General features: G+C 66.6%; 39 protein-coding genes, 2 tRNA genes and 1 pseudogene (1 of these 42 cut by a window edge). 14 read left to right on the top strand and 28 right to left on the bottom strand.

Going from position 1 to position 40,760, the window contains the following annotated elements:
* Together ACK4ZD_RS05190 and hrpA are read right to left on the bottom strand one after the other, a co-directional pair.
* Positions 1 to 77: transfer RNA gene (locus ACK4ZD_RS05190), tRNA-Pro, on the bottom strand.
* 37 nt (positions 78 to 114) lie between these two features.
* On the bottom strand, positions 115 to 3,969 hold the full coding sequence (hrpA, locus tag ACK4ZD_RS05185; RefSeq protein WP_409659456.1) for an ATP-dependent RNA helicase HrpA: 3,855 nt from the start codon (positions 3,967 to 3,969) through the stop codon (positions 115 to 117).
* 72 nt (positions 3,970 to 4,041) lie between these two features.
* Here hrpA and argA point away from each other — a divergent pair, with 72 nt between their 5' ends.
* Both argA and ACK4ZD_RS05175 read left to right on the top strand, forming a co-directional pair.
* Positions 4,042 to 5,382: an amino-acid N-acetyltransferase gene (gene argA / locus ACK4ZD_RS05180; protein ID WP_409659455.1), complete on the top strand. Its 1,341-nt coding sequence runs from the start codon at positions 4,042 to 4,044 to the stop codon at positions 5,380 to 5,382.
* A 101-nt stretch (positions 5,383 to 5,483) separates the two neighbouring features.
* Positions 5,484 to 5,756 carry an oxidative damage protection protein gene (locus ACK4ZD_RS05175; RefSeq protein WP_409659454.1) on the top strand — a complete coding sequence of 91 codons (273 nt, stop codon included), beginning with the start codon at positions 5,484 to 5,486 and terminating at the stop codon, positions 5,754 to 5,756.
* Here the strand turns inward: ACK4ZD_RS05175 and ACK4ZD_RS05170 are convergent.
* Positions 5,735 to 6,238, bottom strand: coding sequence for a hypothetical protein (locus tag ACK4ZD_RS05170; RefSeq protein WP_409659453.1), 504 nt, complete (start codon positions 6,236 to 6,238; stop codon positions 5,735 to 5,737). The genes ACK4ZD_RS05175 and ACK4ZD_RS05170 overlap by 22 nt on opposite strands.
* A 165-nt stretch (positions 6,239 to 6,403) precedes the next feature.
* Between ACK4ZD_RS05170 and ACK4ZD_RS05165 the strand changes: the two genes are divergently transcribed.
* The 3 genes from ACK4ZD_RS05165 (at position 6,404) to ACK4ZD_RS05155 (ending at position 8,864) form a co-directional block, all read left to right on the top strand.
* The gene (locus ACK4ZD_RS05165) at positions 6,404 to 7,447 is read left to right on the top strand and encodes an extracellular solute-binding protein (RefSeq protein WP_409659452.1); all 1,044 of its coding nucleotides are present in this window, start codon (positions 6,404 to 6,406) and stop codon (positions 7,445 to 7,447) included.
* A gap of 149 nt (positions 7,448 to 7,596) precedes the next feature.
* Complete coding sequence (locus tag ACK4ZD_RS05160; RefSeq protein ID WP_409659451.1) at positions 7,597 to 7,905, top strand: H-NS family nucleoid-associated regulatory protein; 309 nt, start codon at positions 7,597 to 7,599, stop codon at positions 7,903 to 7,905.
* Positions 7,906 to 8,195: 290 nt separating this feature from the next.
* Positions 8,196 to 8,864: an N-acyl amino acid synthase FeeM domain-containing protein gene (locus tag ACK4ZD_RS05155; RefSeq protein WP_409659449.1), complete on the top strand. Its 669-nt coding sequence runs from the start codon at positions 8,196 to 8,198 to the stop codon at positions 8,862 to 8,864.
* Here ACK4ZD_RS05155 and ACK4ZD_RS05150 read toward each other — a convergent pair.
* From ACK4ZD_RS05150 to ACK4ZD_RS05135, 4 genes are all read right to left on the bottom strand, one after another.
* Entirely contained in the window at positions 8,835 to 10,742 is a 1,908-nt protein-coding gene (locus tag ACK4ZD_RS05150; RefSeq protein WP_409659447.1) for a response regulator, read from the bottom strand. The two genes, ACK4ZD_RS05155 and ACK4ZD_RS05150, sit on opposite strands and share 30 nt — an antisense overlap.
* A 136-nt stretch (positions 10,743 to 10,878) precedes the next feature.
* Positions 10,879 to 11,214, bottom strand: a complete 336-nt coding sequence (locus ACK4ZD_RS05145; RefSeq protein ID WP_409659445.1) for a hypothetical protein — start codon at positions 11,212 to 11,214, stop codon at positions 10,879 to 10,881.
* Positions 11,215 to 11,727: 513 nt separating this feature from the next.
* Positions 11,728 to 11,820 (bottom strand) — tRNA-Ser (locus ACK4ZD_RS05140).
* A 68-nt stretch (positions 11,821 to 11,888) separates the two neighbouring features.
* Positions 11,889 to 13,157, bottom strand: a complete 1,269-nt coding sequence (locus ACK4ZD_RS05135) for an aspartate kinase (RefSeq protein ID WP_409659443.1) — start codon at positions 13,155 to 13,157, stop codon at positions 11,889 to 11,891.
* A gap of 146 nt (positions 13,158 to 13,303) precedes the next feature.
* Here ACK4ZD_RS05135 and ACK4ZD_RS05130 point away from each other — a divergent pair, with 146 nt between their 5' ends.
* A complete protein-coding gene (locus ACK4ZD_RS05130) occupies positions 13,304 to 13,984 on the top strand; it encodes a Crp/Fnr family transcriptional regulator (protein ID WP_409659441.1) in 681 nt (226 codons plus the stop codon).
* 2 nt (positions 13,985 to 13,986) lie between these two features.
* Here ACK4ZD_RS05130 and tilS read toward each other — a convergent pair whose 3' ends face one another.
* From tilS to cysS, 4 genes are all read right to left on the bottom strand, one after another.
* Positions 13,987 to 15,306, bottom strand: a complete 1,320-nt coding sequence (gene tilS, locus ACK4ZD_RS05125) for a tRNA lysidine(34) synthetase TilS (RefSeq protein WP_409659439.1) — start codon at positions 15,304 to 15,306, stop codon at positions 13,987 to 13,989.
* Complete coding sequence (locus ACK4ZD_RS05120) at positions 15,306 to 16,277, bottom strand: acetyl-CoA carboxylase carboxyltransferase subunit alpha (RefSeq protein ID WP_409659437.1); 972 nt, start codon at positions 16,275 to 16,277, stop codon at positions 15,306 to 15,308. Before ACK4ZD_RS05120 ends, tilS begins: the two co-directional genes overlap by 1 nt.
* 67 nt (positions 16,278 to 16,344) lie before the next feature.
* The gene (locus ACK4ZD_RS05115) at positions 16,345 to 16,986 is read right to left on the bottom strand and encodes a DNA-3-methyladenine glycosylase family protein (RefSeq protein WP_409659435.1); all 642 of its coding nucleotides are present in this window, start codon (positions 16,984 to 16,986) and stop codon (positions 16,345 to 16,347) included.
* 5 nt (positions 16,987 to 16,991) lie between these two features.
* Entirely contained in the window at positions 16,992 to 18,365 is a 1,374-nt protein-coding gene (gene cysS, locus ACK4ZD_RS05110) for a cysteine--tRNA ligase (RefSeq protein WP_409659433.1), read from the bottom strand.
* Between cysS and ACK4ZD_RS05105 the strand changes: the two genes are divergently transcribed.
* The 5 genes from ACK4ZD_RS05105 (at position 18,297) to ACK4ZD_RS05085 (ending at position 21,781) form a co-directional block, all read left to right on the top strand.
* A complete protein-coding gene (locus tag ACK4ZD_RS05105; protein WP_409659431.1) occupies positions 18,297 to 19,022 on the top strand; it encodes a tetratricopeptide repeat protein in 726 nt (241 codons plus the stop codon). The two genes, cysS and ACK4ZD_RS05105, sit on opposite strands and share 69 nt — an antisense overlap.
* A gap of 130 nt (positions 19,023 to 19,152) precedes the next feature.
* Positions 19,153 to 19,671 (top strand): peptidylprolyl isomerase, encoded by a 519-nt coding sequence (locus ACK4ZD_RS05100; RefSeq protein ID WP_409659460.1) that lies wholly within the window; start codon positions 19,153 to 19,155, stop codon positions 19,669 to 19,671.
* Between the two features lie 3 nt (positions 19,672 to 19,674).
* On the top strand, positions 19,675 to 20,169 hold the full coding sequence (locus ACK4ZD_RS05095) for a peptidylprolyl isomerase (protein ID WP_409659429.1): 495 nt from the start codon (positions 19,675 to 19,677) through the stop codon (positions 20,167 to 20,169).
* Between the two features lie 5 nt (positions 20,170 to 20,174).
* Complete coding sequence (locus tag ACK4ZD_RS05090) at positions 20,175 to 20,993, top strand: UDP-2,3-diacylglucosamine diphosphatase (RefSeq protein ID WP_409659428.1); 819 nt, start codon at positions 20,175 to 20,177, stop codon at positions 20,991 to 20,993.
* 5 nt (positions 20,994 to 20,998) lie between these two features.
* Positions 20,999 to 21,781 carry a zinc-dependent peptidase gene (locus ACK4ZD_RS05085; RefSeq protein ID WP_409659426.1) on the top strand — a complete coding sequence of 261 codons (783 nt, stop codon included), beginning with the start codon at positions 20,999 to 21,001 and terminating at the stop codon, positions 21,779 to 21,781.
* Positions 21,782 to 21,835: 54 nt separating this feature from the next.
* Here ACK4ZD_RS05085 and clpA read toward each other — a convergent pair whose 3' ends face one another.
* Both clpA and clpS read right to left on the bottom strand, forming a co-directional pair.
* Entirely contained in the window at positions 21,836 to 24,142 is a 2,307-nt protein-coding gene (gene clpA / locus ACK4ZD_RS05080) for an ATP-dependent Clp protease ATP-binding subunit ClpA (RefSeq protein ID WP_409659424.1), read from the bottom strand.
* Positions 24,139 to 24,498: an ATP-dependent Clp protease adapter ClpS gene (gene clpS / locus ACK4ZD_RS05075; RefSeq protein WP_409659422.1), complete on the bottom strand. Its 360-nt coding sequence runs from the start codon at positions 24,496 to 24,498 to the stop codon at positions 24,139 to 24,141. The genes clpA and clpS overlap by 4 nt, the downstream gene beginning before the upstream one ends.
* Positions 24,499 to 24,671: 173 nt before the next feature.
* Here clpS and ACK4ZD_RS05070 point away from each other — a divergent pair.
* Positions 24,672 to 24,863 (top strand): annotated as a pseudogene (locus tag ACK4ZD_RS05070) (cold-shock protein); the annotation flags it as partial.
* A gap of 400 nt (positions 24,864 to 25,263) precedes the next feature.
* Here ACK4ZD_RS05070 and icd read toward each other — a convergent pair.
* From icd to hemN, 3 genes are all read right to left on the bottom strand, one after another.
* A complete protein-coding gene (gene icd, locus ACK4ZD_RS05065; RefSeq protein WP_409659420.1) occupies positions 25,264 to 26,517 on the bottom strand; it encodes an NADP-dependent isocitrate dehydrogenase in 1,254 nt (417 codons plus the stop codon).
* A gap of 139 nt (positions 26,518 to 26,656) precedes the next feature.
* Positions 26,657 to 27,337, bottom strand: coding sequence for a sulfite exporter TauE/SafE family protein (locus ACK4ZD_RS05060; RefSeq protein ID WP_409659418.1), 681 nt, complete (start codon positions 27,335 to 27,337; stop codon positions 26,657 to 26,659).
* A gap of 2 nt (positions 27,338 to 27,339) precedes the next feature.
* Positions 27,340 to 28,746 carry an oxygen-independent coproporphyrinogen III oxidase gene (hemN, locus tag ACK4ZD_RS05055; RefSeq protein WP_409659416.1) on the bottom strand — a complete coding sequence of 469 codons (1,407 nt, stop codon included), beginning with the start codon at positions 28,744 to 28,746 and terminating at the stop codon, positions 27,340 to 27,342.
* A gap of 217 nt (positions 28,747 to 28,963) precedes the next feature.
* On the opposite strand from hemN, the gene fnr reads away from it, so the two are divergent.
* Positions 28,964 to 29,737 carry a fumarate/nitrate reduction transcriptional regulator Fnr gene (gene fnr, locus ACK4ZD_RS05050; RefSeq protein WP_409659459.1) on the top strand — a complete coding sequence of 258 codons (774 nt, stop codon included), beginning with the start codon at positions 28,964 to 28,966 and terminating at the stop codon, positions 29,735 to 29,737.
* Positions 29,738 to 29,753: 16 nt separating this feature from the next.
* On the opposite strand, the gene ACK4ZD_RS05045 is transcribed toward fnr, so the two are convergent.
* Genes ACK4ZD_RS05045 through ACK4ZD_RS05005 form a run of 9 tightly spaced genes read right to left on the bottom strand, consistent with a single transcriptional unit; the run spans position 29,754 to position 37,674 of the window.
* A complete protein-coding gene (locus tag ACK4ZD_RS05045) occupies positions 29,754 to 29,999 on the bottom strand; it encodes a hypothetical protein (protein ID WP_409659414.1) in 246 nt (81 codons plus the stop codon).
* A gap of 43 nt (positions 30,000 to 30,042) precedes the next feature.
* Positions 30,043 to 30,333, bottom strand: a complete 291-nt coding sequence (locus ACK4ZD_RS05040; protein ID WP_409659412.1) for a hypothetical protein — start codon at positions 30,331 to 30,333, stop codon at positions 30,043 to 30,045.
* Between the two features lie 23 nt (positions 30,334 to 30,356).
* Entirely contained in the window at positions 30,357 to 31,820 is a 1,464-nt protein-coding gene (gene ccoG, locus ACK4ZD_RS05035) for a cytochrome c oxidase accessory protein CcoG (RefSeq protein ID WP_409659410.1), read from the bottom strand.
* 28 nt (positions 31,821 to 31,848) lie between these two features.
* Positions 31,849 to 32,766 carry a cytochrome-c oxidase, cbb3-type subunit III gene (gene ccoP, locus ACK4ZD_RS05030; RefSeq protein ID WP_409659408.1) on the bottom strand — a complete coding sequence of 306 codons (918 nt, stop codon included), beginning with the start codon at positions 32,764 to 32,766 and terminating at the stop codon, positions 31,849 to 31,851.
* Positions 32,767 to 32,785: 19 nt separating this feature from the next.
* Complete coding sequence (locus ACK4ZD_RS05025) at positions 32,786 to 32,923, bottom strand: CcoQ/FixQ family Cbb3-type cytochrome c oxidase assembly chaperone (RefSeq protein ID WP_026329926.1); 138 nt, start codon at positions 32,921 to 32,923, stop codon at positions 32,786 to 32,788.
* 16 nt (positions 32,924 to 32,939) lie between these two features.
* Positions 32,940 to 33,569 (bottom strand): cytochrome-c oxidase, cbb3-type subunit II, encoded by a 630-nt coding sequence (gene ccoO / locus ACK4ZD_RS05020; protein WP_409659406.1) that lies wholly within the window; start codon positions 33,567 to 33,569, stop codon positions 32,940 to 32,942.
* Positions 33,570 to 33,599: 30 nt separating this feature from the next.
* Positions 33,600 to 35,051, bottom strand: a complete 1,452-nt coding sequence (gene ccoN / locus ACK4ZD_RS05015; RefSeq protein ID WP_409659404.1) for a cytochrome-c oxidase, cbb3-type subunit I — start codon at positions 35,049 to 35,051, stop codon at positions 33,600 to 33,602.
* Positions 35,052 to 35,079: 28 nt separating this feature from the next.
* Positions 35,080 to 35,280, bottom strand: a complete 201-nt coding sequence (ccoS, locus tag ACK4ZD_RS05010; protein WP_409659402.1) for a cbb3-type cytochrome oxidase assembly protein CcoS — start codon at positions 35,278 to 35,280, stop codon at positions 35,080 to 35,082.
* A 9-nt stretch (positions 35,281 to 35,289) separates the two neighbouring features.
* Entirely contained in the window at positions 35,290 to 37,674 is a 2,385-nt protein-coding gene (locus ACK4ZD_RS05005) for a heavy metal translocating P-type ATPase (protein WP_409659400.1), read from the bottom strand.
* A gap of 64 nt (positions 37,675 to 37,738) precedes the next feature.
* On the opposite strand from ACK4ZD_RS05005, the gene ACK4ZD_RS05000 reads away from it, so the two are divergent.
* Positions 37,739 to 38,236, top strand: a complete 498-nt coding sequence (locus tag ACK4ZD_RS05000; RefSeq protein WP_409659398.1) for a DUF192 domain-containing protein — start codon at positions 37,739 to 37,741, stop codon at positions 38,234 to 38,236.
* A 14-nt stretch (positions 38,237 to 38,250) separates the two neighbouring features.
* Here ACK4ZD_RS05000 and ACK4ZD_RS04995 read toward each other — a convergent pair whose 3' ends face one another.
* The 3 genes from ACK4ZD_RS04995 to ACK4ZD_RS04985 form a co-directional block, all read right to left on the bottom strand.
* Positions 38,251 to 39,726, bottom strand: a complete 1,476-nt coding sequence (locus ACK4ZD_RS04995; protein WP_409659396.1) for a sensor histidine kinase — start codon at positions 39,724 to 39,726, stop codon at positions 38,251 to 38,253.
* 10 nt (positions 39,727 to 39,736) lie between these two features.
* Positions 39,737 to 40,429 (bottom strand): response regulator, encoded by a 693-nt coding sequence (locus ACK4ZD_RS04990; RefSeq protein ID WP_409659394.1) that lies wholly within the window; start codon positions 40,427 to 40,429, stop codon positions 39,737 to 39,739.
* A gap of 106 nt (positions 40,430 to 40,535) precedes the next feature.
* Positions 40,536 to 40,760 carry the 3' end of a superoxide dismutase gene (locus tag ACK4ZD_RS04985; protein WP_409659392.1) on the bottom strand. The gene runs 357 nt beyond the window's last position, so 225 of the gene's 582 nt are visible here — the last part of the coding sequence; its start codon lies beyond the right edge, outside the window; it ends in the stop codon at positions 40,536 to 40,538.

Genomic DNA, 40,760 nt, shown 5'->3' with positions numbered 1-40,760 from the left:
TGGTCGGGGTGACACGATTCGAACGTGCGACCCACTGCTCCCAAAGCAGTTGCGCTACCAGGCTGCGCTACACCCCGAAAACCAGCATTGTAGTGCGTCGCCCACGGTGGAGGTTCACCCCACGACTTGGGACCACGCCTTTTCCAGCCGTTTGACCGACACCGGCTGAGGCGTGCGCAGTTCCTGCGCGAAGAGGCTGACACGCAGTTCCTCCAGCAGCCAGCGAAACTCCTGGAGCCGAGTGTCTGCTTGACCTTTCAATTCCGCCAGTCGGCGCTGGTAGCGCTGCTCCAGGGGCTTGAGTTCAGCCATGCGGACCGCATCGCGCGCCGGGTCAACGCGCAGCTTGTCCAGCCGCATCGCGACAGCCTTGAGGTAGCGCGGAAAGTGCGCCAGCTGGGTATAAGGCGTGGCGACCAGGAAGCGCTTGCCCATGAGTCGCTGTAACTGCCCGGCCAGATCCTCAGCCACCTCCTTGGGGGGCCTGCTGTCCTTGAGCTTGCGCAGGGCCGCCTGATACTCGGCCAGGACCGTGCCCGCCAAGCGCGCCACCTCCTGCGCGATGAGGTTCAGGCGGGGCCGCCCTTGCTCGATGCGGGCCCGGAACTCGGCTGCCTCCTGTGGCAAGGGGTCATGCAGGAAGGCGCGGTCCAACGCCACCTCGAAGATTTGCTCGCGCAATTCGTCGACCGTGCCCAGGCTCATGTAAGCCACGGCCATCTTCTGCAGGTCTGGGATGTTCTTCTCCAAGTACTTCAGAGGCTCCCGGATCTGCAAGGCGACCAGGCGTCGCAGTCCCTCGCGATGGCGGGCCGCGGCCACCTCGGGCTCGTCGAAGACCTCGATCTCCACATGGCTGCCTTTGTCGATCAGCGCCGGAAAGCCCACCAGGCTCTGCGAGCCGCGCTGCAGTTCCATCAGCTCAGGCAGCTCGCCGAAGGTCCAGTCGGTGTAGCGGGTCGATGCTGCTACCGCCGGGGCAGGTGCCACCGGGGTTGGGCCCGGCTCCGGTGGCACGGCCCGAGGGGACACCACCGGTGCCGTTGCAGGGGCCGCCCCCAGCTTCAGCGCCGCCAGGGCCTGGAAGGCCCCGCGAGCCTGGGCCCCCAGTTCGGCTTTGAGTGCCGCAAGGTTGCGGCCCATGCCCAGTTGGCGCCCATGCTCGTCGATCACCCGGAAGTTCATGAAGAGGTGGGGCGAGAGCATGTCCAGCTTGAAGTCGCCGCGTTTGACGTCGAGCTGGGTGCGATCTCGCACCGCCTGCAACAAGCCCTCCAACAGCGAGCCTTGGGCGAAGGGGTGGGTGTCGATGAAGGACTGGGCAAACTCGGGCAGCGGCACCAGGCGGGCACGCGGCTTCTGGGGCAAGCTCTTCAGTAGCGCGAGCACCTTGTCCTTGAGCATGCCCGGCACCAACCATTCGCAGCGTTCCTCGCCGACCTGGTTGAGCGCATAGATCGGCACCGTCACCGTCACGCCGTCCTTCGGATCTCCCGGGTCGTGCAGGTAGCTCGCCGTGCAGTCGATGCCGCCCAGACGCACCGTCCTAGGAAAGGCCTCGGTCGTGATGCCCGCTGCCTCGTGGCGCATCAGCTCTTCCTTCGTGAGCATCAGCAGCCGTGGGTTGCGCTGGCTCTCCTGCCGATACCAGCGCTCGAAGCTTGCCCCGCTGCACACCTCGGCCGGAACCTGCTGATCATAGAAAGCGAAGATCAGCTCGTCGTCCACCAGCACATCCTGGCGGCGTGACTTGTGTTCGAGATCTTCGACCTGGCGGATCAGCTTGCGGTTGTGGGACAGGAAGGGCAACTTCGTCTCCCACTCCCCCGCGACGAGTGCCTCACGGATGAAGATCTCGCGCGCTGCCACCGGATCGACTTTGCCGAAATTCACCCGCCGATGGTTGTAGACCACGAGGCCATAGAGCGTGGCGCGCTCCAGCGCCACCACCTCGGCGGCCTTCTTCTCCCAGTGCGGATCCAGCAGCTGGGTCTTGAGCAAGTGGCCGGCGACCCACGGAATCCATTGCGGTTCGATCGCTGCCAGCCCCCGCCCGTACAGCCGCGTAGTCTCGACCAGCTCGGCAGCCACCAGCCAGCGTCCCGGCTTCTTGCTCAGGTGCGCTGCGGGGTGACGCCAGAACTTGATGCCCCGGGCCCCCAGGTACCAGTCGTCCTCATCGCTCTTGCAGCCCACGTTGCCCAGCAGGCCGGCCAGCATCGCCACGTGGATCTGCTCGTAGGTGGCCGCGCTGGCATTGAGCTTCCAGCCGTGCTCGGCCACCACCGTGTGCAACTGCGTGTGGATGTCACGCCACTCGCGCACGCGGCGAGGGGAGATGAAGTGCTCGCGCAGCAGTTGCTCGTATTTGCGGTGCGACAGGCGGTGCTCGCCATGGCCGCCACGGCTGTCCTCCAGCCACTTCCACAGCTTGAGATAGCCCATGAACTCCGACTTCTCGTCGTCGAACTTGCGGTGCTTCTCGTCGGCGGCCTGCTGCTGGTCCAGCGGGCGGTCGCGCACGTCTTGGACGCTCAGGGCCGATGCGATCACCAGCACCTCGGCCAGAGACTGGCGCTGCCGCGCCTCCAGGATCATGCGTCCCACGCGAGGGTCCAGCGGCAGCCTGGACAACTCTTTGCCGATGGGGGTGAGCTCGTTGGCCTCGTCCACCGCGTTGAGTTCGCCCAGCAGCGCATACCCGTCGGCGATCGCCTTGCGCGGTGGCGGCTCCAGGAACGGGAAGTCCTCCACCTGCCCCAGGCCCAGCGCCTTCATGCGCAGGATCACCCCGGCCAGCGAGGACCGCAGGATCTCCGGATCGGTGAACCGCGGCCGACCCGCAAAGTCCTTCTCGTCATACAGGCGGATGCACACGCCGTTGGCCACGCGGCCGCAGCGGCCGGATCGCTGCTGGGCCGCCGCCTGGCTGATGGGCTCCACCTGCAGTTGCTCGACCTTGTTGCGGTAGCTGTAGCGCTTCACGCGCGCCAGGCCCGAGTCGATCACGTAGCGAATGCCTGGGACCGTCAGCGAGGTTTCGGCCACGTTGGTGGCCAGCACGATGCGCCGCCCGTCGCCCGGCTCGAACACCCGGTCCTGCTCGGCCTGGGACAGCCGTGCGAACAGCGGCAGGATCTGGGCCTGCCGGTGCGCCGGCTGGTGCGACAGGTGCTTGCGCAGATGATCGGCCGCCTCGCGGATCTCTCGCTCGCCGGGCAGGAAGACCAGGATGTCACCCGGGCCTTCGCGCCAGAGCTCGTCCACCGCATCGGCGATGGCGTCATTGAGGTCGAAGTCGCGGCTTTCCTCGAAGGGCCGCCAGCGGACCTCCACCGGGTACAGCCGCCCGGACACCTGGATCACCGGCGCCGGCCCCTGGCGCCCCGCGAAGTGCTGCGCAAAGCGTTCGGCGTCGATCGTGGCCGAGGTCACGATGAGCTTCAGGTCGGGCCGGCGCGGCAGGATCTGGCGCACATAGCCCAGCAGAAAATCGATGTTCAGGCTGCGCTCGTGGGCCTCGTCAATGATGAGCGTGTCGTAGGCCGACAGCAGCGGGTCGGTCTGCGTCTCGGCCAGCAAGATGCCATCGGTCATCAACTTCACCGAAGCCCCGGGCGAAAGCCGGTCCTGGAAACGCACCTTGTAGCCCACCACCTCACCAAGCGGCGAGTTCAGCTCCTGCGCGATGCGCTTGGCCACGCTAGAGGCCGCGATGCGCCGCGGCTGGGTGTGACCGATCAGGCCGCTCCCTCCGGCGCCGCGGCCCCGTCCCAGGGCGAGCGCAATCTTGGGCAACTGCGTGGTCTTGCCCGAGCCGGTTTCGCCGCAGACGATGACCACCTGGTGCGCCTGAAGCGCGCGAGCAATCTCCTCGCGTTTGCCGGACACCGGCAGCGATTCGGGAAAGGTGATCGGCGCAACAGGGTGGGCGGGCCCCGCCGTGCGGGGCTTTGCGCTGGAACTCATCGGCTCGTGCAAAATCCGTCATTATTTCAAAGCGTCCGCCTGGACGCGCACCACCGCCTCCCCCCCACCGCCATGAGCCTCGTCTTTCCCCACACCTTCGTTCCGTGGTTCCGCTCGGTGGCGCCCTACGTCCATGCCTACAAGGGCAAAACCTTCGTGGTGGGCCTGGCCGGCGAAGCGATCGCCGCAGGCAAGCTCAATGCCTTCGTTCAGGATCTGGCCATCTTGCATGCCATGGGCATCAAGCTCGTGCTCGTGCATGGCTTTCGCCCCCAGGTGACCGAGCAGCTGCGCGCCAAGGGGCACGAGTCGCGCTTTTCCCACGGCATCCGCATCACCGACCCCATCGCGCTGGACTGCGCCCAGGAAGCCGCCGGTCAGTTGCGTTTCGAGATCGAGGCCGCCTTCTCCCAAGGCCTGCCCAACACGCCCATGGCCAATTCGACGGTGCGCGTGATCTCGGGCAACTTCCTCACCGCCCGGCCGGTCGGGATCGTCGACGGGGTGGACTTCATGCACAGCGGCGTGGTGCGCCGCGTGGACGCAGGAGCCATCCAGCGCGCCATCGACACCGGAGCGATCGTGCTGCTGTCGCCCTTCGGCTTCTCGCCCACGGGCGAGGCCTTCAACCTCACGATGGAAGACGTGGCCACCAGCACCGCCGTGGCTTTGCAGGCCGACAAGCTCATCTTCATGACCGAGGTGCCCGGCATCCGCGAGGACCAGAACGATCCGGACAGCCCGATCGACACCGAGCTGGCGCTGGCCGACGCGCAACGCCTGCTAGCCCAGCTGCCCAGCCCGACCCAGCCCACTGACGCGGCCTTCTACCTCCAGCACTGCGTCAAGGCCTGCCTGGGCGGGGTCGAGCGCTCGCATATCCTGCCCTTCTCGGTGGACGGTGCCGTGCTGCTCGAGGTCTACACCCACGACGGCATCGGCACCATGGTGGTCGACGAGAAGCTGGAAAGCCTGCGCGAGGCCACCGTGGACGACATCGGCGGCATCCTCCAGCTTATCGAGCCCTTCGAAAAGGACGGCACCCTGGTCAAGCGCAGCCGCACCGAGATCGAGCGCGACATCGGCCACTACACCGTGATCGAGCACGACGGCGTGATCTTCGGCTGCGCGGCCCTCTACCCCTACCCCGAGGCCCGCACCGGCGAGATGGCGGCGCTGACCATCTCGCCCCAGGTGCAGGGCCAGGGTGACGGCGAACGCATCCTCAAGCGCATCGAGCAGCGCGCACGTGCCATGGGGCTGGAAACCCTGTTCGTGCTCACCACCCGCACGATGCACTGGTTCATCAAGCGTGGCTTCAGCGAGGTCGATCCCGACTGGCTGCCCGAGGCCCGCAAGCGCAAATACAACTGGGACCGCCGCTCCAAGGTTCTGGTCAAGCGCCTGCGCTGAGCGCAGGGAAAATGCGTAAAGCCCGTCGGGTCATCGGCCTGCAAGGCCCGTGACCAGCGCGACAATCCCTCCAATTCCCTCCGAAGACACAAGGCAACTCCATGGCTCGCACCGTTCAATGCGTCTACCTCAAGAAGGAAGCCGAAGGACTCGACTTCCCTCCCTATCCCGGTGAGCTGGGCAAGCGCATCTACGACCACGTCAGCAAGGAAGCCTGGGCCGGCTGGCTGCGGCACCAGACCATGCTCGTCAACGAGAACCGGCTGAACCTGGCCGACGCACGGGCCCGTCAGTACCTGGCCCGGCAGATGGAGCGCTACTTCTTCGGCGAAGGCGCCGACCAACCGGCCGGCTACGTGCCGCCGTCGAACTGAACCTTTCGCCCCGGCCGGCGGCCCCCAGGCGGCGGCTCAGCAGAAAACAGCGACACCGGCCCCGACCGGTCCGGGCCCAGGCAGTGCTCGATCCAGGCCTCAAGGGATCGGGGATCCATCGGCTTGTCCAGGCAACCCACACCAGCCATCGACGCGCGCCAACGGCGCCAGCGGCCCGAGCCCCCCAGCACGGCCAGCTTCGGTGCCGGCCTGCACGCATGCGGGACGCGAAGCTGCTTCACGAGCTGCCAGCCGGCCGGCTCGCCCAAGTGATCGAAATCCATCACCACCAAGTCCACCGGCCGCTCGGCGCAGAACTCGACGGCCGCCGCGGCTTCGGCCACATCGGCACAGACCGCCTGCCGCAGGCTCAAGCGGCTGCGCAGGTACAGGCTGTGCGCGCCTTGACAGGCCACCAGCAGGGCCTGGGCGGGGCGCGGCCGTACATCGGCTCTTGTGGCGATGGCTGAGGGCTTGGACATCCGCCCATGATCCCCCGCAGGCCCCACGACGCACAAGGGCAAATGCCACGCCGGCGGCGCACTCGCCACCACAAGGTCCTGCCGTCAGATCAAACTTGCTCAAAATCTTTTTGAGAATCATTCGTGTTTTTGTCTAGAATGCGTCGGTCTTTTCCAGGAGTGACCATGACCATCCGACGTCTTGCCGCCCCCTTGTGTGCCCTGGCTGTCGCCCTGAGCCTGCCGGCCCTCGCCCAGGACAACCAGGTGCTCAACCTGTACTCCGCCCGCCACTACCAGACGGACGAAGCCCTTTACACCAACTTCACCAAGGCCACCGGCATCCGCATCAACCGGGTCGAGGCCGATGACGCCGGCCTCCTCGCGCGCCTGAAGAGCGAGGGCTCGGCCAGCCCGGCCGACGTGATCTTGTTGGTGGATGCCGCCCGCCTGTGGCGCGCCGAGGCCGATGGCTTGTTCTCCCCGCTGCGCTCGAAGGTGCTGGAGGAGCGCATTCCGGCCAAGCTGCGCGGTGCTGACAGTGGCCAGGGCTCGCAGTGGTTCGGCTTCTCCACGCGTGCCCGCGTGATCGTCTACAACAAAGCCACGGTCCAGCCTTCGGCGGTCGATTCCTACGAGAAGCTGGCCGATCCGGCGCTCAAAGGCAAGGTCTGCACCCGCTCGGGCTCGCATCCCTATAACCTGTCGCTGTTCGGCTCCCTGATGGAGCACATCGGCCCGGAGAAAACCGAAGCCTGGGCCAAGGCCGTCGTCGCCAACATGGCGCGTGAACCCAAGGGAGGCGACACCGACCAGATCCGCGCTGTGGCCAGCGGCGAATGTGGTGTGGCGATCAGCAACAGCTACTACTTCGCGCGCTTGATGCGCTCGAACAAGCCCGAAGACCAGGAAGTCGTCCGCAAGGTTGGTGTGGTGTTCCCGAATCAGCAAAGCTGGGGAACGCACGTGAATATTTCCGGTGGCGCAGTGGCCCGCCATGCCAAGAACCGCGAAGCCGCCCGGCTGTTCCTGGAATATCTGGCCAGTGATCAGGCCCAGGTTTACTTCGCCAACGGCAACAACGAGTATCCCGTCGTCGCCGGTGTGAAGACCGGCAACCCGGCCCTCGACGCCCTGGGGGAATTCAAGGCCGAACTCGTCCCGATCGCCACCGTCGGCGCCAACACCGCCAAGGTCCAGCAGATGCTGGACCGGGTGGGTTTCAAGTAAACCAACCGTCCCGGTCCCGCCCCAGCGCGGGCCCGCACGGCTCGCCCGCTGCACCGCCGTGCAGCGGGCATTTGTTTTTCGGCTGGCGGTTCCAAACCTGGCCCATTCGGGCTATATTCAGTCCTGTTGTCGTTTCAGAGGCTGAATACATGTCAACCTACCAAGAACTTCTGGCCCAGAAAGCCGAACTCGAAAAGAAAATCGAGCTCGCACGCAAGCAGGAACTGGCCGATGCGATTGCCAAGATCAAGAGCCTGATGGCGCAATATGGCATCACGGTGGCCGATCTGGGCGGCAAGGTCGCCGCGGGCAAACCGGCAGGGGGCAAAGGTGGCAAGGTTGCACCCAAATACCGCAATCCCGCCACTGGTGAAACCTGGACCGGGCGTGGACGCCAGCCCAAGTGGGTGGAGTCCGCCCTTGCCAGCGGGAAGCAGCTGAGCGATCTCGCCATCTGAATTCGAAGCGACGGCCCCCAAATGCACGGGCCGACGTTCCAGGCCCCCAACTTTGGGACTCGGCCGAAACCGCGGCCCCCTCGCTGCGGTTTCGGCCGTTTTCACTTGAGCCTCTGGAGGAACGCAAAACCCACCTCTTGCCGCGCGATCCGGCCACGAAACGCACGCCGGCCGGACATTTTTGCGTAGTCCCCATCCCCAGATGGGTCCAAACACGGTAAGTTAGATAGGCCGCCCCAATCCGGTCGAGCCGCCGGGTTGGCTCACTCGATCAATAACGCCTTGCCGCCATGCCCACCGCCCATCTCAGCTTCACCGTCCGGATCGCCCGCAGCCCCCAGGATCTGCAAGCCGCCTGCCAGGTGCGCGCCCAATCCTATGGACACCATCTCCCGGAGTTACGCTCCACCTTCGCCTACCCGGACGCCTTGGACCACTCCCCCGCCACGGCCGTGCTCGTTTGCGCCGACAAAGCCACTGGCGATCCAGTGGGTACCGCGCGGATCCAGGTCAACAGCCACGGCCCGCTGCTGATCGAAGGCAGCATCGAGGTGCCCGAGGCCATGCGCGACGACGCACGGGCCGAGATCACCCGGCTGGCGGTCGTTCCAGGCCAAACAGACCCCCTCGTCAAGCTGGCGTTGATGAAAGCGAGCTACCTCTATTGCCTGGCCAACCAGGTTCGCTGGATGGTCATCGGCGCACGCAGCCCCGCCCTGGTCCGGCAGTACCGCCGCCTGGGCTTCTCCAGCCTGTACGACGACGACCGGCCGGTGCCCCTGGCGCACGCCGGGAACATCGATCACTGGGTTCTGGCCTTCGACGTGCGTGCGGCTGAGCGCGAATGGCACGCGAAGCATCATCCGCTCTACACTTTCATGGTCGGCACTCATCACCCCGACATCCGGCTCTTCGAACCGTCGAGGGCCCTAAGTCGGCAAGAAGCCCTGGCCGCCTAGCGAGGGGCCCCGCCCCGCGTCCTGGTCAGAGGCAGACGGCTCGCCGCGCTGCCTTGCAGGGGTTTGGAGCCACACGCTCATCAAGGCCATCAGGTCTGCGTCGGTGAAAGGTTTGGCCAGAAAATCGTCCATGCCGGCGGAGAGGCAACGACGGCGGTCTTCTTCGCTGGCGGTGGCGGTCAGGGCAATCACCGGCACCCGCGTCAGGCCAAGGGCCTGCTCCTGATGACGAATCTCGCGCGTGGCTTCGAAGCCATCGAGCGTGGGCATCAGGCAGTCCATCAGGATCAGATCGGGACGCCCCACCTCCCGCAAAGCATGACGCACCGCTTCGCGGCCATCGTGCACGTGCTCGACCTCCAACCCGCAACGCTCCAGGAAGGCCGACGCCACCAGGGCATTGAGATCGTTGTCCTCCACCAGCAGCACATGGGGCGGGCGCTGCCTGGGCAGTTCGATCACCTGCCCCGCCGAGGAGCCGGCCACCGTGGGGGCTTGCGCCCCTGCCACGGGGGCCGCCACGGTCTGCGGCGCCGCCACCGAAGGCAGCCGGGCGGTGAAGCGGAACAGCGAGCCCACCCCCACCGTACTCTGGCAAGTGATGTCCCCCCCAAGCGCATGGGCGATCTCGCGCGCGATCGTCAGGCCCAGCCCAGTGCCTTCCAGGGGGCGCGCCGGCCCCACGGCCAGCTGTCGGAAGGCCTCGAAGATATGCGCCTGGTCGGCAGGTGCAATCCCCACACCGGTATCGCGCACCTCGAAGACCACCATGTCGTCACCAGGCTCCCGATGAGCGGCCAGACCGATCCACCCCTTCTGGGTGAACTTCACCGCGTTGCCCAGCAAGTTGTGCAACACTTGGCGCGTGCGCGCCGGATCGCCCTCCACCCAGCATGGACGCGGCAGACGCAGGTCACTGGTGAAGACCAAGCCCTTGTCCTCTGCGCGCACCGCATACACCCCCGCCACCCGCTCCAGTTCGGCGGCCAGGTCGAACGTGATTCGCTGGATCTTCAGCTGGCCCGACTCGATGCGGGCGATGTCCAGCAGATCATTGATCAGTGAAAGCAGGTGCGTGCCCGAGCTCTCGATCAATTCGACCCGCCGCTGCATGGCCGGGTCTTTGGCATCCACGTGAATCAACCGCGCCAGCCCGAGGATGCCGTGCAGCGGGGTGCGCAACTCGTGACTCATCGTGGCCAGGAACTGGCTCTTAACGGCACTCTCCCGCTTGGCCAGCTCCAGGGCATCGGCCCGCTCCTGGGCGATGCGGTTGGCATGCAGACGCAGCAGGAAAACTTCGGCCAGGCGCTTCTCGGAACGGAAGGCCGTCGTCAGCAGCAGGCCCAGCATCAGCACGAGCCCAGTGCCACCAAGAAAGCCGAACTCGTCGCCGCGCCACAGCAGTGACAGCGCAGTAGGACCTAGCATCGGGGCCACATAGGCCGCCGTGGCCAGCACCCGCACTTGCAGCCCAAATGTCGCCACCGACGCCACACAAGCCAGGCTGGCGGCCACCAGCGAGGCGGTGTGCGAGTCCTGATGCATCAGCCACGCCCCCGCCAGGCCCCAGACCGCTCCATCCAGGGCGAGCAGCCAGTAGGTGCTGCTGCGCCAGGCCCGTCCTCCGGGATAGCCCTGGCGCCGGTACACCTGTGCCTGCACGATGCGAGGAATGGCCACCAGCAGCTTCATGACCACCCAGGTCTGCACCAGCAGCCGAGGCACGGTGTCGGGCATGTGCAAGGCCATGAACACCGCAAATGCCGTGGCAATGAGCGTTCCGATGGATGCGTGCATCCAAACCATGCGCAGTTGCTCGTCGGCAACCCGCTCTGCAAGGTCACGGTCGATCTGGACGCCTATCGCGTCTGCCATCTTGGTCACCACCACGTTGGCGAGTGTAGCTTTTCACGTCGTGACATCGACACCCCCCGCTGCCGACGTGTGCCGGGCCTGCGCTGTTGTCTCATTGTGGCCACGCCCAGTGCCGACAAGGGGTCACCACACGCCATCAGGCGGCGGTCACGGGGACAGGCCATTCGTCGGGGCATTCCAGCCCCAGCCGCTCGCAGCGTTCGCGCAGCCGCTGCCAGCGCAGGCTGAGCGGCGCCTGGGGCTGGCTGGCGCAAACCTCGGCAAACATCTGCATCAAGGCGCGACGTCGGCTCACTTCCAGGGCCCGCTGCCAGTCCTGCAGGATGGCCATCTGGGCCTCGGGCTGCATCGACAAAAACTCGTCATCCAGGTGAACCGAGCCCCGGGCCCTTTCCAGATCGGCGAACAAGCCCTGAACCGGCAAATGGAACGCACCGCAGGCGTCCTCCTGGTCATCCAACACGGCAAACATGCTTGTCATTCCGAACGCTCCTGTACCTCACTCCACCCCTCGGGAAAGAACCCCGGGGACACGGTGGCACCTGACTTTCGATCCTTCGCCCGCCCCAAAGCCACGAACCTGTACGGATTGGATACCATCCGCGGCCTCGTTTCACGAGATCTCATCCCCTAAACCCGGGGTTCCAAAGCCTTGAAATGCGCATTCGTTCACGTCAAGGGGGGCGTTTTGGGCTCCTCTGTTGGAGGAGCCGCGCCGAAGGCCCGTTCTTGCCGCAGGTCGCCACACGTTGCCGCGGCTGCCACTGGTTCGTTTTCGGCCACATCGACCCTCGCTTGATGTCCTTTTTAAGGCAACAAGCGCAATAGGGATCGAACTGGCTCCGCGTTGGGGCACATGCATTGCATCCTTGGAATGCCGCAGCCCCGGGCCTGCCCTGCCTGTCGCCCGTCGAGGAGCAGGCCGTCGCGCAGAAAGAACGGTTTGCCAAGAAAAAAAGCCACTCTCGGAGTGTGGCTCTTTGGTTGGCGGAGACGGAGGGATTCGAACCCTCGATGCAGGTTTTGCCCGCATACTCCCTTAGCAGGGGAGCACCTTCGGCCTCTCGGTCACGTCTCCAACCGGCAATCGATGAAGGGCTGCATTCTAACCGCGAATGACGGCCTCGCGCACGGTCTTTTGCAGATTCAGGCGGCGTCCTGATCGAGGTCGAAGGCCTTGTGCAACGCGCGCACGGCCAGCTCCATGTACTTCTCGTCGATCACCACGCTGGTCTTGATCTCGCTAGTGGTGATCATCTGGATGTTGATGCCCTCTTCTGCCAGCACCCGGAACATGCGGCTGGCCACGCCAGCATGCGAACGCATGCCGATGCCCACGATCGACACCTTGCAGATCTTCGTATCGCCCACGACCTCGTTGGCGCCCAGGTGGGGCACGACCTTCTCTTTGAGCAAGTCGATGGTTTTGGCGTAGTCGTTGCGATGCACCGTGAACGAGAAGTCTGTCTTGCCGTCGTGCGAGACGTTCTGCAGGATCACATCGACATCGATGTTGGCATCGGCCACGGCACCGAGGATCTGGTACGCGATGCCCGGCTTGTCGGGCACGCCCATCACGGTGATCTTGGCCTCGTCGCGGTTGAAGGCAATGCCCGACACAACGGCTTGTTCCATGTTCTCGTCTTCCTCAAAGGTGATCAGCGTGCCCGACTTGGCTTCTTCGTCGAGAGGGATGTCCCAAGGGGTGAAGCTCGACAGCACACGCAGCGGCACGCGGTACTTGCCGGCGAATTCGACCGAGCGGATCTGCAGCACCTTCGAGCCCAGGCTGGCCATCTCCAGCATCTCCTCGAAGCTGATGGTGTGCAGCCGACGCGCCTCGGGCACGATACGCGGGTCGGTGGTGTAGACGCCGTCCACATCGGTGTAGATCAGGCATTCGGCCGCCTTCATCGCCGCCGCAATGGCCACCGCCGACGTGTCCGAGCCTCCACGTCCCAGCGTGGTGATATGGCCTTGCGCATCGACCCCCTGGAAGCCGGTGATGATCACCACCTTGCCAGCGGCAAGGTCGGCCCGCACTCGCGTGTCGTCGATGCTCTCGATGCGCGCCTTCGTGTAGGCCGAATCCGTGCGCACCGGCACCTGCCAGCCCGTGTAGCTCACCGCGTCGATGCCCTCGGCCTGCAGTGCGATGGCCAGCAGACCCACCGACACTTGCTCGCCGGTGGAGGCGATCATGTCCAGTTCGCGGGCGTAGGCGGTGGTGTGAGCTGCCGGGGCCAGTTCCTTGGCCAGGCCCAGCAGGCGGTTGGTTTCGCCGCTCATGGCTGAGGGCACGACCACCATCTGGTGGCCGGCGCGGTGCCATTTGGCGACACGCTTGGCGACGTTGCGGATGCGCTCGGTCGAGCCCATCGACGTGCCGCCATACTTGTGAACGATGAGTGCCATGGGAAGTGCTGCGCGGTGTGGATGATCAGCAGGCTATGCGCCGCGGTCGCAAACTCACCATTGTAGCGGCAGCGCCTGAGGGTTTTCCTCCCTCTGTCGGACCGGCCGCCCTCGCAGCCGGATCGAGGGCCCTAGAATCGTGCGCCATGAACACGCTGGCCGAGATGCTGCGGCAGTCGAGCTGGGGCCGCAACCTCCCGCTGCACGAGATGGACCGGGTCATCGCGGAGTCCTCGCAGCGTGAAGTCCCCGCCGGCGGCCACGCAGCCCATGCCGGACAGGTCGTGGAGCACTGGATCGGCCTGATCGACGGCCTGCTGAAAATGTCCGTCGCCGCCCCCGATGGCAAGGTCTCCACCCTGACCGGGGTGAGCGCCGGAGGCTGGTTCGGTGAAGGCTCGCTGATCAAGCGCGAGGCGCGCCGGTACGACGTGATCGCCCTGCGTCCGTCGCGCATCGCGTTGGTCCCCTATGCGACCTTCGAGCGTCTGCGGGCCACGCACCTGAGCTTCAACCACTATCTGCACAACCTGATGAACGCGCGGCTGAGCCTGTTCATCGGGCTGCTGGAGTACGACCGGCTGCTCGACAGCGACGCGAAGGTCGCTCGCTGCCTGGCCACCCTCTTCAACCCCGATCTCTACCCTTCGCCCAGGCCCTATGTGGACCTCAGCCAGCACGAGATCGGTCTGCTGTGCGGCCTGTCGCGCCAGCGGGTCAATGCGGCCCTGGGCACCTTGCACGACGAAGGCCTGGTACGGCTCGAGCATCGGGGCCTGACCGTGCTCGACCTCGAAGGGCTGCGCCATTTCGCTAGCGGCCGCTGAACTCAGGCCGTCGGCTCCCACCTCAGCCGCCATTGGCGCCGCCCAGGTTCGGCCCAGGTGCGCGCATCCATGCCCAGGCCGGGCACGAAGAGGAGATGCCCCTGGACGTCGTACACCAGCGGTCCTTCGCGTGCCCAGACCGCCACCCCGGCGGATTGGAACTGCTTCTTGAGCGAGCGCGGCGGTCTCCCAGGCCCGGCCTGGAACTGCTCGCCGCCGCTGCGAGCGCGCAGTTCGAGCCGGCGCAGACGGCTCCAGGGAACTCCGCCGTGGTCCACGGCCTCGACATGCAACCTCCCGCCCCACCCCGGCAGGGCGATCGCACCCGCCCCGCGCAGGCTCAGGCGAGCCTCGCGCACCCCCTCCCGAGCACCGGCCGGCTGGCCGCTGTGGGGGCACCAACGCAGCGTTCCGCGGTACAGCCGCAGCTCGCCCCCAGCCCAATCCCAGCGCGCCGTCGCCCTGTGCGGGCCTTCGTGCCACAGACGCTCGAGCAAAGGCATCGATGGCCGCTGACCGCTGGCCTGCCGGATCCACGCGCGCAAGGCGTTGCGGGCCCGCGCAGGCGGCAGCCGCAGACAGGCCCTCAGATCCAGGCCCTGGCCGTGATCCAGCGACGACAAGTCGATCGCCGCCAGCTCGTCGAGACAGGTCGCCGCCTCCTGGGCCCATGCGGCGGCATCGGCCAGCGCGGCCTCTGCCTGAGGGAAGGCCTCGAGCAGGGCCGGCCAGACGCGGGCGCGCAGGCGATTGCGGGCATAACGCTCGTCGGCGTTGCTGTCATCGTCGACGTAGCGCAGCCGGTGGCGGCGCACGTAGGCCTCGATCTCGCTGCGGGGCCGCCCCAGCCAGGGGCGCAGCCAGACGAGTCCCTCCCGGTGGGCTGCCGCCGGCATGCCCGCCAGGCCGGCCACACCGGCGCCTCGCAGCGCCTGCAGCACAAAGGTCTCGGCCTGGTCGGTCCGATGGTGGCCCAGCAGCACCACCGTGGCACCCTGCCCCATCGCCATGCGGCGCAGAGCCTGGTATCGGGCGCGGCGCGCCACGGCCTCCACGCTCTGGCCCGGCGCAGGATGCAGACCCAAGTGCTCCCAGACCAGGCTCACCGGCCAGCCGCAGCGCCGCCAGGCCTCGCATTGCCGGCGGCAGTGAGCAAGCCATTCGTCGGCACGCGGGTGCAGCCCATGATGGACATGCAGGGCCACCACCCGCCAGCCCAGCGGTCTGGCCACTTGCAGCGTGGCAAACAGAAGGGCCGTGGAATCACGGCCCCCGCTATAGGCGACCGCCACCACACCGGGTGCGGCAGCCGCAGTCTCCATCAGTGGGCTTTGGTGTCGGTGAAGCGACCGTAGCTCTGCAGCCGCTCGTAGCGGCGGTTGAGCAGTTCCTTGGGCTTGAGGTCGCTGACCTGGCGCAGGGCATCGTTGAGCGCGCGCTTGAGGTAGGCCGCCATCTGCTTCGGGTCACGATGGGCGCCGCCCACCGGCTCGCTGACGATCTTGTCCACCAGGCCCAACGCTTTGAGGCGGTGCGCCGTGATGCCCAAGGCCTCGGCGGCCTCGGCAGCTCGGTCGGCGGTCTTCCAGAGGATCGAGGCGCAACCTTCGGGGGAGATGACCGAGTACACCGCGTACTGCAGCATCAGCACCTGGTCCCCCACCGCGATCGCCAAAGCGCCGCCCGAGCCCCCCTCGCCGATGATGGTGGCGATGATGGGCACTTCGAGCTGGGCCATCTCGAAAATGTTACGACCGATGGCCTCGGACTGACCGCGTTCCTCGGCTCCGATGCCCGGATAGGCCCCCGGAGTGTCAACGAAGGTGAAGACCGGCAGGCCGAACTTCTCGGCCAGCTTCATCAGGCGCAAGGCCTTGCGGTAGCCCTCAGGGCGCGACATCCCGAAGTTGCGCAGCGCACGCTCCTTCGTGTCGCGGCCTTTCTGGTGGCCGATGACCATGCAGGGCTGGCCGTTGAAGCGCGCCAGCCCGCCAACGATCGACTGGTCGTCGGCGAAGTGCCGGTCTCCGTGAAGTTCCTGGAACTCGGTGAAGATCTCCCCGACGTAGTCCAGCGTGTAGGGACGCTGGGGGTGGCGGGCGATCTGCGTGACCTGCCAGGGAGTCAGGCTCGAGTAGATGTCCTTCGTGAGCTGCAGGCTCTTCTTGCTCAGGCGGTCGATCTCTTCGGAGATGTCCACCGCCGACTCGCTTTGCACATAGCGCAGCTCGTCGATCTTGGATTCGAGCTCGGCAATGGGCTGCTCGAACTCGAGAAAATGTCGTTTGCTCATCCCGGTGATCCCGACGTTGGACGCAGCGCCCCGCTGTGGTTGTCAATGTGCGCGGGGCGAACGAAGCCTAGTACTCCACGGGCAGGGGGTCCAGGCTGCGCCAAATGTACCATGTCGCCACCGAGCGAAAAGGGGCCCAGGCGTCGCCGATTTCCCGGGCTTCGGCGCGCGAGACGGGTTCGCCGCTGAAGTAGTTCAGACTGATGCCCTTGAGCAGGCCCAGGTCGTCATAAGGCATGACGTTGGGTCGCATCAGGTGAAAGATCAGGAACATCTCGGCCGTCCAGCGGCCGATCCCGCGGATGGCCACCAACTCCTCGATGATGGCTTCATCGTCCATGCCCGCCCACTGGCGCACATGCACCGCCCCCTGGTCGAAATGGCTCGCCAGGTCGCGCAAGTACTCCACCTTGCGGGCCGACAGCCCCGCAGCACGCAACTGATCGACCGGCAGCGCCAAAACGGCTGACGGCGAGATGCGCGTGGACGGGCCGGGGGTAAGCGCAGCAAAACGGTCCCACACCGCCTGGGCGGCCTTGACCGAGATCTGCTGGCCCACGATCGAACGCGCCAACGTGGTGAAGGCGTCTCCACGACTTTGCAGCCGCGCCTGGCCGAACTGCGGGATGAGTTTTCGCATCACCCGGTCGCGCCGGCTCAGGTACTTGCAGGCTTCGTCCCAGTAATCTGGGGTGACCACACGGCCCATGGTGTTCAGGCCTTCACCCAGGTGGTGCCCTGAGGGGTGTCCTGCAGCACGATGCCGCGGGCCGCCAGGGCGTCGCGGATGCGGTCGGCTTCAGCGTAGTTGCGCGCCCGCTTGGCAGCCGCACGCGCTTCGATCTGGGCCTGGATCTCGGCCTCGTCCAACGGGGCGCCGCCTTGCAGGTAGGCCCTCGGAGAACCTTGCAGCAATCCGAGTGTCCCGCCCAGGGCCTTGAGCAGTCCGGCCACCTGGGGGGAGCCCGTGCGGTTGGCTTCACCGGCCAGATCGAACAAAACGGCCACGGCTTCGGGGGTGTTGAAGTCGTCGTTCATGGCCGCACGAAACCGCGCGGCATGCGGCTCGCTCCAGTCGAGTTCCACGTTCGCCGGCGCAACCTTGTCCAGGGCGGTGTACAGGCGGCGCAACGCGTGGCGGGCGTCCTCGAGGTGGGCGTCGCTGAAATTGAAGGGGCTGCGATAGTGGGTGCGCAGCATGAAAAAGCGCACGGTCTCGCCGTCGAAGCGCTTGAGGACGTCGCGGATGGTGAAGAAATTGCCCAAGGACTTGGACATCTTCTGGTTGTCGACGTTGAGAAAGCCGTTGTGCATCCACACGTTGACGAAGGTCTGGCCGCTGGCGCCTTCGCTTTGCGCGATCTCGTTCTCGTGGTGGGGGAACTGCAGATCCATGCCCCCACCGTGGATGTCGAAATGCTCACCCAGCAGTGCGCAGCTCATCGCCGAGCATTCGATGTGCCAGCCCGGACGCCCGCGGCCAAAGGGGGCATCCCACTTCGCTTCCTCGGGCTCGCTGTCCTTGGCGGCCTTCCACAGCACGAAGTCCAGCGGGTCTTCCTTGCCATCGGCCACGGCCACACGCTCGCCGGCGCGCAACTGATCGAGCGACTTGCCCGAGAGCTTGCCGTAGCCGGGGAAGCGCCGCACCGCGTAGTTCACGTCGCCACCCGCGGCCCGGTAGGCCAGGCCCTTGGCCTCCAGGCGGCCGATCAGGTCGATCATCTCGCGCACGTACTCGGTCGCGCGCGGCTCGTGGGTGGGCGGCTCGATGCCCAGTCGGGCGATGTCCTCGTGCATCGCGGCGGTCATCTCGCGGGTCAGCTCGCCGATCGTGATGCCACGCTCCACCGCCCGCTTGATGATCTTGTCGTCGATGTCGGTGATGTTGCGCACATAGGTGACGCGGTAGCCCAGCACCTTCAGCCAGCGCTGCACCACGTCGAAAGCCATCATCATGCGCGCATGGCCCACGTGGCAGTAGTCGTAGATGGTCATGCCGCACACATACATGCGCACATGACCAGGTTCGATCGGGGAAAAGGGCTCCTGCCGGCGCGTGAGCGTGTTGTAGATGGAAAGCGTCATGGGTACCGTGAATTCGGGCGCGGCGCGTCCGAGCGTGAGATATCGGCGCAGGCCACGATAGAATCGAATGAGTATATCCCTGCCATCGCCCACGCCGCCTGCCGCATGCTCCTGCCTGCCCCCGCCCCCCGCCTCCGTCGCTTGCAGTGTGCTGCCCTAGCGGTGTGGGGCCTGTGGGCCATGGCAGCCTGGGGTCAGCCGGCCGAGCCCGATGCGATTCGGCGTCTGTTGCGAGAAGGACGCATGGCCGACGCCCTGGTCAGCGTCGAACAAGCGTTGAAGGCCCGGCCCCAGGACGTGCAGTTGCGCTTTCTGCGCGCGCTGGTGCTGACCGAGCAGAACAAGCTCGACGAGGCCGCCATGCAGTATTTGAGCCTCATCGAGGATCGCCCCGACCTGCCCGAGGCCTACAACAACCTCGCAGTGATCTACTCCCGGCAGGAGCACTACGAGAAGGCCCGCCAGGCCCTGGAGATGGCCGTGCGCCTGCAGCCGCGCTATCCCCAGGCCCACGAGAACCTCGGCGACATCTATGCCAAGCTGGCCGGGCAGGCCTATGCCCGCGCCCTCGAACAGCAGCCCGGGCACCAGGGCCTGCCAGTCAAGCTGGCCCTGGTGCGCGAACTGTTCACTCCGGTCCGGGCGTCCCCCCGCTGAACGCGGGGTTGCTCGGGCAGCCGCGCTGCCCGGCCCGAGCGCGACGACAATCGAACCCACGATCCACACGGAGGTTTCCAAGATGATGCAACGCGGCTTCTCCTGGGGGGCGGCCCTGGTTCTGGCCGGGATGCTGGCCCTGCCGGCCTGGGCGCAGACGGTGCGCCTGTCCACCACCCAGGGCGACATCGTGATCCAGCTCGACGCCGCCAAGGCCCCCAAGACCGTCGAAAACTTCCTGCAATACGTGCGGGAGCGGCACTACGATGGCACGATCTTTCATCGCGTCATCGACGGCTTCATGATCCAGGGCGGCGGCTTCACGCCCGACATGACCCAAAAACCTACCCGCGCGCCCATCCCTCTCGAGGCCCGCAACGGCCTGAGCAACCAGCGCGGCACCATTGCGATGGCCCGCACGATGGATCCGAACTCCGCCACAGCGCAGTTCTTCATCAACGTCAGGGACAACCCCTTCCTCGACGCCCCCAATGCGCCGGACCGCCAGGGCTATGCGGTCTTCGGCCGCGTGGTCTCGGGCATGGACGTGGTCGACAAGATCAAGGCCGTGCGCACCACCAACAAGGGCCCCCACCAGAACGTCCCGGTCGAACCGGTGATCATCCGCCAAGCCACTGTGGAGAAATGAATCATGGCCGTTGAACTGCACACCAACTTCGGGGTCATCCGCATCGAACTCGATGCCGAGCGGGCCCCCCTGTCCACCGAGAACTTTCTGAACTACGTGCGCAAGGGTCACTACGACGGCACCGTGTTTCATCGCATCATCGACGGCTTCATGATCCAGGGCGGCGGCTTCGCGCCCGGCATGAAGCAGAAGGCCACGGATGCGCCCATCCGCAACGAGGCGAACAACGGCTTGAAGAACGACGTCTACACCCTGGCCATGGCGCGTACCTCCGACCCGCACTCGGCAACAGCGCAGTTCTTCATCAACGTGGCCAACAACGACTTCCTCAACTTCAAGTCCGAAACCCCGCAAGGCTGGGGCTACGCGGTGTTCGGCAAGGTCGTGGACGGCACGGAGGTGGTCGACCGGATCAAGGGTGTTCGCACCGGGCGGCGCGGCTTCCACGATGACGTGCCCGTGGACGACGTGGTGATCGAGAAGGCCGTCGAGGTCTGACACGCTTGACCGCCTCCGTCCCGTCGCCCTCTGCCGGCCCGCTGCCGCAGCCGGTGCCCGAGCTGCACGCCCCATCGCGCTGGACGTCGATTGACATCCTGTCGGACCTGCACCTTCAGGCCGGCCTGCCGGGCACGACGGCGGCCTGGGCCCGCCATCTGACCACCACGACAGCCCAGGCGGTCATTCTGCTGGGCGATGTCTTCGAGGTCTGGGTGGGCGACGATGCGGCCGAGCCGGGCAGCTTCGAGGCGCACTGCGAAGCCATCCTGCGTGAGGCTTCGCGCACGAGGAGCCTCTACTTCATGGCCGGCAACCGCGACTTCCTGGTGGGACCGGGCTTCCTTGCCCGCTGCGGGGTGCAGGCCCTGCCCGACCCGACCGTGCTCGTGGCCTTCGGCCGGCGCTGGCTGCTCAGCCACGGCGATGCCCTGTGTCTGGATGATGTCGATTACCAGGCCTTCCGCCGCCAGGTGCGCGAGCCGGCTTGGCAGCAAAGCTTCCTGGCCCAGCCGCTGGAGCAGCGGCGTGAACTGGCGGCCCGCATGCGGGCCGCCAGCGAACAGCGCAAGCGCGAGCATGGCCTGGAGGGCTATGGCGACCTCGACAAAGCGGCCACCCTGGACTGGCTGCGCGCCACCGACGCCGAAGCACTCATCCATGGGCACACGCACCGCCCTGCCGACCACACCCTCCCCGAAGGACGGCGGCGGCATGTGCTGTCCGACTGGGACTTCGACACCCCCGGCCAGCCCCCTCGCGGCGAGGTGTTGCGCCTGGACGCCCAGGGTCTGCAGCGGGTGACCGTGCCCGCCGCCCGGTGACGGCCATGGGCGGATGGTGGCAGCGCTGGCGTTCGCGGCAGGAGGCGCGCGTGCTGGCGCGCCGCGCCATCCCCGAGGCCCTGTGGGCCCGGACGCTGGAGCGCTTCCCATTCCTGGCCGCACGTTCGGCTGAAGATCTCGCTGCCCTGCGCCGGCTGGCCACCCTCTTCCTCGATCGCAAGGAATTCTCCGGGGCCAACGGTCTCGTCGTCACCGACGAGATGGCCGTGGCGATCGCCGCCCAGGCCTGCCTGCCGGTGCTGCGCCTGGGTTTGCACGCCTACGACGATTTCGTCGGCATCGTGGTGCACCCGGCCGAGGTCCTGGCTCGCCGGGTGGTCACCGATGAGGACGGTGTGGTCCACCACTACGACGAGGTGCTGGCCGGCGAGGCGATGGAAGGTGGACCGGTGATGCTGTCCTGGGCCGACGTGTCCGAGGCCGGCGATCTGGCCCAATGGGGCTACAACGTCGTGATCCACGAATTCGTGCACAAGCTCGACATGGCTGACGGTCAGGCCGATGGCATGCCCCCCCTGCCCGACCGAACCTCCCGCCAGCAGTGGCGATCGGTGATCGAGCCGGCCTACGAAGCCTTCTGCCGGGAGGTCGATCTCGGACTCGAAACCTTTCTCGACCCCTACGGCAGCGAGGCGATCGAGGAGTTCTTTCCCGTGGCGGCGGAGGCCTTCTTCGTGGCGCCCCAGGCCTTCAGGCGGCATCACCCCGAGCTCTACACCCTGTTCGCCGGCTACTTCCGGCAGGATCCCGCCGCAGGCGCGGGCTGAAAGCGCGGCGAACGGGCCCCACGCGGAAGGCCCGCCCTGAGCCGGCAAGGGCGCTCAGGCCGTGGCCGGCTCCGCCTTGGGCTTGTCGCTCTTGCGGTGTGGCTGGATGTCCAGCACCACCTCGCCCTGGTCGTCGAGGTCGACCACCAGCCGCCCCCCGTCGACCAGGCGGCCGAACAGCAATTCGTCGGCCAGGGCCCGCCGGATGGTGTCCTGGATCAGGCGCTGCATCGGCCGCGCCCCCATCAGCGGGTCGAAGCCTTTCTTCGCCAAGTGCTTGCGCAGCGCGTCGGTGAAAGTGACCTCGACCTTCTTCTCGGCCAACTGGCTTTCCAGTTGCAACAGGAACTTGTCGACGACCCGCAGGATGATCTCTTCGTTCAGCGGCTTGAAGCTGACGATGGCGTCCAGGCGGTTGCGGAACTCGGGCGTGAACAGCCGCTTGATGTCGGCCATTTCGTCGCCCGCCTCGCGGGTGTTGGTGAAGCCGATCACCGCCCTGTTCATGGTCTCGGCCCCCGCGTTGGTCGTCATGATGATGATGACGTTGCGGAAGTCGGCCTTGCGCCCGTTGTTGTCGGTCAGCGTGCCGTGGTCCATGACCTGCAGCAGCACATTGAAGACGTCCGGGTGCGCCTTCTCGATCTCGTCGAGCAGCAGCACCGCATGCGGCTTTTTCGTGATCGCCTCGGTCAGCAGGCCCCCCTGGTCGAAGCCGACATAGCCCGGCGGGGCGCCGATCAGGCGGCTCACCGCGTGGCGCTCCATGTACTCGGACATGTCGAAGCGAATCAGCTCGATGCCCAGGATGTAGGCCAACTGCTTGGCCACCTCGGTCTTGCCCACGCCGGTGGGGCCCGAAAACAGGAATGAGCCAATGGGCTTGTCGGGTTTGCCCAAGCCGGAACGGGCCATTTTGATGGATGCGGCCAGCGCATCGATGGCCGCATCCTGGCCGAACACCACGCTCTTGAGGTCGCGGTCGAGGTTCTTCAGCCTGGAGCGGTCGTCGTTACTGACGCTGGCCGGCGGGATGCGGGCGATCTTGGCGACGATCTCCTCCACCTCGGTACGGGTGATGGTCTTCTTCTGCTTGCTCTTGGGCAGGATGCGCTGGGCCGCCCCGGCCTCGTCGATCACGTCGATGGCCTTGTCCGGCAGGTGGCGGTCGTTGATGTACTTGGCCGAGAGTTCCGCCGCGGCCTGCAGCGCCCCCAGGGCGTACTTGACGCTGTGATGCTCCTCGAAGCGCGACTTCAGGCCCTTGAGGATCTCCACGGTCTGTTCCACCGAGGGCTCGACCACGTCGATCTTCTGGAAGCGGCGCGACAAGGCGGCATCCTTCTCGAAGATGCCGCGGTACTCGGTGAAGGTGGTCGCGCCGATGCACTTGAGCGCGCCCGAGCTGAGGGCCGGCTTGAGCAGGTTGCTGGCATCGAGCGTCCCGCCCGAAGCGGCGCCGGCACCGATCAGGGTGTGGATCTCGTCGATGAACAATACCGCGTTGGGCTGGTCCTTCAGCGCCTTGAGCACGCCCTTGAGGCGCTGCTCGAAATCGCCGCGATACTTCGTGCCGGCCAGCAAAGCCCCCATGTCCAATGCATAGACGGTGGAATCGGCCAGCACCTCGGGCACCTCGCCTTGCGTGATGCGCCAGGCCAGGCCCTCGGCAATGGCCGTCTTGCCCACTCCGGCCTCGCCCACCAGCAGCGGGTTGTTCTTGCGGCGGCGGCACAGCACCTGGATGACCCGCTCCACTTCGTGCTCCCGCCCGATCAGGGGGTCGATCTTGCCGTCGCGGGCGAGTTGGTTGAGGTTTTGGGTGAATTGCTCCAGCGGCGACCCCTTGCCCTCGCCCTCTTCCTTCTCGGCCTCGCCATTGCCGGCCTGGCCTTCGCTGGGCTTGGCGGGCTCCGGCGGGTCGGACTTCTTGATGCCATGGGCGATGTAGTTCACCACATCCAGGCGCGTGACGCCCTGTTGGTGCAGGTAGTAGACGGCGTGGGAATCCTTCTCGCCGAAGATGGCGACCAGCACATTGGCGCCGGTGACTTCCTTCTTGCCACTGCCGGTGGACTGCACGTGCATGATCGCGCGCTGGATCACGCGCTGGAACCCCAGCGTGGGCTGGGTGTCCACCTCGTCGGTGCCACCCACGGTCGGAGTGTTCTCCTTGATGAAATGCGTCAGGCTCTTGCGCAGATCCTCGATGTTGGCAGAGCAAGCCCGCAGCACCTCGGCCGCCGAGGGGTTGTCGAGCAGGGCCAGCAGCAGATGCTCCACTGTGATGAACTCATGGCGCTGCTGGCGCGCCTCGACGAACGCCATGTGCAGGCTGACTTCAAGTTCCTGGGCAATCATGTGGCCTCCATAATGCACTGCAAAGGATGCCCCGCGCGGCGCGCGGCGGCAAGCACCATTTCCACTTTCGTCGCGGCCACATCCTTGGTGTAGACCCCGCACACGCCCCGACCCTCGTGATGGATCTTCAACATGATGTGCGTGGCCGTTTCCAAGTCGCGGTGAAAGAACTCCTGCAACACCATCACCACGAACTCCATCGGCGTGAAGTCGTCGTTGAGCATGACCACTTGGTACATGCGCGGCGGCTCGACCCGGGAGGCCTGGCGCTCCGCGACGACCGAGCCCTGGCCGTCGTCCGGCCGCAATCGGCCAGGCGGCTGGGAGGGGGGCTGATTCGTCGCGTTTCGAAGCATGATTTCATTCTATCGAGTCACAACCACCCTGTTGTCCCTGCGCCAATCCTGCCAGCCCGTCCACGCCAATTGCTCACATTTCGAGACAAAGCCGTCCCGCCTCAAACCTTGACAAGCCCGGAACGCCAAGCTGAGAATTCCCTGACAAAAGTAGCAAACCGAGGGGGAGTCCTATGGGAACGGGCATCGTCAAATGGTTCAATGACGCCAAGGGTTTCGGATTCATCGAGCCCGAAGGCGGGGGGGGTGACGTGTTCGCCCATTTCACCGCCATCCAGATGGAGGGGTTCCGCACGCTCAAGCAAGGTGCCCGGGTGGCATTCGACTTGGTCCAGGGGCCCAAGGGCCTGTTGGCGCAAAACATCCTGCCGCTCGACCCTGCGTCGCCCCGCGGGTTGGTCCGCCAAGTCGGCGACGACCTGCCGGCGGTGGAGGCGCACGCCCGCCCGCCTCGTCACCGCAGCGCGCCGCACGCCCCCGACTGAACCGCCCAGCCGCGCGGGCCATCCTTCGTTGGCGCAGCGGCTCCGCCACGTTCCCGCCGGCGGTTGACTGAGGCGGCATGTCGGTCGTCACCCCCCTGCCACCCAGGCCTGGGCAGGTCTCGAGCCGTGCCGTCGCGACGGGGGGACCGTTCCCAGCCGTCTTCGGTCTGAACACCTCCTCCAGCCCTCACAAGCGACAAGACCCCCACCCGTCGGAGCGGGCGGAGGTCCTGATCGCTCCCTCCTGGGGGCGGCACGGCAGGGCCGCGGGCTCTGCGGCTTACATGTGGTCGATCATGACCTGGCCGAAGCCCGAGCAGCTCACCTGGGTGGCACCATCGAGCAGGCGAGCGAAGTCGTAGGTGACCTTCTTGCTCAAGATGGCTTTTTCCATCGAGCTGATGATGAGGTCGGCCGCCTCGATCCAGCCCATGTGGCGCAGCATCATCTCGGCCGAGAGGATCTCGGAACCCGGGTTGACATAGTCCTTGCCGGCATACTTCGGGGCGGTGCCATGGGTGGCTTCGAACATGGCCACCGAGTCGGACAGGTTGGCCCCGGGGGCAATGCCGATACCACCCACCTGAGCCGCCAGGGCATCGGAGATGTAGTCGCCGTTGAGGTTCAGCGTGGCGATCACCGAGTACTCGGCCGGACGCAGGAGGATCTGCTGCAGGAAGGCGTCGGCGATGGCGTCCTTGATGACGATGTCCTTGCCCGTCTTGGGGTTCTTGAACTTGCACCACGGGCCGCCGTCGATCGGTTCGGCCCCAAACTCCTTCTGGGCCAGGGCATAGCCCCAGTCGCGGAAGGCCCCCTCGGTGAACTTCATGATGTTGCCCTTGTGGACCAGGGTCACCGAGGGCTTGTCGTTGTCGATGGCGTACTGGATCGCCTTGCGGACCAGACGCTCGGTGCCTTCGCGCGACACGGGCTTGATGCCGATGCCCGAGGTCTCAGGGAAGCGGATCTTCTTGACACCCATCTCCTTTTGCAAGAAGGTGATCACCTTCTTGGCCTGCTCGGACTCGGCGGCCCACTCGATGCCAGCATAGATGTCCTCGGAGTTCTCGCGGAAGATCACCATGTCGGTCTTCTCGGGTTCCTTCAGCGGCGAAGGCACGCCCTTGAAGTAGCGCACCGGACGCAGGCAGACGTACAGGTCGAGCTCCTGGCGCAGCGCCACGTTGAGCGAGCGGATGCCGCCGCCCACCGGGGTGGTCAGCGGACCTTTGATGGAGACGACATAGTCCTTCAGAACCTGCAGCGTCTCCTCGGGCAGCCAGACGTCAGGTCCGTAGACCTTGGTGGACTTCTCGCCGGCATAAATCTCCATCCAGTGGATCTTGCGCTTGCCGCCGTAGGCCTTGGCCACTGCTGCATCCACCACCTTGATCATCACGGGCGTGATGTCGAAGCCGGTGCCATCGCCCTCGATGTAGGGGATGATGGGGTTGTCGGGCACGTTGAGCGAGAAGTCCTTGTTGACGGTGATCTTCTGCCCGCCCTCGGGCACCTTGATGTGCTGGTACATGTCGCAAGCTCCGCGCTAAACCGAATGGAAACTCGGGTGAGAGAAATTGTTTTAGACGATCGATTCTAAGACAGCGCGGGGCCTCGTCGATGGTGTGCTCGACCGGATCGGCCCCGCCTCAAGGCGCCATTCGCACAGCTCATCGGCACACGGGCGCGCCGAAGCTCATCCACAGGCCATGCCCGAGCGCCCAGGCCGAGGTGGCGGCCAGGATTGCGCCGGCCGCACGCACCACCCAGGTTCCGCGGACCGCCCAGGCCTGCCCACGCAGGCGCTGCCAAGCCATCGCCACGGCCTGCAGGCCCAGTGCAGAACCCAACGCGAAAGCCAGCATCACCGCGGCCCCTTCGATGACGGAGGATCCGAGGGCCGCCACCATCAGGGCCGAGTACAGCAGGCCGCAGGGCAGCAGCACCCACAGCAGGCCGGCAGCCAGGGGGGCGGCTGCGCCCTGCGCAGGCCACCCTCCCAGGCTGGCGTGGCGCAGGCGCTGCCAGACGCGATGCGCCAGACCGTCGAGCCAGTGCGGCTGGCGGCCCAGCCACAACAGCGCCAACCCCAGCGCGATCACCGCCACGTGGAACATGGCCCAGAAGGGCTTGAGCACACTGACCTGCGCAGCCCCCCACTGCAGGGCCTGCGCAGCGGCGGCCGCCAGCGCGCCGGCCGCGCCGTAGCCCAGCAGGCGCCCGGCCTGGAACGCCCACAGGCGCGCACCCGTGCGACCCATGGCCAGCGTGGCGGCACCGCACATCGCGGTGCAATGCACGCTGCCGGCCAGGCCCATCAGCCAAGCGCTGAGCAGTAAGGCAGAATTCATCGTCAGATGATGCGCGAAAACCGCTCTCGGTCGCGCTCGGCGCGCAAGTACTTGTCGAAGACCATGGCAATGCCGCGCACCACGTACCAACCAGCGGGTGTGACGTGCAGGCCATCGGCATCCATGCGCAGCAACCCCTGCTCGGACAACGCTTCGAGTTCGCCGAGCTCGGCAGCAAAGTAGCGGCGGAAGTCGATCAGGTACGACAGCTCGATCGACTCGAAGGCCACGTGCCCCTGGCACATCAGGGCCATGATGACGGCCCGGCGCACGAGGTCGTCGCGGGTGAGCGCCAAACCACGCACCACCGGGAACTGACCTTGGCGCAAGGCATCGTAGTACTCGGGCAGGGTTTTCGCGTTCTGGCTGTAGTGGCTGCCCACCCGGCCGATCGCCGACACCCCCAGAGCGATCAGGTCGGAATCGGGCTGGGTGCTGTAGCCCTGGAAGTTGCGATGCAGCCGGCCCTGGCGCTTGGCCACGGCGAGCGCGTCGGTGTGCAGGGCGAAGTGGTCCATGCCGATGTAGTCGTAGCCGGCCTGGGCAAAGCTTTCGATGGCCGCGGACAGCATGGCCAGCTTGTCCGCGGCGCGGGGCAGCTCCTCGGCCTGGATGCGCCGCTGCGGCTTGAAGCGCGCCGGCAGGTGGGCGTAGCCGTACAGTGCGATGCGGTCGGGACGCAGCTGGCCGATGAGCTTCAGAGTTTGGGCAAAGGACGCCGCGGTCTGACGAGGCAAGCCGTAGATGAGGTCGGCGTTGACCGATTCGATGCCGATCTCACGCGCTCGGTCGATCAGCCCCGCCACGCTGTCGAAGGACTGCACGCGGTGCACCGCCTTTTGCACCTCGGGATCGAAGTCCTGGACGCCCAAGCTGATGCGATTGAAGCCCAGAGCCGCCAGGCGGGTCAGCCGGTCGGGCGAGACGGTGCGGGGATCGACCTCGATGCTGTACTCCCCGCCTGGCACCAGACGGAAGGCCGTACGCAGGGCCTGCATCAGCCTGGCGAGCTCCTCGTCGCTGAGAAAGGTGGGCGTGCCCCCGCCCAGGTGAAGCTGACTGACCGGCTGCTCGCGACCCAGGGCCTGGACGTACAGCCCGATCTCGCGCTCCAGGGCATCGAGGTACTCGGCCGCCCGCTCGTGATGGCGGGTGATGATCTTGTTGCAGGCGCAGTAGTAGCACACCGACTCACAGAATGGGATGTGCACGTACAGCGACAAGGCCGCCCCACGCCCCCCCACGGCGCCCATGCCCCCGACGCGCTGGGCCAGGGCCTGCGCGAGCTGGGCCGGTCCGAAAGCTTCGACGAAGCGGTCGGCCGTGGGGTAAGAGGTGTAGCGGGGCCCGGGAATGTCGAAGCGCCGCAGGACGTCGGCGGCGATGGGCGTGGCACGGTCGAGCTTCATGGCGGCACTGTGCCAGAGCCATCGGCGGGGCACTTGATCTTGCTCAAGTCCTTGCTCGGGTGGCTCCTGAACAATCGGCTGCATTGCCTAAGGAGCATCCACCATGTCGCTCGACACGCCCCACGACGCCGGGCTGGCGCCCTCGTGGGCCCCGACGCCGGCCGGCGCCGCCGCGCGGCCTTCGCGACCCATCGGCGCAGACGTCCATGCCCGCGGCGTGCCCACGGACGCGTATCGGTCCATAATGAATCTCAAGGAGAGGCCGACGCGCATGATCAAACTCGAAACCCTCAAGGTCGCCTGCTCAAGCTGCAATCTGCGCGAGCTGTGTCTACCGGTGGGCCTGTCACGGCCCAACCTGGAGAAACTGGACCACATGGTCGCCTCGCGCCGCAGCGTCAAGCGCGGCGAAGCCCTGTTCCATGCCGGCGATCCGTTTCAGTCGCTGTACGCGGTGCGAACGGGCTTTTTCAAGACACGGGTGTCGTCGGAAGATGGGCGCGACCAGGTCACGGGCTTCCAGATGGCTGGGGAGTTGCTGGGGCTGGATGCCATCAGCCAGGACCGACACACCTGCGATGCGGTAGCGCTGGAGGATTCCCAGGTCTGCGTGATCCCCTATCAGCAGCTCGAGCATCTCTCGCGTGAATTCACGGAATTGCAGAGCTCGTTCCACAAGATCATGAGCCGCGAGATCGTGCGAGACCATGGCGTGATGCTGCTGCTGGGCAGCATGCGCGCCGAGGAGCGGCTGGCGGCCTTCCTGCTCAACCTCACGCAGCGCCTGCAGGCGCGCGGCTTTTCGCCCTCCTCGCTGATCCTGCGCATGACCCGCGAGGAGATCGGCAGTTACCTGGGCCTGAAACTGGAGACGGTCAGCCGCACTTTCTCGAAGTTCCAGGAAGACGGTCTGCTGGAGGTCAAGCAGCGCCAGATCCGCATCCTGGACGAGGACGGCTTGCGCCGCCTCGTCAACAACAGCACCTGCTGAGCCGCGCGCGCAGGGTTCAGGCGCCGTCGTCGCGCCCTGACTCCGGCGGGCGGGCCAGCATCTGCATCATGGCGCCGGCCACAACGAAGGCCGCCCAGAAGAAAAAGAAGGCCAGCGAATAGACGGCCGAGGCCGAGAGGTCGACGGGGGCGCCGTCGAACCAGTGCAGATCCTGCGGATCCACCATCGCGAACACCACCATCTCGACGACGCCGGCCATCAGAAAGGCCGGCCAGAGGATGCTCATCCAGGACAGTTTCATCGCCCGCTCGCCTTGCCAGGGGAGGTGTGCGCCACCGGCGGTCTCATTGGCGGCGACCCGGCAACGCCGAAGCGGGCGTGGCCGTGTGGTTGCGCGCTTGGTGGGCGGGCATCAGCCGGGGGTCAACCGGCCCGCCGTCGTCGGTGCCGGACGCCTCGGTGGTCGTCAACCCACGCTGCAGCACCGGGTCGGGGTGCCGGATCGCCAGCGTGATCGTCAGCACGCTGGCGGCAATGACGGCCACCGGCCCGCCGATGACCAGCCACATCGTCGGCTCACGCCACCAAGGCGTGGCCGGCGATCGGGGGGCAGGGCTGTTCACGGGTCGACTCATGGGGGTCTCCTCAGGCTAGCCGCTCAGCGCGGCACCAGGAACGTGGATCGCTCGAACACACTGCGCTCGGGCTCCCCGCCCTGGGCCAGGCGATCGATGCGGAATTCGATCGGACTGGAGCGGCCCCGCAACGGCTCCGCACTGTCTGGGGGCAACTGAACGCGCACGGCCAGCCAGCGTGCGGCGGCACGGTCCACTTCGATCTGGGGATCGGACACCACGCGCAGGCCCTCCAGGCCAGACACGCTGACCCGGTATCGCTGAGCTTGCTCGAGCGCGTTCATGATCTGCAGACGATAGACGTTTTCGATGTAGCCGTCCTCGACGATGCGCGCCAACGTTCCGCGATCGCGGATCACGTCCACCTTGAAGGGGCTGCGCAGCACCAGGCTGCCGACGAAGGCTGCGCTGATGAGTCCGAGGATGGCGGCGTAGATGAGCACCCGCGGGCGCAACACCCGCCTGAACATTTGGGCCCGCGTCCAGCCCTGGGCCATGCCGTTTTGGGTGGAGTAGCGGATCAGCCCGCGCGGATAGTTCATCTTGTCCATCACGCCGTTGCATACGTCGATGCAGGCGGCGCAGCCGATGCATTCGTACTGCAAGCCCTTGCGGATGTCGATGCCGGTGGGACAGACCTGGACACACAAGGTGCAGTCGATGCAGTGGCCCAGTCCGAGTTGCTTCGGATCGGCCTTGCGAGGGCGCGAGCCACGGGGTTCGCCCCGGGCCTCGTCGTAGGTGATGATCATGGTATCCCGGTCGAACATCGCGCTCTGGAAGCGCGCGTAGGGACACATGTACTTGCACACCTGTTCGCGCAGGTAGCCGGCATTGCCATAAGTGGCAAAGCCGTAGAACAGGATCCAGAACCATTCCCAGGGCCCCAGGCCCAGACTGAGGACCGACACACCGAGTTGACGGATCGGCGTGAAGTAGCCGACGAAGGTGAAGCCGGTCCACAGGCCGATGGCGATCCACACGGCCTGCTTGGCGGTCTTGCGCCAAAGTTTGTCGAAGGTCCAGGGGCCCTGGTCGAGCCGCATGCGCGCGGCGCGGTCTCCCTCGATCCTGCGCTCCACCCACATGTAGATTTCGGTGTAGACCGTCTGCGGGCAGGCATAACCGCACCACAGTCGCCCGCCCACCGCAGTGAAGAGGAACAGCGCGTAGGCGCTGATGATCAGCAGCGCGGTGAGGTAGATGAAGTCCTGCGGGTACAGGACCAGGCCGAAGATGTAGAAGCGCCGCGCCGCCAGGTCGAAGAGAACCGCCTGGCGTTCGTTCCATTCCAGCCAGGGCAGGCCGTAGAAGACGAGCTGGGTGATCCACACCAGCGCCCAGCGCCAAGCGGCAAACCAGCCATGAACGGCACGGGCGTAAATTTTCTGTTGTTTTTGGTACAGCGACACCACCTGACTGGCAGCGTCGCCGTCATCGTCGGATGCAGACCGGATCGGAATGATCCGCGATTCAGTGCTGTTCAAGAGCTTTGACCTTCAGATCAACAAGGCTTCAGCGCGCTTCGCTTGCGCTTGTCGAGCGCGACAAGCTCCACACGTAAGCGGCGAGCACGTGGATCTGAGGCTCGGTGAGCTTACCCGCGTGCGGCGGCATCACGTTGGTCTTGCCGTTGTTGATGATGTTCGTGATCGCCTGCTCACCCCAGCCATGCAGCCAGATGCGGTCGGTGAGGTTGGGCGCCCCCATGGTGGGATTGCCTTTGCCGTCGGCGCCATGGCAAGCGGCACAGGCCCCGAACTTGGTGCGCCCAAGCTGGGCGGCGATGGGGTCGTGCGGGCTGCCCGACAGGCTCATCACGTAGTGGGCCACGTTGCGCACGTTCTCGCCGCCGCCCACGGCCTCGCCCATCGGAGGCATCACCCCCGTGCGGCCCTGGGCGATGGTGGTCTTGATGGCCTCGTGTGAGCCTCCCCACAGCCAGTCCCCGTCGGTCAGGTTGGGGAAGCCCCGGCTGCCGCGGGCGTCGGACCCATGGCATTGGGCGCACCAGTTGACATACAGACGCTCGCCGATGCCCATGGCCTGCGGATCGCTCGCAAGCGCCTCGGCCCCCTTGCCTTCGAACTGGGCATACAGGGGCTCGAGCTGGGCTTTTGCCTTGGCCATCTCGTTCTCGTACTGGCCGGCCTGCGACCAGCCCCAGGTGCCCTGGTAGCTGCCCAGACCCGGATAGAAGACCAGATAGACCGCCGAGAACACGATGGTGATGACGAACAGGCCCATCCACCAGCGCGGCAGGGGATTGTTCAGCTCCTTGAGGTCTTCGTCCCAGACATGGCCGGTCGTGTTGTCGCTGGCCATGACCTTGCGCTTGGCCGCCACCAGCAGCAGCACCAGGCAGGCGACGATGCTGACGATGGTGGTGACGGCGATGAAGATCGACCAGCCGTCGTTGAAGAAATCGCTCATGTTGGCTTCCCGGCGTGGGCTATTCGGATTGGAAGGGCAGTCGGGCTGCTTCGTCGAAGCGCTCGCGGTTGCGGCGGGCATAGGCCCAGCCGCAGATGCCGATGAAGATCAGCAGCGACACCACCGTCACGATGATGCGCAGGTCGTTCACGTCGATGTCCATCGTCGGTCCCTCACTTCATGGCGGTGCCGAGCACCTGGAGGTAGGCAATCACGGCATCCATCTCGGTCTTGCCCTTGAGCTCGTCGGGCGACTGGGCGATCTCCTCGTCGCTATAGGGCACGCCCAGGCGGCGCAGGGCGCGCATGCGGGGCACGGCCTCCTGGGGGTCGAGCGCGGTCTTGTCCAGCCAGGGGTAGGCGGGCATGTTGGACTCAGGCACCAGGTCGCGCGGGTTGATCAGGTGGATGCGGTGCCATTCGTCGCTGTAGCGGCCGCCCACGCGATGCAGGTCGGGGCCGGTGCGCTTGCTGCCCCATTGGAAGGGGTGGTCGTAGACGAACTCGCCGGCTGTGGAATACGGTCCGTAGCGCAGCGTCTCGGCACGGAAGGGTCTCACCATCTGCGAGTGGCAGTTGTAGCAGCCCTCGCGGATGTAGATGTCGCGGCCCACCAGTTGCAGCGCCGTGTAGGGTTTCAGCCCTTCGACCGCCTGGGTGGTGGAGCGCTGGAAGAACAGCGGCACGATCTCGACCAGACCGCCGACCGACACGACCAGGATGATCAGCACGATCATCAGGAAGTTGTTGGTCTCGATTCGCTCGTGGGTGAAAAAGCCAGGCTTCTTATGGGAGTCAGCCATGATGATTCCTCGTTCTTTGGGATCCTGCCCTCAGGCCGCCGCAGGCTTCAGCGCCGGGATGGCGACCTCGGACGGACGGCCGTTGCGCACGGTCATCACGACGTTCCAGGCCATCACACCCATGCCGACGAGGTAGAGGATGCCGCCCAGCAGCCGGATCACGTAGAAGGGATAGGTGGCCTTCACGCTCTCGACGAAGCTGTAGGTGAGCGTGCCGTCAGGGTTGACGGCGCGCCACATCAGGCCTTGCATGACGCCGGCGATCCACATCGCTGCGATGTAGAGCACGATGCCGATCGTGGCGATCCAGAAGTGCAGCTCGATGGCACGCACGCTGTACATCTGCTTCTGGCCGAACAGACGCGGCACCAGGTAGTACAGCGAGCCCATCGTGATCAGCCCCACCCAGCCCAAGGCGCCGGAGTGCACGTGACCCACCGTCCAGTCGGTGTAGTGGCTCAGGGCATTGACGGTCTTGATCGACATCATCGGCCCCTCGAAGGTGCTCATGCCGTAGAAGGACAGCGAGACGATCAGGAACTTCAGGATGGGGTCGTCGCGCAGCTTGTGCCAGGCACCCGAGAGGGTCATGATGCCGTTGATCATGCCGCCCCAGCTGGGCGCCAGCAGAATCAGCGAGAACAGCATGCCCACGCTTTGCGCCCAGTCGGGCAGCGCGGTGTAGTGAAGGTGGTGGGGGCCGGCCCACATGTAGGTGAAGATCAGCGCCCAGAAGTGCACGATGGACAGGCGGTAGCTGTACACCGGGCGTTCGGCCTGCTTCGGGATGAAGTAGTACATCATCCCGAGGAAGCCCGCCGTGAGGAAGAAACCCACGGCGTTGTGGCCATACCACCACTGCACCATGGCGTCTTGCACGCCGGCGTAAGCCGAGTAGCTCTTCATGAAACTCACCGGCATGGCCGCGCTGTTGACCAGGTGCAGCAGGGCCACGGCCAGGATGAAGCCACCGAAGAACCAGTTGGCCACGTAGATGTGGCGAACCTTGCGGATGCCGATGGTGCCGAAGAACACCACGGCGTAGGCCACCCAGACCAGGGTGATGAGGATGTCGATCGGCCATTCCAGCTCGGCGTATTCCTTGCCGCTGGTGTAGCCCAGAGGCAGCGAGATCGCCGCGGCGACGATGACGGCCTGCCAGCCCCAGAAGGTGAAGGCCGCCAGTTTGTCAGAGATGAGCCTCACCTGGCAGGTGCGCTGCACCACGTAGTAGCTGGTGGCGAATAGCGCGCTGCCGCCGAAGGCGAAGATCACGGCGTTGGTGTGCAGCGGGCGCAGCCGGCCGTAGCTGAGCCAGGGAATGCCGAAGTTCAACTCCGGCCAGGCGAGCTGGGCGGCGATCCACACGCCCACCAGCATCCCGACCACCCCCCACACGATGGCGGCAATGGAAAACTGCCGCACCACGGTGTCGTTGTAGTTCGCCGCCCGGGCCGCGGAGAACGTCGATGACGAAGACATGAGGCCTCTCTCCTGGAAATCAGTAGGGTTATTGTTCCGGACGGATCGTTGCCGCATCTTGATCGGCATCAACCGCCTTCGTGGCCAGGGGTACTTCATCCCAGAGGATGCGCTCCCCTTCGCGTTCCACGTTGTCGAACTGGCCACTGTGCAGGGCCCAGGCAAACAAGCCCAGGATCAGCAGCACGAGCACGACCGACAGGGGCACGAGGAGGAAGAGGATGTCCATGGCAATACCTCAGGGACCGGTGGCGGTGGCCGGCGCGATGGTCAGTGGCACCGTGGGATCGGCCGCGCCGTCGGGGCGAGTCAGACGCCAGGCGTTGGCGATCACGAGGACCGAACTGGCGGCCATTCCCAGGCCGGCCAGCCAGGGGGGCATCCAGCCGAGTGCCGCCATCGGGATGCCGACGGCGTTGTAGGCTGCAGCCCATGCGAGGTTCTGGCGGATGATGCGCACAGTGCGTCGCGCCATCGACCAGGCGGTCACGACGTCGGCCAGGCGAGCGCTCATCAGCGTGATGTCGGCCTGGGCACGCGCGAGGGCCGCCCCCTGCCCCATGGCCAGGGAGACATCGGCCTGGGCCAATACCGGGCCGTCGTTCACGCCGTCACCCACCATGGCCAGCTTGCGTCCTTGGGCTTGGGCCTGGCGCACCAGCGCCAGCTTGTCCTCAGGCAAGGCCCCGCCATGCCAGCGGTCCATGCCCAGCGAGCGGGCCAAGGCCTGTGACGCCTCGGGCCGGTCGCCCGAAAGCAGGACGGTTTCCATGCCCTGCGCGCGCAAGGCGGCGATGGTGGCGCGGGCATCGGGCCGCAGACGCTCGCTCAGCTCGAAACGGGCCACGAGCGTCCCGTCGACACTCAACCAAGCTTCGGGCCCGGCGGGCGCTTGGTCGGATGCAGCAGACCGTGCAGCGCCTGCCCGCACGTGGCTGAGCGAGCCCAGGCGCCAGGTTCGTCCCTGAGCATCGCGTCCCTCCAAGCCGCTACCGGGCAACTCACGCACGTCGAGCATACTGGCGGCATGGTCATCAGGCTCCGCCGCTTCGACCAGGGCCCGCGACACTGGATGCAGCGAGGCCTGGGCCAAGGCCGCCGCATGCGCCAGGGCCTGTTGGCGCGACCAGCGCCCATCGAGCACATCGCAGCCCCCCAGTTCGAGCCGGTCTTCGGTGAGGGTGCCCGTCTTGTCGAAAACGAACACCTGAGCCTGTGCCAGCGCCTCCAAAGCCTGGAGCCGCTGCACCAGCACCCCGCGGCGTGCCAATGCGCCGGCCGCGCTGAGCAGGGCCGACGGCGTGGCCAGCGACAGGGCGCACGGGCAGGTGACGATGAGCACGGCCACGGCCACCCAGACGCTGCGGCTAGGCTCGATGAAGGCCCAGGCGAGCGCACACAGGGCGGCGGCCGCCAGCACCGCCCACAGGAAGGGCCCGGCGATGCGATCGACGGCCTGCACGAAGGCCGGGCGCTCGGTGGCCGCGCGCTGCATCAACTCGACGATACGGGCATAGCGGGTGTCGCGCCCCACCCGTTCGACGCGCACCCACACCGGGGCCGAGAGGTTGAAGCTGCCGGCCACGACCGGTTGCCCTGGCCCCCGCTCCTGCGCGGCAGACTCTCCCGTCAGCAAGGCCTCGTCCACCCAGGCTGTGCCGTCCTCGATGTGCCCATCGGCCGGGAAAGCCTGGCCGGCTCGCACGCGCACCCGGTCCCCGGCTTGCAGGCGCGACACGGGCAGCGTTTCGAGACGGCCATCGGCCGCCTCGCGCTCCACGGTCTCGGGCAGGCGTTGCATCAAGGCCTCGAGGGCCCCGGCCGTGACCCCATGGGCACGCAGCACCAGGTAGCGCCCGCCCAGCAGGAAGAAGACGAACATCGTGAGCGAGTCGAAGTAGACCTCCTCGCCGAAGAGACCGCCAGGATCGAAAGTCGCGCCGGTGCTGGCGATGAAGGTGACGACGATGCCCAGGGCCACCGGCACATCCATGCCGATGCGCCGCGCACGCAGGTCGCGCCAGGCGCCTTGCAGGAAGGGCCCGGCGGAAAACAGCAGAACCGGGATGCTCAGCAGCCAGCTCGCCCATTGCAGCAACTGCCAGATGTCGCCGCTCATGTCCTGGCTGCCCGTGGGCGCCACCCCATAGGTGGGCACGGCATACATCATCACCTGCATCATGCAAAAGCCGGCGACGAAGAGCCGCCACAGCGCCAGTCGCTCCTCGCGGCGGCGGTCGGCCTCGGCCTGCACCGACAGGGCGGGGTAGGCACGGTAGCCGGCGTGGGCCACCGCCCGGGCGATCGTGGAGGCGTGCACGCGGTCGGGGTCCCACAGGACGCTCGCGCGGCGCGAGGCGGGGTTGACGTCGGCCTCGAGCACGCCGGGCAGGCGCAGCACGGCCTGCTCGATGTGGACCGAGCAGGCCGCGCAATACATGCCTTCGATGATCAGCACCGAGCGCCGTAGGGCCGGCCCGCCGGCCCGATCGGGCACCGCCTGGGTGAAGCGCGCCTGCTCCTGCGGATCGTCCCAGGCCACCGCCTCTTCGTCGGGAAGGGCGCACGCAGCAGGGGGCGGGCGGGCGGTGTCGTCGGCGCTGGGCATCTCGGCTGGAAGCATGACCCGCAGGTCGACAGAGGCTGCGGGCGCGACGAGAATCTATCGTCTTTTCATTGATTGCATCATGATTCAGATCAAGTTGCCAGCCCTGCAAGCCAGCCCTGCCCCGGCCTGGCGGCGTTTCGCCGTGGGTCTCGCCGGCGGCCTGGCGCTGGCCGCGGCGGCCTGGGCCCAGGAGGCCGCCCAGAAGCTGCCCAGCGTGCCCCTGCGCGCAGGCTTCCATGCGATCTCGGCCGAAGTGGCCCGCACGCCCGAACAGCGCGCGATCGGCTTGATGCACCGCAAGGAGATGGCCCCCCATGAGGGCATGCTCTTCGTCTTCGAGACCCCCGCGGTGCAGTGCTTCTGGATGAAGAACACGCTGATCCCGCTGTCGATCGCCTTCCTGGCCGACGACGGGCGCATCGTCAACATCGCCGACATGCAGCCGCAAACGCTCGACTCCCACTGCTCCGACGAGCCGGTGCGGCTGGCGCTGGAAATGAACCAGGGTTGGTTCGCCCGGCGCGGCATCAAGCCGGGCATGCGCATCCAGGGCGGACCGATCGCACCGGCGCGCTGAAGGACCGCCCTGCCCTAGCCGCGGCCGGCCGCGGGCAGCCAGACGCGAAAGCGCGTGCCCTCGAATTCGGGACGGCTGTGCAGTTCGATGCGGCCGCCCATGGCCTGCACCACGTCCCTGACGATCGCCAGTCCCAGGCCAGCGCCTTCCGAGCCGCGGGTGTCGGAGCGCTCGGCCCGCCAGAAAGGCTCGAAGACGAGCTCGCGCTGATCGGCAGGGATACCGGGGCCGTCGTCGCACACCTCGATGCCCACCCCGCCGGGCTCGACCTGCACGGCCAGATGCACGTGCGATCCGCCATGGCGCAGAGCGTTGTCCAGCAGGTTGGACACCACCTCGCCCAGCCACACGGGGTGAGCCCGGGCCCGGCAGTCCTGGGTCGGCACCTGCAGATCGAAGGCGCGTCCCTCGCGGCTGGCCCGCAGCGCAAGGGGCTCGGCCGCCTCGCGCACCACGGCCACGACGTCCACGGACTCCAGAGCCGCTGGGCCGTCGCGCAAGGCCGACTCCGACCGGGCGAGGTTGAGCAGTTGCGAGACGAGCCTCCCCATGCGCTCGCTGCTGGCCACCAGTTCACGCAGCAGCCCGGGCGCGGCCTCGCCGCCGCTGCGCCATTCGTGCTGCAGCTCCTGGGCCAGCACGCGCACCCCGGCCACGGGTGTGCGCAACTGATGAGCCGCGTCGGCGACGAAGCGGCGCTGCTGCCGGACCGCCCGATCGACGTTGGCCAGCAGCACATTGATGCGCTCGATCAGCGGCACGGCCTCGGCCGGCACGCCCTGCAGCGGCAAGGGTTGCAGGTCTCGCGGGTCGCGTGCCTCGACAGTGGCGGCCACACGGCGCAGCGGTGCCACCCCGCGGCGGATGCCCCAGTGCAACAGCCCGAAGGTCAACAGGCCCAGCGCCACGGTGGGCAGCAGCACGGCCAGCTGGATCTCTCGTTCGAGCTCCCGCCGACGCCGGCGTGTCTCGACGACGACGATGGACACCACCTGGTCCAGCATCGGCGAGCGGATCGAGTAGATCGCCCCACGCACGGGCTCGCCCAAGTAGCTGGCATCGAAGAGCTGGGGGGCGTCGAAGCTGGGTTCGATGTTGTCGGGCATGGGCAGGTTGCCCGACCCGGCCAGGATCTGACCCATCTCGTCGATCACCATGTAAGCATTGCGGTCAGCGCTGTCGCGCGCCAGCAGCTGTTGGGCCTGCACGCTCAGTTCGAGCAGGGGGCCGCGGTCGGTCCAGTAGACCTGGGTGGCAATCGCGCCGGCCTCATCCTGCAAGGTTTGGTCGTAAGCGGTGTCACCGGCGAATTGCGCGAGCCGATAGGCCCCCCAAGCAGCGATCAGCGCCACCACCAGCCATCCCCACGTGAGCGGCCCCAGCAACTGGACGCGCAGGCTGCGGTTGGCCCGCGCCGCTGACGCCTGCGACTCTCGCCCAGTGCCTCGCAGAGGCACCGGCTCGCGCCCCAGGCTGGGCTGGTCAGGCATGCCCACGGACTCAGGCTGGTGGCGCCTCGGATGCGGCCGGTTCGGTCTCCATCAGGTAGCCGAAGCCGCGCACCGTGCGGATCACCACGCCCAAGTCGGCAAAGCGCTTGCGCAGGCGGTGGATGTAGACCTCCACCGAGTTCTCGCTGAAATCAGTCTCCCAGCTCGACAGCGTGGAGACGATGTGCTCCTTGGGCACCACCCGCCCGGCTCGGGCCATCAGCAGCTCGGTGAGGGCCTGTTCGCGCGGGCTCAGGTGCACGCGCTGGCCGCGGTAACGCAACTCGCGATGGCGCACGTCCAGCTCGAGTTCGCCCAGGACGAGGCGGTCGTCGACGCGACCTGCGGCCCGGCGCTGCAGGGCGCGAATGCGCGCGACCAGCTCGGGCACGTCGAAGGGTTTGACCAGGTAGTCGTCGGCCCCCCCGTCCAGGCCCTGGAGGCGGTCGGACAGCTCGTCACGGGCGCTGAGGATGAGCACAGGCAAGTGCGCCCCCCGTCCGCGCCAGGTGCGCAGCACTTCCATGCCGTCCCGACGGGGCAGGCCCAGGTCCAGCACGGCCAGATCGTACTGGTCGATCAGACCTTCGGCACAGGCGGCCACGCCATCGCCCAGGGTGTCCACATGCCAGCCCTCGCGCTGCAGCGCACGGGCCACCCCGAGCGACAGGGCCGGGTCGTCTTCGACCAGCAGGATTCTCATCGTCGTGCAAATGGCAGGAAACGGAGGACTCGAGCCTCGTATCGTGCGCCGCCAAGCGAAACAGCCGGCCCACGGCCGGCTCTTTCGCGCGCGTCGTGCCGTCGCCTCAAGCGAAGTTGGCTTCGGCGAAGTCCCAGTTGGCCAGCGAGGTCAGGAAGGTCTCGACGAACTTCGGGCGCAGGTTGCGGTAGTCGATGTAGTAGGCATGCTCCCACACGTCGATCGTGAGCAGAGCCTTGTCGGCCGTGGTCAGCGGAGTGCCGGCATTGCTGGTGTTGACGATGTCGACGGTGCCGTCGGGCTTCTTGACCAGCCAGGTCCAGCCCGAGCC

Source organism: Caldimonas sp. (genome assembly GCF_046291045.1).
GTDB lineage: Bacteria > Pseudomonadota > Gammaproteobacteria > Burkholderiales > Burkholderiaceae_C > Caldimonas.
This window is presented reverse-complemented; position numbering and strand designations above follow the sequence as displayed.

What these genes read in the sequence shown, in the direction of transcription:
- ACK4ZD_RS05155 (WP_409659449.1), top strand. Translation starts at nt 8,196, where the DNA reads ATGCCCACCGCCCATCTCAGCTTCACCGTCCGGATCGCCCGCAGCCCC.
- ACK4ZD_RS05160 (WP_409659451.1), top strand. Translation starts at nt 7,597, where the DNA reads ATGTCAACCTACCAAGAACTTCTGGCCCAGAAAGCCGAACTCGAAAAG.
- ACK4ZD_RS05085 (WP_409659426.1), top strand. Translation starts at nt 20,999, where the DNA reads ATGGGCGGATGGTGGCAGCGCTGGCGTTCGCGGCAGGAGGCGCGCGTG.
- clpS (WP_409659422.1), bottom strand. Translation starts at nt 24,498, where the DNA reads ATGCTTCGAAACGCGACGAATCAGCCCCCCTCCCAGCCGCCTGGCCGA.
- ccoS (WP_409659402.1), bottom strand. Translation starts at nt 35,280, where the DNA reads ATGGACATCCTCTTCCTCCTCGTGCCCCTGTCGGTCGTGCTCGTGCTG.
- ACK4ZD_RS05005 (WP_409659400.1), bottom strand. Translation starts at nt 37,674, where the DNA reads ATGCTTCCAGCCGAGATGCCCAGCGCCGACGACACCGCCCGCCCGCCC.
- ACK4ZD_RS05115 (WP_409659435.1), bottom strand. Translation starts at nt 16,986, where the DNA reads ATGGGCCGTGTGGTCACCCCAGATTACTGGGACGAAGCCTGCAAGTAC.
- icd (WP_409659420.1), bottom strand. Translation starts at nt 26,517, where the DNA reads ATGTACCAGCACATCAAGGTGCCCGAGGGCGGGCAGAAGATCACCGTC.
- ACK4ZD_RS05135 (WP_409659443.1), bottom strand. Translation starts at nt 13,157, where the DNA reads ATGGCACTCATCGTTCACAAGTATGGCGGCACGTCGATGGGCTCGACC.
- ACK4ZD_RS05120 (WP_409659437.1), bottom strand. Translation starts at nt 16,277, where the DNA reads ATGAGCAAACGACATTTTCTCGAGTTCGAGCAGCCCATTGCCGAGCTC.
- ACK4ZD_RS05045 (WP_409659414.1), bottom strand. Translation starts at nt 29,999, where the DNA reads ATGAAACTGTCCTGGATGAGCATCCTCTGGCCGGCCTTTCTGATGGCC.
- cysS (WP_409659433.1), bottom strand. Translation starts at nt 18,365, where the DNA reads ATGACGCTTTCCATCTACAACACGCTCACGCGCCGGCAGGAGCCCTTT.
- ccoN (WP_409659404.1), bottom strand. Translation starts at nt 35,051, where the DNA reads ATGTCTTCGTCATCGACGTTCTCCGCGGCCCGGGCGGCGAACTACAAC.
- ccoP (WP_409659408.1), bottom strand. Translation starts at nt 32,766, where the DNA reads ATGAGCGATTTCTTCAACGACGGCTGGTCGATCTTCATCGCCGTCACC.
- ACK4ZD_RS05095 (WP_409659429.1), top strand. Translation starts at nt 19,675, where the DNA reads ATGGCCGTTGAACTGCACACCAACTTCGGGGTCATCCGCATCGAACTC.
- clpA (WP_409659424.1), bottom strand. Translation starts at nt 24,142, where the DNA reads ATGATTGCCCAGGAACTTGAAGTCAGCCTGCACATGGCGTTCGTCGAG.
- ACK4ZD_RS05150 (WP_409659447.1), bottom strand. Translation starts at nt 10,742, where the DNA reads ATGGCAGACGCGATAGGCGTCCAGATCGACCGTGACCTTGCAGAGCGG.
- ACK4ZD_RS04995 (WP_409659396.1), bottom strand. Translation starts at nt 39,726, where the DNA reads ATGCCTGACCAGCCCAGCCTGGGGCGCGAGCCGGTGCCTCTGCGAGGC.
- hrpA (WP_409659456.1), bottom strand. Translation starts at nt 3,969, where the DNA reads ATGAGTTCCAGCGCAAAGCCCCGCACGGCGGGGCCCGCCCACCCTGTT.
- argA (WP_409659455.1), top strand. Translation starts at nt 4,042, where the DNA reads ATGAGCCTCGTCTTTCCCCACACCTTCGTTCCGTGGTTCCGCTCGGTG.
- hemN (WP_409659416.1), bottom strand. Translation starts at nt 28,746, where the DNA reads ATGAAGCTCGACCGTGCCACGCCCATCGCCGCCGACGTCCTGCGGCGC.
- ACK4ZD_RS04990 (WP_409659394.1), bottom strand. Translation starts at nt 40,429, where the DNA reads ATGAGAATCCTGCTGGTCGAAGACGACCCGGCCCTGTCGCTCGGGGTG.
- ACK4ZD_RS05130 (WP_409659441.1), top strand. Translation starts at nt 13,304, where the DNA reads ATGAACACGCTGGCCGAGATGCTGCGGCAGTCGAGCTGGGGCCGCAAC.
- ACK4ZD_RS05145 (WP_409659445.1), bottom strand. Translation starts at nt 11,214, where the DNA reads ATGTTTGCCGTGTTGGATGACCAGGAGGACGCCTGCGGTGCGTTCCAT.
- ACK4ZD_RS05040 (WP_409659412.1), bottom strand. Translation starts at nt 30,333, where the DNA reads ATGAGTCGACCCGTGAACAGCCCTGCCCCCCGATCGCCGGCCACGCCT.
- ACK4ZD_RS05000 (WP_409659398.1), top strand. Translation starts at nt 37,739, where the DNA reads ATGATTCAGATCAAGTTGCCAGCCCTGCAAGCCAGCCCTGCCCCGGCC.
- ACK4ZD_RS05105 (WP_409659431.1), top strand. Translation starts at nt 18,297, where the DNA reads ATGACCAGGTTCGATCGGGGAAAAGGGCTCCTGCCGGCGCGTGAGCGT.
- ACK4ZD_RS05100 (WP_409659460.1), top strand. Translation starts at nt 19,153, where the DNA reads ATGCTGGCCCTGCCGGCCTGGGCGCAGACGGTGCGCCTGTCCACCACC.
- tilS (WP_409659439.1), bottom strand. Translation starts at nt 15,306, where the DNA reads ATGGAGACTGCGGCTGCCGCACCCGGTGTGGTGGCGGTCGCCTATAGC.
- ACK4ZD_RS05165 (WP_409659452.1), top strand. Translation starts at nt 6,404, where the DNA reads ATGACCATCCGACGTCTTGCCGCCCCCTTGTGTGCCCTGGCTGTCGCC.
- ACK4ZD_RS05175 (WP_409659454.1), top strand. Translation starts at nt 5,484, where the DNA reads ATGGCTCGCACCGTTCAATGCGTCTACCTCAAGAAGGAAGCCGAAGGA.
- ccoO (WP_409659406.1), bottom strand. Translation starts at nt 33,569, where the DNA reads ATGGCTGACTCCCATAAGAAGCCTGGCTTTTTCACCCACGAGCGAATC.
- ACK4ZD_RS05060 (WP_409659418.1), bottom strand. Translation starts at nt 27,337, where the DNA reads ATGAATTCTGCCTTACTGCTCAGCGCTTGGCTGATGGGCCTGGCCGGC.
- ACK4ZD_RS05170 (WP_409659453.1), bottom strand. Translation starts at nt 6,238, where the DNA reads ATGTCCAAGCCCTCAGCCATCGCCACAAGAGCCGATGTACGGCCGCGC.